General features: G+C 67.6%; 33 protein-coding genes and 1 pseudogene (1 of these 34 only partly in view). 9 read left to right on the top strand and 25 right to left on the bottom strand.

Annotated elements, in window-relative coordinates; translation table 11 throughout:
- The 10 genes and pseudogenes from IB273_RS08220 to IB273_RS08175 all read right to left on the bottom strand — a co-directional run.
- Nucleotides 1-1280, bottom strand: a pseudogene (locus tag IB273_RS08220) (hypothetical protein); the annotation flags it as partial.
- 55 nt (nt 1281-1335) lie between these two features.
- On the bottom strand, nt 1336-3705 hold the full coding sequence (locus IB273_RS08215; protein WP_192223778.1) for a type VI secretion system Vgr family protein: 2370 nt from the start codon (nt 3703-3705) through the stop codon (nt 1336-1338).
- A 112-nt stretch (nt 3706-3817) separates the two neighbouring features.
- Nucleotides 3818-4456: a helix-turn-helix domain-containing protein gene (locus IB273_RS08210; protein WP_081518360.1), complete on the bottom strand. Its 639-nt coding sequence runs from the start codon at nt 4454-4456 to the stop codon at nt 3818-3820.
- Between the two features lie 3 nt (nt 4457-4459).
- On the bottom strand, nt 4460-4621 hold the full coding sequence (locus IB273_RS08205) for a hypothetical protein (RefSeq protein ID WP_192223777.1): 162 nt from the start codon (nt 4619-4621) through the stop codon (nt 4460-4462).
- A gap of 113 nt (nt 4622-4734) precedes the next feature.
- On the bottom strand, nt 4735-5472 hold the full coding sequence (locus IB273_RS08200; protein WP_192223776.1) for a UTRA domain-containing protein: 738 nt from the start codon (nt 5470-5472) through the stop codon (nt 4735-4737).
- Between the two features lie 8 nt (nt 5473-5480).
- Complete coding sequence (gene pnuC, locus IB273_RS08195) at nt 5481-6077, bottom strand: nicotinamide riboside transporter PnuC (protein ID WP_081518358.1); 597 nt, start codon at nt 6075-6077, stop codon at nt 5481-5483.
- Nucleotides 6078-6088: 11 nt separating this feature from the next.
- Entirely contained in the window at nt 6089-8260 is a 2172-nt protein-coding gene (locus tag IB273_RS08190; protein WP_192223775.1) for a TonB-dependent siderophore receptor, read from the bottom strand.
- 112 nt (nt 8261-8372) lie between these two features.
- Nucleotides 8373-9248 (bottom strand): sulfurtransferase, encoded by an 876-nt coding sequence (locus tag IB273_RS08185; RefSeq protein WP_192223774.1) that lies wholly within the window; start codon nt 9246-9248, stop codon nt 8373-8375.
- A gap of 1 nt (nt 9249) precedes the next feature.
- The gene (locus IB273_RS08180) at nt 9250-10395 is read right to left on the bottom strand and encodes a phosphotransferase enzyme family protein (RefSeq protein WP_192223773.1); all 1146 of its coding nucleotides are present in this window, start codon (nt 10393-10395) and stop codon (nt 9250-9252) included.
- The gene (locus IB273_RS08175) at nt 10392-11312 is read right to left on the bottom strand and encodes an ABC transporter substrate-binding protein (RefSeq protein WP_192223772.1); all 921 of its coding nucleotides are present in this window, start codon (nt 11310-11312) and stop codon (nt 10392-10394) included. Before IB273_RS08175 ends, IB273_RS08180 begins: the two co-directional genes overlap by 4 nt.
- 291 nt (nt 11313-11603) lie before the next feature.
- Between IB273_RS08175 and IB273_RS08170 the strand changes: the two genes are divergently transcribed.
- Entirely contained in the window at nt 11604-12680 is a 1077-nt protein-coding gene (locus IB273_RS08170; RefSeq protein ID WP_081518353.1) for a sigma-54 interaction domain-containing protein, read from the top strand.
- Here IB273_RS08170 and IB273_RS08165 read toward each other — a convergent pair whose 3' ends face one another.
- Genes IB273_RS08165 through IB273_RS08135 form a run of 7 tightly spaced genes read right to left on the bottom strand, consistent with a single transcriptional unit; the run spans nt 12681 to nt 21675 of the window.
- A complete protein-coding gene (locus tag IB273_RS08165; RefSeq protein ID WP_225610101.1) occupies nt 12681-13820 on the bottom strand; it encodes an LLM class flavin-dependent oxidoreductase in 1140 nt (379 codons plus the stop codon). It lies immediately after the preceding gene.
- A complete protein-coding gene (locus IB273_RS08160; protein ID WP_192223770.1) occupies nt 13810-14847 on the bottom strand; it encodes an LLM class flavin-dependent oxidoreductase in 1038 nt (345 codons plus the stop codon). The genes IB273_RS08165 and IB273_RS08160 overlap by 11 nt, the downstream gene beginning before the upstream one ends.
- Nucleotides 14844-15872, bottom strand: coding sequence for an LLM class flavin-dependent oxidoreductase (locus IB273_RS08155; protein ID WP_192223769.1), 1029 nt, complete (start codon nt 15870-15872; stop codon nt 14844-14846). The genes IB273_RS08160 and IB273_RS08155 overlap by 4 nt, the downstream gene beginning before the upstream one ends.
- Complete coding sequence (locus IB273_RS08150; protein ID WP_192223768.1) at nt 15869-16900, bottom strand: LLM class flavin-dependent oxidoreductase; 1032 nt, start codon at nt 16898-16900, stop codon at nt 15869-15871. The genes IB273_RS08155 and IB273_RS08150 overlap by 4 nt, the downstream gene beginning before the upstream one ends.
- Complete coding sequence (locus IB273_RS08145) at nt 16897-17841, bottom strand: 5'/3'-nucleotidase SurE (RefSeq protein WP_192223767.1); 945 nt, start codon at nt 17839-17841, stop codon at nt 16897-16899. The genes IB273_RS08150 and IB273_RS08145 overlap by 4 nt, the downstream gene beginning before the upstream one ends.
- On the bottom strand, nt 17838-19172 hold the full coding sequence (locus tag IB273_RS08140) for an LLM class flavin-dependent oxidoreductase (RefSeq protein WP_192210787.1): 1335 nt from the start codon (nt 19170-19172) through the stop codon (nt 17838-17840). The genes IB273_RS08145 and IB273_RS08140 overlap by 4 nt, the downstream gene beginning before the upstream one ends.
- Before the next feature lie 55 nt (nt 19173-19227).
- A complete protein-coding gene (locus IB273_RS08135; RefSeq protein ID WP_192223766.1) occupies nt 19228-21675 on the bottom strand; it encodes a TonB-dependent receptor plug domain-containing protein in 2448 nt (815 codons plus the stop codon).
- Between the two features lie 413 nt (nt 21676-22088).
- On the opposite strand from IB273_RS08135, the gene IB273_RS08130 reads away from it, so the two are divergent.
- Nucleotides 22089-23084: a P1 family peptidase gene (locus IB273_RS08130; RefSeq protein WP_081518345.1), complete on the top strand. Its 996-nt coding sequence runs from the start codon at nt 22089-22091 to the stop codon at nt 23082-23084.
- A gap of 35 nt (nt 23085-23119) precedes the next feature.
- Here the strand turns inward: IB273_RS08130 and IB273_RS08125 are convergent, their stop codons facing one another.
- Nucleotides 23120-24505 carry a tetratricopeptide repeat protein gene (locus tag IB273_RS08125; protein ID WP_192223765.1) on the bottom strand — a complete coding sequence of 462 codons (1386 nt, stop codon included), beginning with the start codon at nt 24503-24505 and terminating at the stop codon, nt 23120-23122.
- A 341-nt stretch (nt 24506-24846) separates the two neighbouring features.
- On the opposite strand from IB273_RS08125, the gene IB273_RS08120 reads away from it, so the two are divergent.
- The 7 genes from IB273_RS08120 to IB273_RS08090 are packed head-to-tail and all read left to right on the top strand — an operon-like array spanning nt 24847 to nt 32477.
- Nucleotides 24847-26367, top strand: a complete 1521-nt coding sequence (locus IB273_RS08120; RefSeq protein WP_318652473.1) for an ABC transporter substrate-binding protein — start codon at nt 24847-24849, stop codon at nt 26365-26367.
- Nucleotides 26364-27356, top strand: a complete 993-nt coding sequence (locus tag IB273_RS08115; protein ID WP_045214324.1) for an ABC transporter permease — start codon at nt 26364-26366, stop codon at nt 27354-27356. Before IB273_RS08120 ends, IB273_RS08115 begins: the two co-directional genes overlap by 4 nt.
- Nucleotides 27353-28189, top strand: coding sequence for an ABC transporter permease (locus tag IB273_RS08110; RefSeq protein ID WP_192223763.1), 837 nt, complete (start codon nt 27353-27355; stop codon nt 28187-28189). The genes IB273_RS08115 and IB273_RS08110 overlap by 4 nt, the downstream gene beginning before the upstream one ends.
- The gene (locus tag IB273_RS08105) at nt 28186-29796 is read left to right on the top strand and encodes an ABC transporter ATP-binding protein (protein WP_192223762.1); all 1611 of its coding nucleotides are present in this window, start codon (nt 28186-28188) and stop codon (nt 29794-29796) included. The genes IB273_RS08110 and IB273_RS08105 overlap by 4 nt, the downstream gene beginning before the upstream one ends.
- Nucleotides 29793-31001, top strand: a complete 1209-nt coding sequence (locus IB273_RS08100; protein WP_225610100.1) for an LLM class flavin-dependent oxidoreductase — start codon at nt 29793-29795, stop codon at nt 30999-31001. The genes IB273_RS08105 and IB273_RS08100 overlap by 4 nt, the downstream gene beginning before the upstream one ends.
- Nucleotides 30994-31842, top strand: coding sequence for an alpha/beta fold hydrolase (locus IB273_RS08095; protein ID WP_081518340.1), 849 nt, complete (start codon nt 30994-30996; stop codon nt 31840-31842). The genes IB273_RS08100 and IB273_RS08095 overlap by 8 nt, the downstream gene beginning before the upstream one ends.
- A gap of 17 nt (nt 31843-31859) precedes the next feature.
- Nucleotides 31860-32477 carry a methylthioribulose 1-phosphate dehydratase gene (locus tag IB273_RS08090; RefSeq protein ID WP_081518339.1) on the top strand — a complete coding sequence of 206 codons (618 nt, stop codon included), beginning with the start codon at nt 31860-31862 and terminating at the stop codon, nt 32475-32477.
- Here IB273_RS08090 and IB273_RS08085 read toward each other — a convergent pair.
- The 7 genes from IB273_RS08085 to IB273_RS08055 all read right to left on the bottom strand — a co-directional run.
- Nucleotides 32474-33943, bottom strand: coding sequence for a sensor domain-containing diguanylate cyclase (locus IB273_RS08085; RefSeq protein ID WP_192223761.1), 1470 nt, complete (start codon nt 33941-33943; stop codon nt 32474-32476). The genes IB273_RS08090 and IB273_RS08085 overlap by 4 nt on opposite strands.
- A gap of 242 nt (nt 33944-34185) precedes the next feature.
- Nucleotides 34186-36711, bottom strand: coding sequence for a TonB-dependent siderophore receptor (locus IB273_RS08080; protein WP_192223760.1), 2526 nt, complete (start codon nt 36709-36711; stop codon nt 34186-34188).
- 227 nt (nt 36712-36938) lie between these two features.
- Nucleotides 36939-37913 (bottom strand): FecR domain-containing protein, encoded by a 975-nt coding sequence (locus IB273_RS08075; protein WP_192223759.1) that lies wholly within the window; start codon nt 37911-37913, stop codon nt 36939-36941.
- Complete coding sequence (locus IB273_RS08070; protein WP_192223758.1) at nt 37910-38443, bottom strand: sigma-70 family RNA polymerase sigma factor; 534 nt, start codon at nt 38441-38443, stop codon at nt 37910-37912. The genes IB273_RS08075 and IB273_RS08070 overlap by 4 nt, the downstream gene beginning before the upstream one ends.
- A gap of 303 nt (nt 38444-38746) precedes the next feature.
- Nucleotides 38747-39742, bottom strand: coding sequence for an AraC family transcriptional regulator (locus tag IB273_RS08065; protein WP_192223757.1), 996 nt, complete (start codon nt 39740-39742; stop codon nt 38747-38749).
- Between the two features lie 75 nt (nt 39743-39817).
- The gene (locus tag IB273_RS08060) at nt 39818-41839 is read right to left on the bottom strand and encodes an alkyl/aryl-sulfatase (RefSeq protein WP_151187467.1); all 2022 of its coding nucleotides are present in this window, start codon (nt 41837-41839) and stop codon (nt 39818-39820) included.
- A gap of 138 nt (nt 41840-41977) precedes the next feature.
- Nucleotides 41978-42197: the 3' end of a DUF3313 domain-containing protein gene (locus IB273_RS08055; protein ID WP_192223756.1), read on the bottom strand. 452 nt of this gene lie beyond the right edge of the window; the window shows 220 of its 672 coding nt (coding positions 453-672); its start codon lies beyond the right edge, outside the window; the stop codon is at nt 41978-41980.

Genomic DNA, 42197 nt, shown 5'->3' with positions numbered 1-42197 from the left:
TCGGATTTCTTCATGTCGTGGTAGACGCCGATGTGCCCTATCAACTGGCCGGCCTTGATCGGGATCGGCGGGTCCGGAAGGGCGACCGAGTCCCGTTGCAGTGGCGCGATGAGGGGGGCCAGTGCGGAAAAGCGTACATAACCCTCCGGGGCCTGGTGCCCATAGTCACCACCGTAGGCGGGCAGTTCAGGCACTTCGGTGTGTTCGCCGCCTTCCAGGCCTTGGGGGATCACGGCTTCCAGCTTGCGGTAGGCGCCTTCACCACTGACGACCAGTTCGGTGCCGCGTGCCAGTGTGCCGGTGACTTTGCTGGTGGCCGCTTCCGTGGCATGGATATTGAGCTGGTCGCCGGGTTTCTGGCCCAGGGCGTTGTCCTTGACGCGGTAGGCCCCTGTGGCCGTGTCCAGTGCATCAAGGCGGACATAGCCGCGGGCCGTTCCGTGTTGCGGGCCGAGCGCTGGCAGTTCGATGCCTTCTGCACTCACCAGTTTCACGTAGCCGTGCGAGGGAGCGGAGCCGCCGATGGTCACGCGGGTGCCGCGTGGCAGGACGTTCACGATGGCTCCCTTTGGGCTGGGCTTGTCGTGCACGGTAAGGCCGATGGGGCCGGGGTCAGCCACATCGTTCTTTACCCGATAGGAACTGGCGGCCCAGAACACCGGGCGGGCCTTCGCCGCGTCGGCCTGGTAACTCGCCCAGTCCTCCAGGTGCATGTAGAGGCTGTAGAAAACCAGGCTGGGTGGCGGCTTTGTCGCGCCTTCGATCGCGGGGGCTTGCAAGCGGTGGCGGACCAGTACGAAGCCGCTGGCGAAGGGCAGGGAGACGGTGTCGTCGTGGCCTTTGTGGTAGGTGGTTTTCGGGGTGACGGCGGGTATCCGGTAGGCCACTACCTCGCCATCGGCCAGGCAACTGACGTGGCTCTGATCGAGCGCGCTGGCGGTGCCTGCATCAAAGTGCACGCCGCCGTGCCACATGCCGTTGATGCCCAGCGGATAGAAGCCCGCCAGCGCTTTCGACATGTGGGTGAGCTGGGCGATGGGGGCTTCCTGGCCTCCGGTTTGTACCTTGAAGGGGTAGCTCCAGTTCTTCAGCGGCGATGGAGTCTGGGCAGCCGGCGCAGGAGCTGGTGCTGCCGTTGGTTGAGCAGGGGCCGGCGGGGGCGCAGCAGGGCGAGAGGCTGGCGGCTGTTGCCGGGAGTTCTGCGGGGGCGGCGGCCCATAGCGCCAGCGCCGGTATTCCCTTTTCAAGTCGCCGAGCATGTCGAACAGTTGATCAAGCATGGTGTGTCCCTTCTTCGGGTCGTCTAGCGACCCGCCATAGGCTTTCGGTATGGGGTTACCCCGAGATCAGATCGTGATCCTGGAAGCGGCTTGGCGAATCGATAGGCACCGGCATCGGCTCCATTGGCCGCTGCAGCGAGGCCGAGCCGCCCCACGCCAGATGGTCATTGCGAATGCGCAGGTCACCCGGTGCGCCGATCTCGATGGAACCGTCCTTGAGCTTGATGTATGCGCCACGGCTGACCAGGGTGATGCCGTGTTCGGCATTGAGGACCATCTCGCCGTTGACGCTGCTCAGCTGCATGTCTGAGTTCGATTGCAGGTTCATGGCGTCGGTCTGCGCCTGGATTTCCACCCTTCCACGGCCAGCGAAGAGCTTGGCGCCAAGCTTCTGGGCGAACAGGCTGATGCCTTCTCCTGCGGCCACGCTGAAATGTTTGAACAGGCTGAAATCGGCGCTGTTGCCAGCGGTGGCGATCAGGTTCTGGCCTGTGGCAAGTTGAAGATTCTGCGGCGTGGTAAAGACCATGCCGGCCGGCGCCGAGGCGACCAGTCCAGCGTCCTTGAGCTGGTTCATTCTTTCTCTGTGTTCGCGCTGGCTATCCAGGTCAGCGGTATCGGCACGGGACACAGCTGCGCTTTGCTCCAGTGCGGCCACCAGCTCGCTGGCGTTGCGCAGTTGTGCAACGACCTCAGCCATGTCCAGCTGTTCACCTTGCGCGCTGGGCTGCACGTCGGCACTGATGAACAGGCCCTTGCCGGCGCGAATCGCGCCCCAACTGTCAGTGCGCAGTTCGAAGCCTTCGCCGCGCTGCTGCCGTTGCGCATCCACCAGATGGCCGAGATTCAGCTGGGTCTTGCCGCTGTATTCGGTGGACAGCTTGATGTGCTCTTTCCCGCGCGAGTCATCCAGGCGCAGCTTGTTGTTGGCCGGCGTGCGCAGGACGTTGCGCTTGTAGTTCTGCAGGGTGACGTGGTCGGGGTGCCGCGAGTCGTGGATGGCGTGGGTGATGTAGGGGCGGTCCGGGTCGCCGTTTTCGAAGGCGATCCGTACTTCGGTGCCTTGTATCAAAGGCAGGTGCAGGCCGTACGTTTCGCCGCCGTAGGGGCGGGCCAGGCGCAGCCACATTGACTCGCGCCCTGCGGGCCAAGTGTCGCGGTCGAAGACGAAATGGCACTTGTAGCGGCCTTCCATGTCGATGTGGGCATACAGGTCATTCGATTCGGGGCTGGTAATGCGGGCCGGGATGGTGCCGGCAATCACCGGTTTGGCCGGCACGTCGGGACGGAAGCAGACCTGCTCGTCGTAGGGGATGGCTTCGAATTGCACTTCGAAGCTGCGGTCGCGGGCGGCGCTGCTGTGCAGGCGGACGATCACCGCGCCCGGTGCGAAGTGCTTGTCCACGCCGTCGAGCTTGAGTATCTGCCCGGGTAGCAGCGCGGGGCTGCTGGTGTGGCCGGTCAGGCGCGTGCGTGCGTTGAGGTAGCGCTCGTGGGCGAGGCGCGCGTAGAAGTAGCCGCTTTCGCTTTCCAGGTCTTCGTCCTGGGCATAGGCGTCGCCGAGTTTCTGATGCGGTTCGCCGTAGTGATAAGTCTCGCCGTAGGTGGTTTTCGGCGATTTGAGCAGGTCGACGTTGGCGTCCAGCTCAGCACCGGCGTCGCGGTAGTAGTAGGCGCGGTTGCTGACGCTCTGCACGACCCCTTCATGGTTGTCTTGCAGGCCCCAGACGGCATCCTGGCCGCTGGACTCCAGCGACGACAGCGGGCGCAGCGGCAAGAGTGGCGCGGGCAGGTAATGGCGCTGGTCGTCGTGGAATTCCAGTACCTCGATTCGCAGGCGCTCATCCATGCTGAAGCGGTACCAGATGCCCACTTCGGCCGTCAGGCGCTGGATGAAGGTGAGATCATCCTCGCCGTACTGCATCACCTGTTCGCGCTGCGGATACTCGCGGGTCAGTTCGAAGAGGAAATCCTGCCCTTCGAGCTCATTGCGCCGCAGCACCTGCTCGACGATCTCCGGCACGCTCTGGTTCTGGTAGAGGCGGTACTGGCGGGCGAGGCCCAGCAAAGCAAAGCGGGGTACAAAAACCACCTCGTAGCGGAATTCGTCCCGTGACATGGCCAGCAGGGAAAAGCGGCTGATCGTGCCGTACAGCGTGCGCAGGGGTGGAGCGATCGGCGGTGTGTAGCCGGGAATGCCTAATTGCTCGGGCGGCGCGCGCAGGCTGAAGCTGGCGTCCTTGCAGAGGAAGGCGTCGGCCGGGAGATCGCGGTGGGTGCTGGTGAATTCGATGCGGTAGGTGAAGGGCTGGCTGAGCGCTTCATCGCCGCTGAAGGCCAGGACATCCAGAGGCGCATCGACGTCCCTGACGCTGAAGGTATGACGGCTGTGGTCGAAGAAGCGGTGGGAGGCATCGATGAGCATGGCGGGCGTCCATTCCGGAGGAATGGTCATCCCACCAGTTAGGCTGTCGCCTTGTCAGTCGGACCAGTCCGTAACGGCCGTCCGATTGGTCGGCATGTATGCCTGCCTATCCTCAGTCCAACCGCTCCGCATAGGTCGTCACCAGGTACGCCACTGCCTCGCTGTCCGCCGGGTTGCGGTAGCTGTGCGGCTGGTCGGCGTAGAACAGGATGGAGTCGCCGGTGCCGAGGAGGAAGCGTTCTTCGTTGACGCTGATTTCCAGCACGCCCTGGGCGACCACCAGGTTTTCCTGGGTACCGGGGGCGTGGCCGGTGGAGTGTTCGGTGGCCAGGCCCTTCAGGCGCAGTTCGTAGAATTCCACCTGGCGCGAGACGTCGAAGGGGAACAGGGCGCGGCTGACGAAGGCGCCATCGCCGCTGACCAGGCGTTTGCTGTCGCGCGCCGGCAGCACCGCTACGCCGTCGAAGGCGCGGTCATCGAGGAAGGCGGCGACCGAGACCTTGAGGCCCTGGGCGATCTTGCTCAGGACCTTGATCGACGGCACGCTGCGGCCGGATTCGATCTGCGCAAGCATGGTACGGCTCACGCCACACAGGCGGGCGAGGCCGTCGAGAGAGAGGTTGCGCTTGGCGCGCAGGCGCAGCAGGTTGCTGGCGACGCGCTCGCCGATGGGATCATCCGACGCGCTGGAGGCATCTTGTGCAGCGTCGAACGCCACGGCGGGCAGGTCCGTGGCGAGCGGCAAACCCATGGCTCAAGCCTCGCGGCGGCCGCTGTCGCGGCTCTGCTGGACGATCTGGAAGGCGTCGTAGCCGGCGCGCTGGGCATACAGCATCCACATCAGCTCGGCCTGGCGGCGGGCCTGACGGCGCGTGCGGTGGCGGGCGAGGTCGATGATGTTGCCGGTGCGGTCCATGGCGGCTCCAGAAGGCTTGCAGACAAGCCGGTTGCGGTGAGTTGGAGCTACCTTAGCCGTGATCCTGTTAGAACCAGAAATACTGAATTAGCATTTGGTAATTACTTATTCGGCTATATCGGGCGTGAAGGAAAATCCGCCTGAACCGCCACGGACACCGCGTCCGGCCGCCAGAATTCCTGGTCGAATTCCACCAGCAAGCCGTCCTCGGCGTAGTTCAGCCGCTCCAGCACCAGGTTGCTGGCGCCGGAGGCCAGTTGCAGCAGCTCGGCGTGGTCGTCGTTGACCGTGCCCAGTCGCAGGTTAAGCGTGCAGCGCGTCTGCACCTTGCCGAAGCGCTCGCGCAGCACGGTGGTCAGCGAGCGATCCAGCCGCGCGTCGAGCAGCTCCGGGCACCAGCTGGCGAGCAGGGTGTTGATCTCCACCAGCACTGGGCGGCCGTCGATCAGCCGGCGGCGGTGCAGGCGGAACACTGGTTCGTCCGGCGATGGCAGGCTCATCCGCGCTGCGAGCCAGGCGCCGGCGCGGCGGCGTTCGGCGCTCAGGCATTCGGTCTGCGGTTCGCGGCCCTGCAGGCGCACGTAGTCCATGAAGCTGACCAGCCGCGTCGGGTCGTAGTCGATGCGCGGCGGGCTGAGGTACCAGCCACGGCGGTTCTCGCGGTAGATCAGCCCCTCGGTTTCCAGTTGCTGCAGCGCCTGGCGCAAGGTCACGCGGGTGCACTCGAAGCGCTCGGCGAGGTCGCGCTCGGGAGGCAGTTTCTGCCCGGCGAGAAAGCGCTTCTGGGCGATGTCCGCGGCCAGCTGGTCGCGGATGCGCGCGTAGTGCGGCGGGATGGCCTGGTAGAGCATGACGGTCCTCAGGAATTGCCGCTGGCCAGCGCCGGAGTGCTGGGTGGTTCGTCGTGCAGTTCGCGCCGCCAGGCCAGCAGGCCGTAGATAGCGAGGCCGACGAAACCGGCGTACAGCCCGGCGGTGAGGTACAGCGCCTTGTAGAGGAATACCCCGGTGTAGAGCACATCGAGGATGATCCACAGCCACCAGCTGGCGACGTACTTGCGCGCGGCCCAGAAGCTCGCCACCAGGCTGAAGGCGGTGAGCGCGGCGTCCAGCCAGGGCAGGGCGGCGTCGGTGTGGGTATGCATGGCCCAGCCCAGGGCCAGGGCGCCAACGGCACCGGCCAGGCAGCTGGAGAGGGCGGTCGCCAGCGGCAGGCGTTCCACGCGAACCTTGCCGTGGTCGCTGCCGCCCTGGCTCCACTGCCACCAGCCGTAGAACTGCAGCACCACGAAGACCAGTTGCAGGAGCATGTCGGAGTAGAGCTTCACGCTGAAGAAGATCCACGCGTAGAGCAGCACCGCCACCACGTTCACCGGCCAGCACCAGCGGATGCGCCGGGCCGTGAGCCAGACGCCAAGCACGTTGACGATCACCGCGATGATTTCCAGAGCAGACATTGCCGCTTTCCTCAGAAGTTGACGCTCGCCGTCAGGCGAGCCGTGCGCGGCGCACCCTGGAACAGGTAGCCGTCGCCGAAATATTCACCGACATCGCGCCAGTAGCGCTTGTCGAACAGGTTGTCGACGCTCAGCCGCAGCGTGGTCGGGTAGTCGCCGATCCGTGTGCTGAAGCGCGCGCCGGCGTCATAGACGGTGTAGCCGCCGACCTCCACCGCGCCGTCACGGTCGGCGTACTTGGCGCCGCTGTAGCGCGCCGTGCCCAGCAGCGAGAGCCCCGGCACTTCGGCCAGCGCGTAGTCGGCCTGGAGGCTGGCGCGCAGGCGCGGGACGTTGATCGCCTGGTGGCCTTCGTAGTCGTCCGTGTCGCTGCCCACCACCCGCGAGCGGATGGCCGCGACGCTGCCGCTCAATTGCAGCGCGGAGGTTACCCGGCCACTGGCGGACAACTCCAGCCCGCTGTTCTTCTGCTGGCCCTGCTGCACATAGGTGAAGGTGCCATCGCCGTTGGGCCGGGCGAACTGGTAGGCCTGGTGGATCTGGAACAGCGCGGCGCTCCAGTCGAAGCCGGGCAGTTCCTGCTTGATGCCGAACTCGACCTGGCGCGAGGAGGTGGGCGCCAGGGTATCGCCGGCGTTGCTGGCGAACCAGGGTGCCTCGCCGCCCAGGGACAGGCCCTTGCTGTAGCTGCCGTAGATCGAGATGTCCTCGCGCGGCTTGAAGATCAGCGCGCCATTGGGCAGGAACTCCGAGCGCCGGGTGTGGCGGGTGGTGTCGCCGTCACTGTCGAAGGTGCGTTCGTCCAGGCGCACCTGGCGACCGCCGAGCACCACTTGCCATTGCTCGCTCAGGCTGATGCGGTCGCTGGCGAACAGGCCGTACTGGCGGCTGTCGAGGTGACGGTAGCTGTGGCCGGGCTCGCCAGCGAAGGGCTCCACGGCACCGATGCCGGTGTAGATGTTGCCGGTGCCGACCCATTCGTTGAGTTCGGGGCGGCTGTCCAGTACACGGCGGAAGGCCGAGGTGCCGACAGTCAGCTCGTGGCGCAGCCAGCCGGTGGCGAACTGGCCGTGCAGCGCGGCTTCCAGTTCGTCGTTGCGACGGGTGTCGTCCGGGCTGCGGAAGTCGTAGAGGTCGTAGTCGCCTTCGGGGCTGAAGTAGTTCGGTACGGCCGAGTCGGCGCAGCTGGCGGCGCCGTAACAGCCCCACGGGAAGGCGCTGTAGTCGTCGATCACCACCTTGCTGCGCGAGGCGCTGAGGGTGCCGGTCCAGGCGTCGTCGAAGCGGTACTCGAAGCGCGTGTTGAGGTTCAGCGACTCGATGCGTACCGGGTCGGCCCAGCTCTGGTAGCCGATGCGGTCGTGCGGGTCGATGCCGTGGGGCAGTTCGCTGCCGCCCAGCAGCTGGTAGCCCGGCGCCGAGGGCTGGCGGCGATTCTGGTACTCGGCGTCGAACTGCCAGAGGGCGTTGGGCGAAAGATTCCAGTCCAGTGCCAGGGAGGCGAAATCACGGTTGCCGTCGGTGTGGTCGATGTAGGAACGCAGGTCCTCGTGGGCCAGGTTCACCCGCACGCCGACGGTCTGCTCGGCGTCCAGCCAGGCGCCGACATCAGTGGCCAGGTAGCGGCCACCTTCCGCGTCGGTGCCGAGGGTTACCGAACGCACGTCCTGCGGCCGCTTGGTGACGTAGTTGATTACCCCGCCGGGTTCGGACACGCCGCTCTGCAGGCCGGACAGCCCCTTGAGCACCTCGACCTGTTCCTTGTTTTCCAGCGCCACGTTCTGCTCGCCGGTGATGGTGCGGCCGTTGATCTTGTAGCTGCTCGCAGCATTGAGCGAGTAGCCGCGGATCTCGAAGTTCTCGTAGTAGCCCACCGGCGCGTAGGCCTCGCCGGTGGAGGCGTCGTTCTTCAACACGTCGCTGAGCAGGCGCGCCTGCTGGTCCTTGAGCAGCGCCTGGTTGAATACCGAGATGGAAGCGGGCGTATCCAGCAGCGGCGCCTCGCCGAAGCCGCCGACCGAGGCGCGGTCGCTGGCGTAGCTCCCGGTGTCCTGGCCGATCACCGTGACGGTATCCAGGGTGGTGGCTTCTTCGGCCTGGCCGGTGCCGCTGGCCAGCAGCACGGCCAGGGTCAGCAGGCTGAGGGGAAATCGCGTGCGCGCGGGGCGCGGCAGGTACTGCATGGAACGCTCCTGAATATTGCCGGGGCGTGCGCCGGGAATGTGCGGGGCAGAACCCCTCCCGCGCGAAACGGATGGCCTTGGATGTGAGACGTGATTGCCCGCGGGCGGGCTGTCAGACCGGAGCTGCTCCGGTGGTCAATGGCAGGGAAGGCTCTGCGGCCCACTCCTGCAGCGAGCCGTCGTAGATCGCGACCCGCGTTTCCCCGGCCAGTGTCAGCGCCAGGGCGAGGGCGGCGGCGGAGATGCCGCCGCCGCAGTACAGCAGCAAGGGTGGTTCAGCCTGACGCAGCCCGGTGAGGGCCTCGCTCAGGGCTGCACCGCGCCGGTAGCAGCCGTCTTCGTCGAACAGCTTGCGCGCCGGCAGGTTGCTGCTGCCGGGGATGTGCCCGCGACGGGCATAACGGGTGACGGCGCTGCCGTCGAACAGGGCGGCGGACAGGGCGCAGACCAGCGTGCCGTGAGCATTGCCGGCCACCACCTTCTCGACGTCGTGACGTTCGATCCAGAAGCCGCTTTGGTACTTCGCCGGGGTCGAAAGCTTCCCGCGTCGGGCAACGACCCCCTCACCTTCTTCCAGGGGGAAGCCGTGAGCGATCCACGCCCGCAGCCCACCATCCAGCACGGCCGCGTCGATGCCCAGGCTGCGCAGCATCCACCAAAGGCGTGCGGCCCAGAAACCATCGGTGCGGTCGTAGATCACGATCAGCGAATCGTCGTGGATGCCAAGCTTCTGCAGCGCGTCCAGTGCTGCCCTGGCTTCCGGCAGGGCGAAGCTGAAGGGCGCGTGGGCATCCGCCAGATCGTCCAGCAGGTCGGCATGCCGCGCGCCGCGAATGTGCCCGGCGAGCCAACCGGCGTGGCCGCTCTGTGCGCGGTAGTCGCCGTCGAACTGCGGGGCGGCGAGTTCGACGCTGGCGTCCAGCAGGCACAGGCGCGGGTCGTCCAGCGTGGCGGCGAGCGCCTTGGCGCTGATCAGAATGTCGCTCATCTCAATCCACCTTTGCGGCCAGTTGGCGGATATGGTCCAGCAGGCGCTGGCCTTCGCTGCCGAGGAACCAGCGGGTGTGGCCGATCAGGTAATTGTCGTAGGCCAGCGAAGCGCTTTCGGCCGAACCGAGGATGCCGTGGAAGTAGATGACCTCCGATAGCGCGAAGTCCGCATGCACCAGCGGCAGCAGCGCGGCCAGCGCGAGCAGGTCGTCGCGGCTCAGCGGGCGAACGCTGGCGTAGCCATTGAGCAATGCGTCGAGGGCGTCGAGGTCGGCCTCGGCGGGCCGGCCCTGGTCCAGCTCCAGCCAGGGCACCAGGTTGCGTTCGATGGCGGTGGCGAGGTCGAACAGCGCAAAGCTGCGGTCGCTCAGGCCGAAGTCCAGCACCGAGACCACCTGTGCCTGCGCGCCGTCCTCGCTCCACAGCAGGTTGGAGGCGTGCCAGTCGTTGTGGGTCCACAGCGCCGGCTGGCGCCGCAGGTAGGGCAGCAACTCGCGTTGCAGCGGCAGATGCAACTCGCCCAGGGTTTCTTTCCACGGCCGCGCCTGCAGGTAGTCGGCGAGGGCTGGGGCCTGAGGGAAGGTTGCTTCAATGGCAGCGAGCGGGTCCGTCGCGCCGAACAGGTTCAGGTTGCTGAGCAGCACGCCGGCGCGTCGCGAGGGCGCGTCGAAGCCTTCGGCGGCGCGGTGCAGTTTCGCCAGCGCGGCGCCGGCGGCGAAGGCGTGGGCGTTGTGCTGGAAGGGCGTCCAGGACAGCGCGTCGCGGTACAGGTCCTGGCCTTGGGCCTTCTCATGAACCTCATAGGTCCAGCCGTCCCGCTCGATGGCGCTGCGGCCTTGGTCATCGCGCAGTACCCGGGCGACCGGTGCGCCACGGCTGGCCAGGTGATCGAGGAAGGCGTGCTCTTCCGCCAGCCAGTCAGCGCTGCGCACGCTGGGGTGGTGGCGCTTGACGAACAGTGCGCCGCTGGCGCTCTCAACCAGCGCAGCAGCGGAGAAGGGGCGGGGGCTGTGCCAGATCAGGCGGGCGTCGCCGCCCGCCTCGGAGAAGTCCGCCAGCACGGCGGCGACTTCCGCTTCGGTCAGCGCGGGCCAGTCGGCCTCTACCGGTTCCAGGCCCATGCCGTGGCTCAAGCGTTTCGTCATGCTGGGCTCTCCCCTTGCCAGGCATTGCTGGTGGCGCCGCGCCAGATTTCCGGGTCGCGCAGCACACCATGGTCATGCAGCCACTGGGCATAGGGCTGCAGCAGTTCTTCGCGCTGCTCGCCCCAGCGGCCCTGATGCAGCCAGCTGGGCGCGATGCGCCGCAGGGATTCTGCCAGCATCTCGCGGGGAAAGTAGGGAGTGGTGCGTTCGTAGACCGGCAATGCGGCGTCCGGCTCGGCCGCCGCGGCGAGGAATCCCCGTGCGGTGACGGCGATAAAGCGCCGGGCGACGTCTGCGTTTGCATCCAGCCAGTCCTCGCGGGCACCCAGCAGGTAGCTGTGGTAGGGCGGCGCGCCGATCTCGTCCACCGGCAGGACGACGCGGCGTTCGTCGGCGATGGAGCTCGGCAGCAATGCCTCCCAGGCCCAGTAGCCGCCGAAGCTGGCATCGGCGTGGCCGGCGGCCAGGTCTTCCGGGCGCAGCTCGCGGAAGCCGGCATCGACCAGTTGCACCGCGTCCGGGTCACCGCCATCGCGGGATACCAGGTGGCGCACCATGGCCACGCCGCGCGGCGTCGGGTTCAGAGCCAGGCGTTTGCCCTGAAGGTCCCGGGGGCGGCGGATACCGCTGTCGGTGAGGGTCTGGATCGATTCCAGAGCGCGATGGTTGATCGCCGCCACGCCGATCAGCGGCTGACCCAGTTCGCGACGCACCAGCAGGCGATTGCTGGGGAACACGCCGAAAGCAGCAGCGCCGCGCGCCAGGTGGTCCAGGGTGTCGCCGTGGTAGGGGTCGTGCACCACCAGCTCCACGTCCAGCCCCGCGTCGCGGTACCAGCCGCGTTCACGGGCGAGGTAGAAACCGGCCGAGTTGGGCCAGGGATGGAAGTATTCGAGCATGACCCGCAAGGCAAACATGGAACCTATCTCCGATACGGCCAGCGGCCGGCGACTGCGATGGAGCGTATTGAAGAGGAGGACATTTGGTATATACCAATATGAATTTAACTGGTTTTTATAATCACATGGAATAAAAAGACTGTCGGCGGGCTGAGCAGGACCTGCAGGACATGGAAACCACAAGATTCTCGCGAATCGCTCTGGCGCGGGCGTTTCGGGTTATGACCTCATGCGATTTAGATATTTATGGTTATAAGAAGTCGGGGATAAAGTAACGGCTTCATCTAAGGCAGGCTGCAAGCAGGACCCATGAGCCAATCACCCTGGGGCGCGACGCCCGTGCTGACCTTGCCGCAGGGCGAGAAGCAGCCGCTGTCCATTCGCGCCAAGGCGCTGGTGTTCGCCGATCCGCGCTCGCGCCAGTTGCTGGAATTCCTCGACCGCGTCGGCCCCAGCGAGGTACCGGTGCTGATCAACGGCGAGACCGGTACCGGCAAGGAACTGGTGGCGCGCTACATCCACAGTGCCAGCGGGCGCAAGGGCGCCTTTGTCGCGGTGAACTGCGGCGCGATCAACGAGAACCTCGCCGAGAGCGAGCTGTTCGGCCACGAGGCCGGGGCCTTCTCCGGCGCCACCGGGCGCCGTGCCGGCTGGTTCGAGGAGGCCGACGGCGGCACCCTGTTCCTCGACGAGATCGGCGACCTGCCGATGCCGCTGCAGGTGAAGCTGCTACGCGCCTTGCAGGAGCAGGAGATCGTCCGCGTCGGCTCGCGCAAGCCGATCAAGGTGGACATCCGCCTGGTCACCGCCACCAACGTCGACCTCGAGCAGGCGGTGGATGCCGGCAATTTCCGTCTCGACCTGTTCTATCGGATCAATGTCGCCCAGGCCCGCGTGTTGCCGCTGCGCGAGCGTCCGCTGGACATCATGCCGCTGGTGGAACACTTCCGCCGGCTCTACGCCCAGCGCCTGAAGATTGCCGAGCCGATGTTCTCCGAGGCCGCCGTCAGCGCACTGCTGGACTACGCCTGGCCGGGCAACATCCGCGAGCTGGAGAACGTCGTGCACCTGGCCCTGCTGGTGGCGGGGGAGAAGGCGGTGCGACCCGAGCACCTGAAGTTCTCCGCTGCGCTGTCGGGGCAACGGATGGGCTCGGGAGCGCCGACCGGACTGCCGCAGGAGATCATCCGCGACCAGTTGCAGCGCCTCTTCGAAGTGCCGGGGGAAACCCTGCTGCATGATCTGGAGGACCTGATCGTCCGCGAGTCCTTCGCCCACTGCGGCTTCAACCAGCTGCGTACCGCCGCGCTGCTGGGCATCAGCCGCAATGCCATGCGCACGCTGCTGGTCAACCACGGCCTGCTCAAGGGCCGCGCCAAGGCCTGATCAGTCGCGGCGGCGCTGGCTGCTGCTGGCCACGGCGTCGTCACGGCGCAGCAGGGGCAGCAGCTCCTCGCCGAGGTGGATCGCTTCTTCCAGGTGCGGATAGCCGGAGAGGATGAAGGTGTCCACGCCCAACTGGTGGTACTCCTCGATGCGCTCGGCCACTTCCGCGTAACTGCCCACCAGCGCCGTGCCAGCGCCACCGCGCACCAGGCCTACACCCGCCCAGAGATTCGGTGAGACCTCCAGGTCGCGCACGCTGCGCGCACGGCCCTGGGTCAGGCTGATCTGCCGCGATTGCCCCACCGACTCGTAGGCCGCCAGCTGTTGCTGGGCCCGTTCGATGGCATCGCGGGGAATCTCTTCCAGCAGGCGTCCGACGTGGGCCCAGGCCTGGCGCGAGTCCGCGGCGGCGAACACGTGCAGGCGCAGGCCGAAGCGCAGCTCGCGGCCCTGTCCAGAGGCCAGCTCGCGCATGCGCAGGATGCGCTCGCGGATCATCGCTGGCGGCTCGCCCCACATCAGGTAGCTCTGCGCATGGCTGGCGGCGATACGCTCGGCCACCTCCGAAGCACCGCCGAAACAGATGGGCGGCAGCGCGGCTTCGCGGGCGATCGGCACCGGGCTGCCGGTGCGGTAGTGCCGGCCGTGGTGCTCGCGTCCGGCCCAGGTGGCGCGGAACACATCGAGGAATTCGGCGCTGCGGGCATAGCGCTCGTCGTGTTCGAGAAAGTCGCCCAGGGCGCGCTGCTCGAAGCGGCTGGAGCCGCTGACCAGGTGCAGCAGCAGGCGGTTGTCGCTGAGTTGCTGGAGGGTGGCGGCCTTGTGCGCGGTGTGCGCGGGCAGTTCGACGCCAGGACGCAGGGTCAGCAGGAACTTCAGCCGGCGTACTTCCTGGACCATCAGCGCGACGATCAGCCAGGGGTCTTCGAAGCCGCTGGCGGTCGGCACCATGATGCCGTCGAAGGCCGCCTGCTCGGTGGCGCGCACCACCTGGCGCAGGTAGTCGAGGGTCGGCGCGCGCTCACCCTGCTGGAACAGGCCGACCTTGGGCAGGCCGCTGCTGGTGAGGTGGTGGCCGTCGCCGTTGGTGGGCAGAAACCAGTCGATCTCGATGCGTTGGCGTTTGGGTTCAGCGACCAATCCGGGTGTCCTTTTCCGCTTCGTTGCGCAGCAGTGGCAGGACCCGTTCGCCGAAGCGCAGGACCTCGCGCACCGCGTTGGGGGCATGCAGGATGATCTGCTCGAGGCCGGCGCCGCGCAGCTCATGCAGGCGGCTGACGATCTGCTTGTAGCTGCCCACCAGCACGGGCGATTCGCCGGGTGCGGGCAACCACAGGTTCGGGTGGATCTCGCTGCGCCGGGCGGGGTGCTCGGCGCGCTCGGCAAGCAATTCGACCACCGTGGCATCGGTGCGGCGTTTGCCCCGGGGCGGCGCGGCTAACGCCTGGGCCTGGCGAGCGGCCTCGTCCCAGGCCTGCTCCTCGCTGTCGCGGGCGATGATCCCGAAGCTGGCGACATGGCCCAGGGAGCGGCCGGCAGCCAGCGCGGCCCGGTTCAGGCGCTCGATGGTTTCGCCCAGCTGCGCGACGCCGTTGCCCTGGACGAAACAGAGGTCCGCGCGGCTGGCGATACGTTCGGCGCCCAGGGTTTCGTCCAGCAGCAGCGGCGTGGGTGGCAGGTCGCGCAGGCCGAGGCCGGCGTTCTCCAGCTGGAAGTAGCGGCCGTTGTGGTCCAGTGGGGTGGCCGGGGCGTGCAGCAGGCGTTGCAGGATGTCGAGGAACTCGTCGATGCGTTCGTGGCGCTGGTCGCGGTTGAGCACCTCGCCGAAGGCCCGGCGCAGGCTGCCGCGGTCGCTGTCGGGCAGGTGCAGGCGGACCCGTCCGGCGGACAGCGATTGCAGGCTTTGCAGGGTGGCCGCCAGCGCGGCCGGGAGCATGGCTTCCGCCGGCAGGCTCAGGGTCAGCCCGAGCCGCCGGGTATGCGCGCACAAGGCAGCGGCGACCATCAGGCTGTCCGGCTGGCTGGGGCCGCCGGGCAGGTAGAGGTCGTCGAAGCCTGCGTATTCCGCGGCCTGGGCCAGCTGCACCCATTCCGATGGCTGCGCCTGCCAGTCCAGTCCGCGCCGGGTGCCGCCGGCGCAGAGCTTCCAGGCGAAGCGCAGGCTCATCCGGCGACCGCCAGACGCTCGCCGGCGCTCGTCCAGCCCAGCGCCGGGGCGATGTCACGCGCCAGTTGTTCCAGGCGTCGCAACACCTGGGCCTGGGTGGAACTTTCCGACTGCACCACGGCGATGAAGTAGTCCGCGTAGGGCAGCAGCGATGGGTCGTTGCGCACGCTGGCAATCACCTCCTCGGGATGACCGTGGTGGACGTTGAGCAGGCGCAGGTGGCTTTCCAGGTCGGCGGCTTCGTCGATCAGGCCCTCGCGGATCAGCCTCGGTACGTGCAGCTCGATGTCCGGCGCGAGCTCCGCGCGGGACTGGGTCTTGTCTTCAGCGGGAAACACCGCGCGGACTACACCGATGCGTGGCCGCCGGGTTTCGTCCCGCCAGGCGCCAAGGTAGGCATCGGCCAGCGGCTTCTGCACCGTCAGCGGATCGTGGGTGGCGGTGCCCAGCAACAGGCCGTTGCCTTGCTCGGCGGCATACACCGCGCCGGCTTCGCTGCCGTGGGAATGCCAGAGCCGCTCCCGCAGACCGGCCGCCGGCGGATGCAGGCGCAACTGCGCTTCACCGGGCAGCGGCGCGCCTAGCAGGGCGGCCTGCAGTGCTCGCTGGGCTTGCTGGAAATCCTCCTGGCGGCGCTGGGCGTCTCGGCCGAAGGCATTGAACATGTCCAGGTTGGCGCCGCCGCTGCCCAGGCCCAGTTGCAGGCGGCCGGCGGACAGTGCGTCGAGCACGGCGGCATCTTCGGCCAGGCGCAGGGCGTCTTCCAGCGGCAGGGTGACGACCGCCGTGCCCAGCTCGATGCGCCGGGTGCGTGCGGCAATATTGGCGAACAGCAGCAGCGGTGAAGGCAGCTGGCCGAAGCCGCCGCTCAGATGGTGCTGGGCGATCCAGCCGCCGTCGAAGCCCAGCGCCTCGGCGAACTCGAACTGCTCCTGCAGGTCGCGGTAGACCTGGCGCGGGTCGCTGCCGAAGGCATGGGTGAGGAAGCCGAGCTTGAACGGCTTCCGGGTTTGCAGTGCGCTCATGCCGGTATCTCCTGTGCGGGTGCGCGCTGCTGGCGCGGTTGCCAGCCCAGCGCGGGGGCGATGTCGCGGGCGACGGTTTCCAGGTGGCGCAGGGCTTCGGCGAAGCCGGTCGAGGTGGTCTGCACCTGGACGATCAATTGGTCATCGGCGCCCAGCGGTGCATCCGCACGCAGTTGCTCGGCGATCTTCGCCGGGTCGCCGTGCAGCACGCCGAGGGCGTCGAGCACCGCTTCGAAGCCCTGTGCCGGGTCCGCGTGGCCAATGCCGATGCGGCGCTGGCGTTCGACGTAGGTGAGGATGTCCTGGCGCAGGGTCGAGCCGGCTGCGGCAGCGTCGGCACCGGGGAAGACTGCGCGCACCAGGGCAACGCGGGGCGCTCCGACGTGGGTGGGATTCCACGCCTGGCGGTAGCGTTCGATCACCTGCGAGCGCGGCTCGGCACCGGCGTTGGGGTTGGGCGCGAGGATCAGCCCGTTGCCGCGCGTGGCGACCTGTTCGACGCGGGACGTCGCCTCCCACAAGCGTTGTTCAAGGCCATGGGCGGCGGGGCGCAGCACGCGCCCTTCGGCATTCAGCGGCTCGCCGGCCAGGGCCTGGCGCAGACGCTCCAGGCGCTGGTCGTACTGCGCGTGGCGGCCTTCCAGGCTCTGGCCGAAGGCGGCGAAGCTGTCGGGGTCGAAGCCGGCGCCTAGGCCCAGTTGCAGACGGCCCTGGCTGATCAGGTCGAGCACAGAGGCGTCCTCGGCCAGGCGCAGGGCGTTCTCCTGGTTGAGCACCACGATGCCGGTGCCCAGCTGGATGTGCCGGGTGCGCTCGGCTGCCGCGCCGAGCAGCACCAGCGGCGAGGGCAGGCGGCCGTTCTCGCTGGCGAAGTGGTGCTGGGCCAGCCAGCCGCTGTCGAAGCCCAGCTCCTCGGCGGCCTCGAACAGTTCCAGCGTCTGCTGGTACAGGCGCGGCTCGAACTGCGGGGCGTATACGCGGTTGAGGAAGCCCAGGCGGAAGCTGCGGTGGGGAGTACGGCGGGTCATGGTTCTTGCTCCGTGAGGTCGGCCTGGCCCAGCAACGGCGTCAGCGCGGCGTCGAGGCGCCCGCTGTCGGCCGGCGCGCCGGGCAGGGCGCTGAATGGGCTGAGGGTGAGGTAGCCCCTGGCGACCCACACCGCTTCGTCCTCGGCGTTGCTGGCGTCCGGCGGCGGCGACCAGGCGAAGCCGATGCCCGGCTTGCCCGCCAGCTTCGCGTCGAGCTTGCCGAGGTCCTCGGTGTAGAGGGCGTGGAAGGGCACGTAGCTGCCGATGCGGGTCAGTCGCGCGCCCTGGAGTTTTTCCAGCGGCGGCAGGTTGAGGTTCAGACCTACGCCCCTGGGCAGCAGCGCGCCATTGGCTTGTCGGTGCTTGTCCAGCGCGTCCACCAGGCGGGTGACGATGGCGGCGATGCGCGGGCTGTCCTGCTCCTTCAGGTCGGCGCTGACGGCCAGGGCGGGCACGCCGGAGAGCACCGCGACGCTGGCGGCGTTGAAGGTGCCCGAGGCGCTGTTGAGGGCGCCGAGGTTGTTGCCGGGGTTGGGCCCGACTATGACCAGGTCCGGGTGCGGCAAGACCTTCTCCAGTCCCAGCAGCACGGCCATGACCGGCGTGCCGCTGATGCGGATATCCACCTGCTGGCCGGCGCAGCGGGCGCTTTCGCAGAGGCCCTTCTCGGTGGTGGTGAGGTAGTAGCTGTCGGGATAGGCCGGATCGTCATCACGGCCGACCTGTGTCTCGCGCCCGAAGAAGAAGGCACCGCTACGCGCGCTCTGGTCGCTGTAGGGCGCGGCTATGCGCACCGTGTGCCCGTCGGCCTTCAGCGAGGTGTACAGCGCGCGGATGTTCGGGTGGAGGTAGCCGTCATCGTTGCTGAGCAGGATGTTCAGCGCGAACGCCGGCTGCGCAAGAGCGCAGCCGGCAGCCAGCAGCAGGGGCGCGAACCTCATGCCGCGCTCCCGGCGAAACGGTTGGCCGGACGCACCAGGCCGAGGTTCTCGCGCAGGGTTGCGCCTTCGTATTCGCGGCGCAGCAGGCCGCGCTCCTGCAGCAGCGGCACCACCTCGTCGACGAACACCTCGATGCCGCCCGGCAGGTACGGGAAGAACACGTTGAAGCCATCGCAGGCGCGGGCCTGGAACCAGGCATCGAAGGTATCGGCGATGTCTTCGGCGGTGCCGATCACCGGGTTGCCGCCGGCCAGGCGCAGGTACAGCTGACGGATCGTCAGGCCTTCGTTGCGCGCCAGTTCCAGCACCTTGTCGCGGCGGCTGCCGCGCTGGCCGACCGGGGTTTCCGGCAGCGGGCCGTCGAGGTCATGGGCGGAGAGGTCGATGTCCTCGCCGAGGGTGTCGGCCAGCAGGCGCAAGCCGAGCACTGGGTCCACCAGGCTCTGGAATTCCTCGAACAGCTCGCGGGCCTCTTCGCGGGTGCGGCCGATGAAGGGGGTGACGCCGGGGAGGATCTTGATGCCGTCCGGGTCGCGGCCCAGCGCGGCGGCGCGTTGCTTCACGTCGCTGTAGAAGGCCTGGGCGGCGGGAATGGTCTCGGCCATGGCGAAGATGACTTCCGCCACGCGCGCGGCCAGCGCCTTGCCGGCATCCGAGGCGCCGGCCTGCACCAGCACCGGGTGGCCCTGCGGCGGGCGCGCCACGTTGAGCGGCCCACGCACCGAGAAGTACTCGCCCTTGTGGTCGAGCACGTGCAGCTTGGCCGGGTCGAAGTACTGTCCACTGGCCTTGTCGCGCAGGAAGGCGTCGTCCTCCCAGCTGTCCCACAGGCCCTTGACCACGTCGTGGAACTCTTCGGCGCGACGGTAGCGCTCGGCGTGGTCGATGTGGGCTTCGCGGCCGAAGTTCCAGGCCTCGTCGGAGACCACCGAGGTCACCAGGTTCCAGGCGGCGCGGCCCTTGGACAGGTAGTCGAGCGAGGCGAACTTGCGGGCGATGTGGTACGGCTCGTTGTAGCTGGTGGTGGCGGTGGCGATCAGGCCGATGCGGCTGGTGACGGCGGCCAGCGCGGCCATCAGGGTCAGCGGCTCGAAGTGCTCGCCGCGCGCGGTGCGGCTCAGGGCGTCGAGGTGGTGGCCCCAGAGGGCGACCACGTCGGCGACGAACAGCGCGTCGAAACGGCCGCGCTCGGCGGTCTGCGCAACCTGCTTGAAGTAGTCGAAATCCAGGCTGGCGTCGGCCTGTGCCTTGGGGTGGCGCCAGGCGGCGACGTGGTGGCCGCTGTTGGCGAGGAAGGCGCCGAGCTTGAGCTGGTCGGTGCGGCGGGTCATGTCTTGTCTCCCGTTCGGGCGGGCGCCGCCCGGGCGCCCGCCGGCTTGTGCCAGGTCAGAAGTTGTAGGCCAGGCCCGTGTACCAGTAGCCGCCGGTAGTGCCGTAGGGCGAGAAGTTGCCGTACGGGAAGGCGCCGGAGGTGCTGGGCAGGTTGGTGCGGTCGGGGTAGACGTTGAACAGGTTGTTCGCCCCGGCGGTGAGGGTCAGGTTGCGGGTCAAGTGGTAGTCGACGTTGAGGTCGGTGATCCACTGCGGGTCGAAGGTACGGTCGTAGACCTCGGCGGTGCCGTACTGGGTGTACTCGCCGTAGCGGGTCAGGTTCAGGCTCACGTCGAACTGGCCGATGCTCCAGTCGGCGCCCAGCAGCAGGCGCGATTCGGGCTGGCCGTGCTTGAGGTTGCCCTGGCGCTGGCGGTCGTAGCCGCCGTCCGGGCCGAGGGCGGACTGGGCCACGGAGGAGGCGTGGATCTTGTCGATCTCGGTGGTGTTCCAGTTGAAGCCGGCGTTGTAGCGGATGCTGCCGTAGGCGCCCAGCTCCTGGCGGTAGTCGCCGACGATGTCGACGCCGCGGGTGGTGGTGTCCAGCGCGTTGGTGAAATAGGTGACGTACTGGTTGGGGTTGAGGCCGGCGCCGGCGAGGATGTCCTGGATCGCCTGGGTGCCGCCCAGGTAGCCGGTCTGGGCGATGCGGTCGCGGATCTTGATCTGGTACGCGTCGATGGTCAGGCTGCTGGCCGGGGTCGGCTGCAGGGTCAGGCCGACGCTGTAGTTGGTGGACTTCTCCGGGCTCAGGGTAGATGCGCCCAGAGCCTGGGCCACGTCCGAACTCACCGCGACGTTGCGGTAGTCGATCAGGTTGCCGTTGACGCTGCTCTGCGAGGTGGAGCTGTAGATCTGCTGGGCCAGCGAGGGCGCGCGGAAGCCGGTGCTGGCGGTGCCGCGCAGGGCCAGGATCGGGGTCAGCTGGTAGCGGGTGGAGAGCTTGCCGTTGGTGGTCACGCCCGAGCCGTCGTTGTAGTGCTCGTAGCGCCCGGCGAGGTCGACGTGCCACTTGTCGGTGAAGTCCTGGCCGATCTCGCCGTAGCCGGCGTAGCTGGTGCGGCCCTTGGAGGCGGCGTCAGCCGGGGTGGTGCCAGCGCCGGAGATGGTGCCGGGGGCGATCAGCGCGCCGTTGGCGCCGTACTGGTAGTCGCCGTAGCCGTAGGAGGCGTACTCGCCCTTGCCGATCTTGTAGTTCTCGTAGCGGTGTTCCAGGCCCCAGGAAATCTGCGTGGGCTTGGCCAGGCCGAGGTCGAAGGCGCGGGTCAGGTCGAGGTTGCTGGTCCACTGGCTGAAGGTCTTCACGCCGGTGTCGACGTTGGTCGGCGAGTCCGCGCCGTAGCTGAGGTTGTAGGTATCGGTCAGCGTGGCGCGGGCGTGGTCCTGGCCATAGGTGGTGGACAGGTCGTAGTCCCAGCCGGCCGCTTCGCCCTTGCCGCCGAAGGCGAACTGGAAGTCGTTCTCGATGAACCGCAGGTTGTCCTCGATGCCCTCGGGGTAGGGCGTCGGGATGCCGTTGAAGCTCGCCGGCTGGTGGAACGCCAGCGGCTTGGACGACTCGCGGTTGGTATAGGTGGAGAAGGAATACAGGGTCAGCGCGTCGTTCACCGGCAGCTCGGCGTTGTAGCCCAGGCTGAAGTTCTCCACCTTCGGCAGGCCGGTGCCGTAGTAGGTGTGCTGCAGGCTGGTGTTGCCGGCGGAGTCGGTATAGGGCGCGTTGTCGGAGCGGTCGGAGACGTTCTGGTGCTTGTAGTCCAGGGCAAAGTTGACGAAGCCCTCGTTGCCCAGTTCGAAGCCGATGTTGCCGCTCTGCCGGGCGGTCTCGCCGTCGCCGTTCTCGTAGTTCTGGCCGTAGGTGCTGGCCAGGCGGCCGCCGTGGTCGGTCTGCTTGAGCACCACGTTGATCACCCCGCCGATGGCATCGGAGCCGTACTGCGCGGAGGCGCCGTCACGCAGGACTTCGACGTGGTCCACCAGGGCGGTGGGGATCATGTCCAGGTCCACCGGCTGCGAGCCGGAGTTCAGGTAGGTGCCGTTGTTGAGCAGGGCGCTGTTGTGCCGGCGCTTGCCGTTGACCAGCACCAGCACCTGGTCGCCGTTGAGGCCGCGCAGGCTGATCGGGCGGACCACGGAGGTAGAGCCGAAGCCGGACGAGGCGGGCAGGTTCAACGAGGGCAGAACGCGGCTCAGGGCGCGGGTCAGGTCGCCCTGGCCGGTGGCTTCCAGCTGCTTGCTGGAGATGACGTCCACCGGTGCCGGGCTGTCGGCCAGGGTGCGCGCCTGGCCACGGTTGCCGACCACCACCACGGTGCTCAGGCGGTTGTCGGTGGTGCTGCCGTTGGCGCTGGCATCGGCCTCGGCGGCGCGCGCCGGCAACGCCTGGGTAACGGCGAGGAACAGAAGGCTATGGGTGAACAGCGTGCGGGCGGTCGATGCGCTCCGGGCACGGGTGACTGCGGTCATGGTTACGCTCCAAGGTTTGCTCCCGGCTGGCGCCCGTCTGGGTGGCCGCTGCGGGTTATCGTGTCGACGGCATCGGGGCCGCGTTGGCGAACGGCTTGTTGCTGGGAGGGACTGGTCGCGTTCAGTCGGAAGGCAGGCTCAAGCTCATGGCGGTGACTAGGCAAGCGCTGTGCCAGACTGGAAAGGCCTTGTCTTTCAGTGGTTTGCCGGTGGTGCTGGAAATTCCCTGCTGGGTTTGCAGCAGCGCCGACCCAGGCTGTTGCTTTTCATCCAGCCGCTGGTGAGGCGCAGGTCCCGGGCGGCGCGATGCTGCATTTGCAGCAAGGGCCACGCAGGCAGGTTCGAGCCTTCACCGTGGTGCTGGCACAGGCCTTGCTCCGGCGCTGCTTTCACTTATCTGCCTGGAGAGACGCATGCCCAGACCCGGCCCGCGCAACCTGATCACCGATATCCCCGGACTGCTGGTCGGCCATGCCACCGATGAACGTGTGCGCACCGGCGTCACCGTGCTGCGCCCGAATGGCGTGTGGACGGCCAGCGTCGATATTCGCGGCGGCGGCCCCGGCGGGCGCGAGTCCGCTGCGCTGGAGCCGGAGAACATGGTGGGACAGCTGCATGCGCTGGTGTTTTCCGGCGGCTCGGTGTTCGGTCTGGGTGCGGCGGATGGCGTGAGTGCGGAGCTCTCCGCGCGGGATATCGGCCTGCACCTGAAGGCCGGCGCGCCGGCCATTCCCATCGTGCCGGCGGCCGTGCTGCATGACCTCGCCAATGGCGGCGACAAGGGCTGGGGTATCGATCCGCCATACCGCGAGCTGGGCCGCGAGGCGCTGGCCAACCTGGATGTGGAGTTCGCCCTGGGCGCGGTCGGTGCCGGGCGCGGTGCCATGGCCGGTGTGCTGCCCGGCGGGCTGGGTTCGGCTTCGCTGGACCTGGGCGATGGCCTGGTGGTGGGGGCGCTGGTGGTGGCCAATCCCATCGGCAGTGTCTACATGCCCGACGGCAAGACCTTCTGGGCCTGGCCCTGGGAGCAGGGCGGCGAATTCGGTGGGCGCGTACCGGCAGAGCGGATGGACTGCAGCGAGCCGATGCCGGAGCTCTCACGGCTCGATTCCATGGGCCGCTTGCAGGCCGGCGCCAACACCACGCTGGCGGTGGTGGCGTGCAATGCGCGGTTGACCACCGCCGAGTGCAAGCGCCTGGCGATCATGGCCCAGGATGGCATCGCTCGCGCGGTGCGCCCGGCGCACCTGCCGTTCGACGGCGACAGCCTGTTCGCCATGGCGTCCGGCGATGTCGAGCTGGTGGATGGCCAGCGCCGTCAGGTGGAGCTGTCGCGTATCGGCTCGGCGGCTGCCGACTGCGTGGCGCGGGCCATTGCCCGTGGCGTGTACCTGGCCCGTTCCCTGTAGAAACGGGCAATGCCCGCGATCGCGCCCACGGGCGCTCAGTGGCTGGGCAAGTACGGATTCTCGCCCAGTGCTCGCGCCACCCGGCGGGCCGCGCGTGCGGCTTCCTGGGGGAGGCCGAGGGCGCCATAGACCCGCTCGAGATGGCGGTTGCCGGGCACATCCTGGGCGTCGTAGCGGCGCCGCAGTTCCAGCGCCTGTTGCGCCGCCAACCATTCCCCGGCGCGCAGTTGCGCATCCAGTTCGATCAGTGCGAACAGGTCGCGCTGGGCGTGGCTGCCGCCGATCTCGCCCAGGCGCGGCAAAGCCTGGCCCAGTCGTCGCGCCGCCAGTGCGTACTCGCCACGGGCATGGGCGTACAGGCCTTCCGCGGCGGGCAGTGTCACGTCGGCCCACGCCGCGCGGCTGAACTCCGGTGACTGGCGTGCCTGCTGCCGCAGTGCCTCGAGCAATTCGGCGGCTTCTTCCTGCCCGGCGCGGGCCAGGCCATAGAGGTATTGCAGGCTGAGGAAGGGCTGCACGACATCCGCCCGGCGTTCGCGCAGGTAGGGCACCAGTGCTTCCCAGCGCCGGCCGACATCGATGCCGGCAAACTCCAGGCGGGCCAGCAGCGAGACCGCGCCGATCTGGTCCTGGGAGTACTCGGGGAAGATGCCCCAGACGTGCCGGTCGTAGATTTCCAGCACGCGCTGCTGGTTGCCGCGCGCCAGGTGAAACAGCGCCAGGTGCCACCAGTTGTGGGTGTACATGAAGGAGTTGAGGCCCTGCCAGCCGGCGCTGGCTTCCTCGAGAAACTGCGTGCCTTCCTCGATGTGGCCACGGGTCAGCAGCACGTGGGCGAGGGCGTGTTGCGCCCAGGGCTCGCCGGGCAGCAACTGCAGGGCATAGCGCGCCGCCGCTTCGGCTTCCTCCAGCAGGTGACACTGCTCGTAGGCGAAGGCCAGCATGCCGTAGGCCTGGGGTACATCCTCGGCGCCTTTCACGGCTTTCAGGGCGATGCGCAGCATGGCCGGCGAGTTGCCGCGGTTGAACTCGAAGTACTGGTTGAGCTTGGCGGCCAGCAGGTCGCGCGGTTGCTCGTCGAGCAGCAGCTCGCTCAGACGCAGCGCCTCGGGCAGGTCGTCAGCGCTCCAGGCGGCGAGCAGCGCGGTGTAGCGTTCGGCGCGGGGAATGCCGGGGCCGGCGGCCCAGGCCCGTTGCAGGTAGCGTGCGGCGAGGCTGGGCGCCTGTGGCGATTCGGCGAACATCATCAGCAGGCCGGCGAAGGCGTTGGCCAGCACCGAGGCCGGGTCTGCGTCGGCACCGGCGAGGATGTTTTCCGCGCGGGTCTGGTAGGCGAGTACACCGCCGGTGAAATCATCGATGGCCTGGCGGGTGTCCGCGCGCTCGCTGTCGATGGGGTTGCCGAGATAGTCCTGGGTCATGCGCTGCTGCTCCAAGTAGAAGATGCAGGCTAGTCGCAAAGCCTGTGCCAGTCGCGCAGGCCACGCCGTGCGTGGGGCTGTGCAGCAGCGGCTGCTGCTTTTCAGGCAATGCGCCGGCGGCACTGTGTGATTTGCACCAGCGGCCTCGCGCCAAGGCGCCGCAAACCCCGCAGCGGCGGGCCTGCAGGGCCATGGCACAGCGCTTGCTCAAGCCCCTGGCAAAGCCGATTTGCGGCGCTGATCCTGCAGGAGCTTCCATGCCCAGTCCCACTTTCCGCCTCGCGTCACGGCGCCCACGTCACGCCCGGCTGCTTGCCGGCCTGCTGGCGGCCGGCCTGGCCATGGCGGGCGCCGCCGTGGCGGAGCCGACCCGCGGCGGCCAGCTCGACCTGGTGGCGCAGCCCGAGCCGCCATCGCTGTCCCACGCGGTGGTCAGCCACGTCGCGACCCAGTACGTCGGCGGCAAGATCCTCGAAGGGCTGATCACCTTCGACACCGACCTCAAGCCGCAGCCGGTGCTGGCCCGCAGCTGGACGGTATCGCCGGACGGCCTGACCTACACCTTCGACCTGCAGCCCGGCGTGAAATGGCATGACGGCCAACCCTTCAGCGCCGATGACGTGGTGTTCAGCTTCCAGGATTTCTACCCGGAGGTGGACAAGCGCATGGCGAGCATCTTCGGCGAGTACGTGCAAAGCGTGCAGGCCAAAGGCGCCGATCAGGTGGTGTTCCAGCTGAAGAAACCCTTCTCGCCACTGCTGTCGGCGCTGGGCAGCGGCCTGCGGCCCATCGTGCCCAAACACCTGTACGCCGGCACCGACTTCCGTAGCAACCCATACAACCTCAAGCCTGTCGGAACCGGCCCGTTCGTGTTCCAGGAGTGGAAGCGCGGCGCGTACATCCGCCTGGCGCGCAACCCGGATTACTGGCACAAGGGCCTGCCGTACCTTGACGGTATCGTCTATCACGTCATTCCCGACGCAGCCGCCCGCGCGGCCGCCTTCGAACGTGGCGAGGTACAGGTGCTGCGCAGCGGCGATGCCGATTACGCCGACCTCAAGCGCCTTTCTCAGTTGCCGGGCGTCGAGGCGTCGGAGAAGGGATACGAGCTGTATCCAGGGCTGGCCTTCCTGCAGATCAACACCCGCAAGCCGGGCCTGGACAATCCCAAGGTGCGCCAGGCGATCCTCTATTCGCTGAACCGCCAGTTCATCGTCGACAACATCTTCTTCGGCACCGGCCGCGTGGCCGCCGGGCCGTTCCTCGGCGCCTTCCACGACCCGAAACTGCCGCAGTACGGCTATGACCCGGCCAGGGCCAAGGCACTGATCGCCGAGTCCGGCGTGGACGTCAGCAAGCTGCGCGTGCGCCTGCTCAACGGCGAGAAGGGCGGCGCCTGGGAGCGTCTGGCCGAGTACACCAAGCAGGCGCTGCAGCCGCTGGGCATCAAGGTGCAGGTGGCGACCTCCGATGCGGCCACCTGGTACCAGCGCGCCAGCGATTGGGACTTCGACCTGACCTACAACTTCATCTTCCAGATCGGCGATCCCTACCTGACCACCGCCTACCTGTACCGCACTGACTACATCCTCAAGACCTCGCCCTTCGCCAATATCACCGGCTACAGCGATGCCGCCGCGGACGCGCTCTGGCAGCGTGTCGCCAATACGCCCGAGGGCCCCGGACGCCAGACCGTGTACGGCGAGCTGGAGCGCAAGCTCAACGATGACCTGCCGATCGCGCCGATCTTCGAGATGCGCTTCCCCACGCTCTACCAGCAGCGCGTGCACAACCTGATCCGCAGTGCCACCAGCCTCAACGACAGCTACGCCGAGGTTTACCTGGAGCCCGCCAAGCAATGAATGTGCTGCTGTACGCCGGCGCGCGCCTGGGGCGTGCGCTGGCCCTGATAGTCGCGGTACTGGTCGGTGCCTTCCTGCTGCTGCGCCTCGCGCCGGGCGACCCTGCGCTGCTGATGGCGGGCGAGGCGGGCAGCGATGACGCCGACTACATCGCCCGGCTGCGCGGCGAGATGGGCCTCGACCTGCCGCTGCCCGTGCAACTGTGGCGCTACCTTGCGCAGATTGCCCACCTCGACCTGGGCTACTCCTACCGCAACCAGGAAAGCGTCTGGCAACTGATCGCCGAGCGCCTGCCGGCGACGTTGCTGCTGATGGGTTCGGCCTTTGCCGTGTCACTGACCTTGGGCGTTGCTCTTGGTGTGCTGGCTGCACGCAGCCAGCAGGGCAGTGGCCGCCTCGACCGCTTCATTGGCCGCGCCGTCTGGGTGCTGTTCGCCACGCCGCCGTTCTGGCTGGCGCTGCTGCTGGTGCTGCTGTTCTCCGTGCAGCTGGGCTGGCTGCCGGCCTTCGGCATGCAGAGCGTTGGCGCGGACCTGAGCGGCTGGGACTGGTGGGCGGATCGCCTCGGCCACCTGCTGCTGCCGTGCCTGTCGCTGAGCTTCCTGTCGCTGGCGATGTACGTCCACCTGACCCGCAGCGCGATGCTCGACATCCTGCCCCAGGAACACGTGCGCCTGGCGCGCGCCAAGGGGCTGGGCGAAGGGCGCATCCTGCTCGCCCACGTGCTGCGCAATGCGCTGGTGCCGGTGGTGACCTTCGCTGGCCTGCAGCTCGGCCAACTCGCCAGCGGTGCACTGCTGATCGAGGTGGTCTACGCCTGGCCAGGCATCGGCCGGCTGCTCTACGACGCGCTCAGCCAGCGCGACTACGCACTGCTGCTGGGGGTATTCCTGGTGATCTCCTGCCTGGTGGTGGCGTTCAACTTCCTCACCGATCTGCTCTGCCGCCTGCTCGACCCGCGCATCGGCGCGGCGGGGGAGGTGCGATGAGGCTGCGCCGCGCGTTCTACCGCCCCGGTGCATTGCTCGCTGCCGGTTTTCTGATCCTGCTGGCGGCGGCAGCCATCCTGGCGCCCTGGCTTTGCTCGGCCTCGCCCTGGGAGATGCTGGCGCGGCCGCTGATCCCGCCATTGCGCGACGCCAGCCACTGGCTGGGCACCGACATGCTCGGCCGTGACATCGCCACCGGGCTGCTCTACGGCGCGCGCACCTCGCTGACCGTCGGGCTGCTGGCGACGCTGGCGACCCTGTTGCCGGCACTGCTGGTCGGCGCCACGGCCGGCTACTTCGGCGGCTGGATCGACGAGCTGCTGATGCGTATTGCCGAGTGCTTCCAGATCATCCCGCAGCTCGTTCTGGCGGTGGTGCTGGTGGCGCTGATGGAGCCTTCGGTGGGCTCGGTGGTACTGGCCCTGGCGCTGGTAGCCTGGCCGCCAGTGGCGCGGCTGGTGCGCAGCGAATTCATGAGCCTGCGTCAGCGCGAATTCGTCCAGGCGGCGCTGGTACTTGGCCAGCGGCCGGCACGCATCGTCTTCGTGCAGATCCTGCCCAACGCGCTGTCGCCGCTGCTGGTGAGCCTGACCTTCATCCTGGCCGCCGCCATCCTCACCGAAGCCGCGCTGGCCTTCCTCGGCCTGGGCGATCCCGAGGCGATGAGCTGGGGCTACATGATCAATGCCTCGCGCAATCTGCTGCGCGAGGCCCCTGCGATGAGCCTGCTGCCGGGCGTGGCGATCCTGCTCACGGTGCTGTCCGTGCAGCGTGTCGGCGAGGCGCTGCGCGAAGCCGTGCAGGCGCCTGGAAACCAGGGAGGACGCCCATGAGCGAGAAACTGCTGGAGGTGCGTGACCTGCGCATCGATTTGCCGGCGGGCGGCGACCGTGCCAGTGCGGTCAGCGACCTGTCCGTCGACCTGGCGGCCGGTGAAGTGCTTTGCGTGGTCGGTGAGTCCGGCTCGGGCAAGTCGATGCTCGCCAATGCCATCCTGCGCCTGCTGCCGGGGCACCTGAAGCCGGTGGAAGGCAGCATCCGCTTTCGCGGCGAGGACCTCGCCGGGCGCAGCGAGGAGGGCATGCGCGAGCTGCGCGGCAAGGACATCGCCATGGTCTTCCAGGAGCCCATGAGCGCGCTCAACCCGTTGATGAGCATCGGCCGGCAGATCGACGAAAGCCTGCGTGCCCATGGCGTTGCGCAGGCTGCGAAGCGGCGCGAGCGGGTGCTTGACCTGCTCGGCTACGTCGGCCTGCCCGAGCCGGCGAGTCTCTACCATGCCTATCCCTTCCAGCTCTCCGGCGGCCAGCGCCAGCGGGTGGTGATCGCCATCGCCCTGGCGCTGGAGCCGGCGCTGCTGATCGCCGACGAACCGACCTCGGCACTGGACGTCAGCACCCAGGCGCAGGTCCTCGAATTGCTGCGGCGCATCCGCCGCGAGAAGGGCATGGCGGTGCTGCTGATCACCCACGATTTCGCCGTGGTGGAGGCCATTGCCGACCGCGTGCTGGTGATGGAAAAGGGCCGCGTGGTGGAACAGGGCGCGCTGCGCCAGGTGCTGGACGCACCGCAGCATCCCTATACCCGCCAGCTGCTGGCGGCGCTGCATCAAGGACCGCGCGGCCCGCGCCGCTTCGATGCGGACGCCGCGCCCTTGCTGGAGGTGGCTGGCCTGCACAAGCACTACGAGTGCCGCCAGGGTTTCTGGCGGCGGCGCCGCGTTGCTGCATTGGCCGACGCCTCGTTCAGCCTGCGTCCGGGTGAGTGCCTGGGCATCGTCGGCGAGTCCGGCTCGGGCAAGACCACCCTGGGCCGCGCACTGGTGCGCCTGCTGAGACCGGACGGCGGGCAGATCCTGCTGCGGGGGCAGGACCTGGCGTCATTGTCCCAGCGCCGGCTGCGTCCGCTGCGCCAACAGGTGCAGATGGTTTTCCAGGACCCGTTCGCCTCGCTCAATCCGCGCCAGCGTGTCGGGCGGCAGATCATGGCCGGACCGCTGGCCCATGGTGTTTCCGCCGCCGAGGCGGAACGCCGCGCGCGGGAGTTGCTGCAGCAGGTGGGCCTGCCGGAAGCTGCCTTCGAGCGTTACCCGCGGGACTTCTCTGGCGGCCAGCGGCAGCGTATCGGCATCGCCCGTGCGCTGGCCCTGCAGCCCGAGGTACTGGTGGCCGACGAATGCGTCTCGGCGCTGGATGCACTGGTGCAGCAGCAGGTGCTGGAGCTGCTGGAAAGACTCCAGCGCGAACTGGGCCTGAGCCTGGTCTTCATCACCCATGACCTGCAGGTGGCCGCGCGCCTGTGCGATCGCATCGCGGTCATGCAGGGCGGGCACATCGTCGAGCTGGGTGAGGCGCAGCAGGTATTGCGCGCCCCGCAACATGACTACACACGCCGGCTGCTGGCCGCGCATCCGTTGCGCGAAGTGGAGGAGCCCGCATGACGGCGCCGCGACAGATGGCGCTGGGCGCTTTCCTCATGGCCACCGGGCATCACCTGGCAGGCTGGCGGCATCCCCGTGCGCACGCTGCTGGCGGGCTGGATGTGGCGCACTACCAGGCGCTGGCGCGCACTGCCGAGCGTGGCTGCTTCGATGCGATCTTCCTTTCCGACACCCTCGCCATGTTGCCCGGCCGGCTGGATGCGCTGAGCCGCATGGCGCGCACCGAGCATTTCGAACCGCTGACGCTGCTGGCGCATCTGGCTGTCAGCACCCGGCACATCGGGCTGGTGGCCACCGTCACGTCCTCGTACAACGATGCGGCGAATGTGGCGGACACCTTCGCCACCCTGGAATCCCTCAGCGGCGGCCGCAGCGGCTGGAACCTGGTGACCTCGAGCAACGCCGAGGAAGCCGGCAACTTCGGCCGCGACCGGCACTTCGAACACGCCTGCCGCTACCGCATGGCAGAGGACTTCCTCCTGCGCGTGCGCGAGCGCTGGACCACCCGTGGCGTGGCGCCGGTACAGGTGCTGGCTGGCGCGTCGGAAGCTGGCAAGGAGCTGGCGGCGCAGCATGCGGAAGTGCTCTTCACGGCGCAGCCGGAATTGACCGGTGCGCAGGCTTTCTACCGCGATATCAGACAGCGGATGGCGCACCATGGCCGCGCTCTGGGGGCGCTGAAGGTGATGCCCGGCGTGCTGCCGATCCTCGGCGCGAGCCGTGCGGAGGCCGACGAGCGCCGTGCGCAGTTGCAGGAACTGGTGCAGCCGGTGGTGGGGTTGTCGCTGTTGTCGGACGTGGCCGGTGGCTTTGACCTCTCGCAACTGCCGCTGGATGGCCCGCTGCCGGAACTGCCGACCACCGAATCCGGCGTCAGCCGCCAGCACCTGCTGCTGGAACTGGCACGGCGCGAGGGACTGAGCATCCGCCAGCTCTACCAGCGCATGGCCGACGCCCGTGGCCATCGCGTGGTCGTCGGCACCGCCGTGGATATCGCCGACCAGTTGCAGGAGTGGTTCGAGTCCGGCGCAGCGGACGGTTTCAACATCATGCCGCCGTACCTGCCCGGCGGCCTCGACGATTTCGTCGCGCAGGTGGTGCCTCAACTGCAGCATCGCGGCCTGTTCCGCCGGCGCTACAGTGGCAGGACCCTGCGCGACCATCTGGGCCTGGCCCACAGCAAGGAGACTGCCGAACATGCCTGAACACTGGACGCAAGCACTGCCGCTGGTTCGCGGCGAGCGCGTGGAAATCCGCCCCGGCCGGCACATCAGCCTGGCCCACAGCAAGGGGCATCGCTACCCGCAGACCGTGGTGTTCTTTGCCCACGGGGGCGGCGGCAACAAGGACCAATGGCGCGAACAGTGGCGTGAGCTGGCGACCGAGGGTTACAGCCTGGTGGCCTGGGACCTGCTCGGCCACGGCGCCAGCGACAAGCCACGGCGCGCGACGGACTATGCCTGGGATGAGCTGGTGGCCGATCAGGTGGCGGTACTGCGGCGCTACGCCGGCGAGCGCAACATCCTCGCCGCGCATTCCTTCGGCACCGGCCTGAGCGTCAGCAGCCTGTTGGCATTGCAGGCGCAGGGGCAGGGCGCGCTGATCGATTCGGCGCTGCTGCTGGGCACTCAGCTCAACCGCCCGCTGGGGCGCGGCGGCCTGCTGTCGTTGCCGGCGTGGCTGCTGGAGTGGTTCCGGCCTGTCCTGTCGAAGGGATTTCGTGAGCGCGCCTGGCACGCCGATGCCGATCCGGAGTTGATCGATTACGAAGAGCAGTTGACCCGCAGCAACCGACTCGATGTGTTCAAGGCGCTGGTGAGTCAGGCGAACTGGTTGCCGGAGCCGGAGCTGGATCGCCTGCTGCTGCCGGTGCGAATCGTCTCCGGCGACAGCGACGGCCTGACGCCCGCCGAGCGCGCACGGGCCTTGCACCAGCGGCTACCCAATTCGCAGTTCGAAGTGCTGGAGAACTGTGGCCATCAGTTGATGCTGGAGAAGCCACAGACCGTCAATCGCCACCTGCGCGAACTGCTCGCCACCGCCTGATCCGGATCTTTATTGAAATGACCGATACCCGCCAGCAACTCACCCGGCAGATCATCGACGCCGGCCGCTTCCTCTACGGCCGTGGCTGGTCGCCGGCCACCAGCAGCAACTATTCGACACGCCTGACGGCGGATCGCGTTCTGCTCACCGTTTCCGGCAAGCACAAGGGCCAGCTGGGCGAGGACGATGTGCTGGAAACCGATCTGGCCGGCAACAGCCTGGAGCCGGGCAAGAAGCCGTCGGCGGAAACCCTGCTGCATACCCAGCTCTATGCGTGGCGACCGGAGATTGGCGCGGTGCTGCACACCCACTCGGTGAACGCCACCGTGCTGTCGCGCCTGACCGTCGGTGATCGTCTGCAACTGGAGGATTACGAGCTGCAGAAGGCCTTTGCCGGCGTCAGTACCCATGAAGGCCGCGTCAGCGTGCCGATCTTCGACAACGACCAGGACATCGCCCGCCTGGCCACCCAGGTGCAGCCCTGGCTCGACGCCCACCCGGATTGCCCCGGCTATCTGATTCGCGGCCATGGCCTGTACACCTGGGGCGCGCAGATGAGCGATGCGCTGCGCCAGGTGGAGGCGTTCGAGTTTCTCTTCGAGTGCGAGCTGAAGGTGCTGAGCCTGCGCGGCTAGGAGGCTTCGACTGAGGCGCAACGGAAGCCGACCACCCGGTTGCGTCCGCCATCCTTTGCCCGATACAGCGCGCTGTCGGCAGACTGCAGCAACTCGGCCCAGTCGGCGGGGCTGAATTGCGAGGTGCTGGCCACGCCGATGCTCAGGGTGAGCACCCCCAGCGGGCCATGCTCGTGCGGCACGGCGAGGGCCTGCAGGCTGGCGCGGATGTGCTCGGCCAGCTCCAGGGCATCGGCTTCCTCGCTGTCGCCCAGCAGCACGACGAATTCCTCGCCGCCGAAGCGCGCCGCGCAATCGGCGGGGCGCCGTGCCCACTCGGCGATCACGCGGGCCACGGTCTTCAGTGCGGCGTCGCCGGCGGGGTGACCGTAGTGGTCGTTGTAGGCCTTGAACTTGTCGATATCCATCAGCATCACTGACAGCGCGGCGCCGCTGCGCTGGTAGCGCGACCACTCGTGGTTGGCGCGCAGGTCGAAGGCGCGGCGGTTGTTCAGGCCGGTCAGCGGGTCGGTGCTGGCGGCCTGCCGCAGTTCGGCTTCCTGGCGGTCGCGCTCACGCATCTGGCGCAGGGCGAGCAGCGCGAGGCCGATGACCGCGCCGACCAGGGAAACGCCCAGCAAGCCGATCAGGCTGGCGCGCCAGTACCAGTCCTCGTAGATCTCGCGCGATGGCAGGGCGACGCTGAACACCAGCGGGTATCCGTCCACCGGGCGGAAGTCGTGCCAGCGCTCCAGCCCGTCGCTGTTGGTGTCGAAGAAGTTCTCCGCGCCGTTGCTGCGGTAGCGCTCGAAGGACTCGCCCAGCGTCGCGGCGGGCTCCGTGTCCGGCCAGTGCGCGAGCAGGGTGCCGTCGCGCATGTGCAGGCTGACCGTGCCGCCTTCGCCGAGGTTGAGGTCGCTGAACAGTTCGCTGAAGTAGGCCAGTTCCAGGTTGGCGCCGACGACCCCGGCGAAGCTGCCGTCCTCGTGCTCCAGGCGACGGCTCAGCGCAACGCTGTTGCGGGCGTCGCTGGAGTAGGGGATGTACGGGTGGCTGAGGTAGGGCGCGTCGCCCTGCGATACACGTAGCGCCTGGAAGTACTCGCGGCCGGAGAGGTCGATGCGTGCCGGTACTTCCTTGCCGAAGCTGTAGGTGGCGATGCCGTCGGCGTTGGTCAGGAACACCGAGCCCATGCCGCGAGTAGGCGCGGTGTAGGCGCGCAGCAGCAGGTTGCGCGTGTCCATGGACAGTCCGCGTATCTCCGGCTGGGCGTGGGCGTGCACCACGGCCTGCAGGGTCATGTCGTAGAGGTCGAGGTTGCGCTGGATGTCGCGCTGCACCAGCAGGGCGATGTTGTGGCCGTTGGCACTGGCGACTTCGAGGGCGTCGTGGCGCATTTCCAGGATGGCCCAGGTCGACAGGACGCCGATGGCGCCGGTCAGGCCCAGGCTGGCAAGAAGGATGGTGCTTGAACGGCGGATCGGCATGCCGGTATCCATACAGGGAGGGGCGGCTGCACATCGGTGCGTGCCACAAGGCATATAGCAGCAATCGGCCGGGTTGTCCGGTATTCCCCGGCTGGAAGAACATGGGCTGCTCCTGCCGGTGTGCCCCGACGGGGAGGCAAAAAAAATGCTGCCTGGAACAGGCAGCATTCATGGGTCACGCACCATTGGTGACTGACTTCAGTCTGCCGGCGCAAGATTAAGCTTTGATGAAGGCCCGATTCTCAATACGTCGCGCGCACGGTCAGCATGAAGTTGCGCGGGTCGCCATAGACGTTGCCATAGGTCGAGGTGCCGACCGTCTGGTAGTACTTCTTGTCGAACAGGTTGTTGCCGTTGAGCGCGACGTTCCAGTGTTCGTCCAACTGGTAGTCGACCAGCGCATTCCACACCGCGTAGCCGCTTTGCTGGTAGTCGTACGGCACGTCGGCCTGCGTCACGTTGCCGTTGCTGTCGTAGTAGGAGGCGGTGCCGCTGACCTTGGTCGCGCTCTGGATATCGACGCCGCCGCCGACGCGGAACTTCGACCAGTCGCCCGGCAGGCGGTAGGTGCTGAACAGCTTGGCCAGGTGCTTGGGCGTGATGGTGCTCAGCTCGCCGCCGACGGTGCGGTTCTTGTTGAGGTTGAGGGTGTAGCTGGCCATCACCATCCAGTCCGGCAGTACCTCGCCGGAGATTTCCATGTCCACGCCCTTGCTGACGACTTCGCCGCCGTTGACGTAGCAGCAGTTGCCGCCGAACAGTACCGAGGTGGCGTCGTACTGCGGGTCGAGCACGGCCTGGTCTTCGCGCTTGGTGTAGTAGAGCGCCACGCTGGTGTTCACCCTGCCGTCGAACAGCTCGCCTTTCAGGCCCGTCTCGTAGGTCTTGCCGGTCATGGGGTCGAGGGTGCTGCCGCTGCCCAGCGGGCCGGCCATGTAGTTCTGCTGCGGCTTGAAGATTTCCGCGTAGCTGGCGTAGGCGGCCCACTCGTCGCTGAGGTCGTAGACGATGCCGCCGAACGGCGTGGTCCTGGTCGGTTCGCGCATGTCGACGCGCGACTGCGTGTTCCAGGTGCCGTTGGCCAGGGTCTGGTAGGTCTGGTCGAACTTGTAGCGCTGCACCCGCGCGCCAAGGATCAGGTGCAGCGGCTCGGCCAGCTGCAGGCGCAGGCTGGAGTAGAGGCCGTACTGGGTCTGGCTGTTGGGGCTGTAGTTGCGGGTAACGTCCGGGCGGGTGCCGGGGTCGGTCCAGGGCGTGGAGTTCGGGTCGAACACGTCCACCGTGCCGCCGGCCGTGGCGAAGCGCGGGGTGCCCTGCCAGCGGCTGTCGATGTCCTGGTAGTCGCCGCCGACGGTGAGCTGGTGGTTCAGGCCGAACAGGCTGAAGTTGCCCGAGACGTTGGCGTCCCAGAGGTCCTGCTCGCTCCACTGGGTGATCCAGGTGCCGTAGCGGGTGACCCCGGTGCCGGTCACCGGGTTCACCGAACCCAGGGTGGTGGCGTTGTTGGTTTCGATGGTGTCGTAGATGTTGGTGTAGCTGAGGTTGAGCTTCCAATCGTCGTTCAGGCGGTGGTCGAGCTTGGCGAAGTACTCGCGGGAGAAACCATCCGCGTAGGCCCAGGTGGTGGACAGCCCGGTATGGCGCGGCAGGCCGAGGTCGACGCCGTTGCTGTAGCGCGGCACGGCGTTGGCGGTGCCGGTTTCGTGGACCTGGTTGAAGCGCATCCCGCCGGTGAGCAGGGTGTCGTCGGTGACATCGGCTTCCAGCACGCCGTAGAAGATCGGCTTGTCGGTGGCACGGTTGTCGGTGAAGTACTGGCGGTCCTGGTAGGCCACCACCGCGCGCCCGCGCAGCTTGCCGTCGAAGCCCAGCGGCCCGGTCACGTCCAGCTCGGAGCGGTAGTTGTCCCAGGTGCCGGCGGAGGCGCTGAATTTCAGCTGGTAGGTATCCAGCGGGCGCTTGCGCACCAGGTTGATGATGCCGCCGGGGTCGCCGGTGCCGCCGAACAGCGCCGAGCTGCCGCGCAGCACTTCGACGTGGTCGAACTCGGCCATGTCGTAGACGTTGGAGGAGTAGAACGAGCCGGCGGTGGTGCCCAGGGCCATCGGCGCGGCGCCGTCGAGCTGGATGTTCTGGATGGCGAAGCCGCGCGAGTAGTAGTCCTGCAGGCGGAAGGTGCCGCTCTGCACGGTGATCCCCGGTACCGCCTTCATGGCCTCGTTGATGTCGGTGATCTGGCGGTCGTCCATCAACTGGCGGGTGATTACCGAGACCGACTGCGGGGTTTCCTTCAGCGAAGTCGGCGTCTTCGAGCCGACGCTGGTCAGGCCCGGCGTGTAGCTGCCGCTGTTCTCGGTGGCCTGGCCCATGCCCTGGCCCATGATGGTGGTGTCGGTCATCTCCAGCGCGGCGTCGTCCTGCGGGATCGGCACCAGCTGGTAGCGGTTGCCATTGCGCAGGGCTGCGAGGCCGCTGCCCATCAGCATCACGTCCAGCGCTTCCTCGGCGCTGTAGTTGCCGCGCACGGCCTGGCTCTGGCGGTCGCGGGTCAGCTCGGCGTCGGCGGCCAGCAGCAGGCCGGTCTGCGCGGCCAGCTCATTGAGCTGGCGGGCGAGGGGGCCGGCGGGAATGTCGAAGCTCTGGCGCTGAGCTTGCTCGGCCATCGCCGTGGAGGTTGCCGTGAGCGGGGCGACGGTGGCCAGGCTCAGGGCGATGGCGAGAAACAGGGGATGCTTTTTGCTCGGGAAGTGCTGGTCTTGGCGTGACATTCCGGTTCCTTGGCGTCCGGTTATTAGGAGTGTTTCCTAGTAATCCGAAGCAGAACGGAAAATCGGAACCATTCTCGAAAACTTTTTTGCAGGGTGCCACCTGAGCGGGGAGGCTGTTGCTCGCCAACACACGTCGCGCGGATATCGCGTCAGCGTTATCCGCCGCGAGCTTGACGGCGGATAACCCGTTCCGGGTTATGCGCCCTACGAATGCGTTCAGCGCCTGGCTAGCTTCGTGGAACCACCGTCACCCACCAGTCGAAACGCCGCTGCACGCGCACCGGCAGCGCCTCTTCCAGCTGTGCCAGGGCCTGGTCGGTGTCGGCCAGCGGGAAGCTGCCCATGACGCGCAGCCGTGCCACGGCGGGGTCGACGCCCAGGTGGCCACGCCGGTAGCCGCCGAGTTCGGCGATGAATTCTTCCAGCGGCATGTCCTCGGCCAGCAGCAGGCCGCGGCTCCAGGCTTCGCGGCGGGCTTCGGCGCGGGTCAGCGCACCGGCTTCGCGGGCATCGAAGACGACGCCCTGGCCCGCCTGCAGGGTGAGGCTGGCGCCGCTGTCCTGCAGGGTGGCGCGCACCGCGCCCTGGTAGACATTGAGCTGCGTGCGCGGGCCGATTTCGCGCACGCTGAAGCGCGTGCCCAGCGGCTGCAGCAGGCCGGCACGGGTGCGGACCTGGAAGGGGCGGCTGTCGCCGTGGCCGGTCTCGATCAGCACTTCACCGGCGTACAGCACCAGCTCGCGGCGGGCGTCGTCGAAATGAACGTCCAGTGCGCTGTCGCTGTTGAGCCAGACTTGTGTGCCGTCGCTCAGCCGCTCGCTGCGGCGCTCGCCCACCGCCGTGCGGTACTGGGCGCGCCACGCGTGCAGGCTGGCGATGGGATTTGCTCGCCAACCGAGCCAGCCGAACAGGCCGGCGCCGGCCAGCACGCTGAACTGGCTGAGCAGTCGACGGCGGGTCTGCTTGCCGGTGCGCAGGCCGGCCAGGGTCCGGTGCGCGGCAGGGCCCTGCTCCTGCAGGCCGGCAAAGCGCTGGCCGATGCGTTCGATGTAGCTCCAGGCCAGGCGCTGTGATTCGCCCTGGTCGAGCCAGCGGCGCCATTGCGCGCGCAGTTCGGCGTCGTTGGGGGATTCCTGCAGGCGCGCGAACCAGTCGGCGGCGCATTCCAGCGTGGCGTGGTCGAGACCGGGGCGCGCGCTCATTGCAGCACTCCGTCCAGTTCCGCCTCGAGCAGGGCGCACTGGAACATGGCCTGGGCGATGTACTTGGTCACCGTACGGACCGAAACGCCAAGCTCCTCGGCGATCTCCCGGTAACCCATGCCGTGCAGCTGCGACAGGCTGAAGGCGGCGGCGACCTTGGGCGGCAGCCGTTCCAGCAGGTCCTGCAGCTGGCCAAGGGTTTCCAGGATGATCGCCTGGTGCTCCTGCGACGGCCAATGGCTTTCCGGCATCAGCGCCAGGGCTTCGAGCCAGGCCTTCTCCAATTGCTTGCGGCGCCAGAAATCGACGCACAGGTGCAGCGAGATGCGGCTCAGGTAGGCGCGGGCGTGGACGTCGCTCTCGAACTCCCGTGGCTGCGCCAGCAAGCGCACGAAGACGTCCTGGGCCAGCTCGGCAGCATCGCTGGCATTGCCCAGTCGACGATTGATCCACTGCTGGATCCAGCCGTGGTTCTCGCGGTAGAGGCTGGCCACTTGGGCTCGATGGGCGCAGGCGATGGGTCGTGTCATGGGCGGCCGGACGATGGATCGCGCAAATGCGAATTATTATCAAAATAACCGAATGCCTGGCCTCAGGGCAATAACGCTTTGCAGGGAATGTTCGAGTGATCGTCGGTATCGCTGGGCTGCTGGAGGAGCGCGCCATGGCGCGCGACCACAGGCCTGGTGCCACTGGCGCAGCAGTGTGTTTGCTCTGGTAGGGCGGACAACGCGCCAGCGTTATCCGCCGTCAGGCTGCCGGCGGATGAGCCGTTCCGGGTTATGCGCCCAACGGAGCGGAGCGGCATTGAGTCGATCGCGGGTGTGGCGGACTCAGGCCTTCAGCGCGCGCCGATGCTCGATGGGCGCCATGCCGAACCAGCGGTGGTGCGCGCGGCAGAATGAGGTGGTGCGGCGGTAGCCCAGCTCCTGGGCGATCCGCGCGATGGGCAGGTCGGACTGGCCGAGCAGTTGTTCGGCGCGACGGCGGCGGATCAGGTCGACGTGCTCTTCGAAGTCGATACCGTCGTTGGCCAGTCGACGCTGCAGGGTGCGCGGGTGCAGGTCGAGCAGTTGTGCCACCTGTTCCAGGTTGCAGCGCTGCCGGGGCAGCAGGGCGTGGATGTGCCGCTCGACCTCGAAGCCGAGTTTCTCGTCGGCGCCTGAATGTGCTTCCAGGTAGAACTTCACGATGGCGTGCAGCGTGGCGTCGTGGCGTACGCAGGGACGTTGCAGGTCACGCTGGGAGATCGCCAGGGCGTTGTAATCCTGGCCGAACAGCACCGGGCAACCGAAGTAGCGCCGGTACACGGCCAGCTCGGCTTGCGGCTGGTGGCGTAGCAGCACCGTGGTGGGCTGGAAAGGCGTGCCGAGCAGTTCGGCCATCATCAGCCGGCCATGCAGCAGGGACTTCTCGACGATCTGCGGAATCTCTTCGATGCATGGCAGGGCGTTGTCGAAGCAGAGCAGGGTGCAGTCGTTGCGGCGCTCGAGGTGGAAGAGGATCGAGGGGCTGTAGAGGCGCATGTAGCGCACCACCGCAGCCAGCCCTTCGCCGGCAGTGGGCGCGGTCTGCGCCAGGTGTTGCAGGGGGCCGAGCAGGGTGGATTTCTGCCGGCTCGCCAGTTCCAGGCCGAATTCCGGCATGGCCAGTGAGCGGGCGCTGCCTTCGAAGATCTGCACCAGGCTGCGGTAGGAGAACTTCTTCTCGTAGTCGCCGACGACGTTCAGGTCGATGCGATGCGGCGTGAGGTGAGCGCGCAGCGAGGCGCCGCGCTCGGCGAGCAGTTCGCCGAACTGGAGGAAAGCGGTGCCGCGAATGGTATCCATGTGAGGGGCCTCCAGGACTGCGAGGAAAGCGCCAGGCCGGCGGCGCATGCCGCCGGCCTGGCTGTTGCGGCCCGGTCAGGGCGTGACGATGTTGAACCAGAAGTCGAAGTTGTCCATGTAGCTCATGAGCTCTTCGAGCTTGGCCTGGTCGCCCTTGACCTTGATGTCGCCCGAGGCCTCGGCATCCTTCAGCGTCGCCTGCTTGAGCATCAGCTTGTTGAGGGTGTCGCGGGTCAGGGTGATGGTGGCGTCGGCGTCCTTGGCCTGCAGACCTTCGGTGTGGTTGAGCACGCCATTTTCCATCTGCAGCAGGTACTTCTGCTTGAGGTCGGTGAAGTCGAAGTTCAGGGTGATCTTCTTGTCCTCGACTTCCGGGCCTTTCAGGCGCATGGCCAGGTAGTCGAAGAACAGGTCGAGGTCCATCGCCTTGACGGTGTCGGGGCTGGCGGTGTCCGGCGTCGGCAGCTTCTGCACGCCGTTGCGCAGCTCCTGCGCGCCGGTCAGGTAGAAGTTGCGCCACGGGCCACTCTCGGCCTGGTACCCCATTTGCTCGAGGGCATCGGCCTGCAGGTTCTTCGCCGCCTGGTTGTTCGGGTCGGCGAAGACCACGTGGTTGACCACCTCGGCTACCCAGCGGTAGTCGCCCTTGTCGTAGTACTCCTTGGCCTTCTTCAGCACCGCGTCGGCGCCGCCCATCATGTCGACGTAGCGCTTGCCTTCCTCGTCCGGCGGCAGCTCGTGCAGGGTCGCCGGGTTGCCGTTGAACCAGCCCAGGTAGAGCACGTAGGTCGCCTTCACGTTGTGGTTCAGCGAGCCGTAGTAGCCACGGTTGGAGAACTTGGTGGCGATCGCCTTGGGCAGCTTCACCTGCTCGGCGATCTCGGTCATGGTCAGGCCCTTGTTCGCCAGGCGCAGGGTTTCGTCGTTGATGTAGCGGTACATGTCGCGCTGCAGGCCGATATGCTCGTTGACTTCCTTGTTGCCCCAGACCGGCCAGTGGTGCATGGCGTACATCACCTGGACGTCGTCGCCCCACATCTTCAGCGCCTGGTTGAGGTACTTGGACCAGGGCAGCGGCTCGCGGATTTTCGCGCCGCGCAGCGAGTAGGTGTTGTGCAGGGTGTGGGTGGAGTCTTCAGCGGTGTTCAGCGCCTTCATTTCCTTGATGTAGTACATCATCTCGGCCGGGGCCTCGCTGCCCGGCGCGTAGAGGAACTCGTAGTGCAGGCCGTCGATGACGTGCTTCTCGCCGGTCTGCGAGATGATGTCGGTCGGCGGGATCAGCGTCACGGTGCCGGCAGAGGTGGTGGTGCCCAGGCCCGCGCCGAGCTGGCCGGTGTCACTCGGTGGCAGCAGGTTGCCGTACATGTAGCTGGCACGACGGCTCATGGCGGTGCCGGCCATCACGTTCTCGGCCACGGCGTGTTCGAGGAAGCCCTTGGGTGCGTAGATCTTCACCTTGCCGGCCTTGACGTCTTCCTCTTTCACCACGCCCTTCACGCCGCCGTAGTGGTCGACGTGGCTGTGGGTGTAGATCACCGCCACCACCGGTTTCTTCGGCCGGTGCTGGTAGTACAGCTCCAGCGCCGCGCGGGCGGTTTCCTCGGAGATCAGCGGGTCGAAGATGGTGATGCCGGTCTTGCCCTCGACGATGGTCATGTTCGACAGGTCGTAGTTGCGCACCTGGTAGAGGCCCTTGGTGACCTCGAACAGACCGGAGATGTTGATCAGCTGCGATTGCCGCCACAGGCTCGGGTTGGTCGAGGCCGGCGCGGCCTGGCCTTCCTTGATGAAGTTGTACTTGGCTGGGTCCCAGATCAGGTTGCCTTTCTCGCCCTTGATCGGCTCGGACGGCAGCGGCGCGATGAAACCCTTGTGCGCCAGCTCGAACGAGGTCTTGTCGTCGAACGGCAGCTCCTTGAGCAGGGCGTCGTTGGCGGTCTTGGTCGCCTCGGTGGCGGCCTTGGGCGTTTCGGCGGCCCAGGCCTGGGTGGTCATGGAGATGGCGGCGGCCAGGGCGAACGAGGTACTGAATTTCCAGAGGCCTTGGCCTGGCAGTTGGCCAAACGACTTCTGGGATCGGGCAATCGCTTTCATTTCAAGCTCCTTCTTGCGGAATGCGCTGTACCTGCGGGGCAACTGCCAGCGTTGAATGTCGGTGACTTCCTCACTGCATCGGGTGGTGCGTCGGGGCCTTGTGGGCATGGCCCGCCGGCTGGCGGGCCATGCAGGGGGTTACTTGTGTTTCAGTTGCTCATAGGACTTGAGCATGTCCCGCGCCCAGCCATCGAGCACGGCCTTGGCGTCGTTGGCGCTCATGACCTGGGAGGAGTTCTCCAGCTCGGTGCCGGCGCCCTTGCGCACGACCTGGGCGACTACCTTGCCGTCGCTGCCGTCGAGGAAGGCCGCTTCGGTGGCGATGCTGGTGTCCTGGTCGCGGATGCCGGTGGCGGTG

Origin of the sequence: Pseudomonas sp. PDM19, assembly GCF_014852215.1 — a bacterium.
GTDB lineage: Bacteria > Pseudomonadota > Gammaproteobacteria > Pseudomonadales > Pseudomonadaceae > Pseudomonas.
The sequence above is the reverse complement of the archived record's forward strand: the minus strand, read 5'-3'. Positions and strand labels throughout refer to the sequence as shown.

What these genes read in the sequence shown, in the direction of transcription:
- IB273_RS08170 (WP_081518353.1), top strand. Translation starts at nt 11,604, where the DNA reads ATGAGCCAATCACCCTGGGGCGCGACGCCCGTGCTGACCTTGCCGCAG.
- IB273_RS08065 (WP_192223757.1), bottom strand. Translation starts at nt 39,742, where the DNA reads ATGGATACCATTCGCGGCACCGCTTTCCTCCAGTTCGGCGAACTGCTC.
- IB273_RS08190 (WP_192223775.1), bottom strand. Translation starts at nt 8,260, where the DNA reads ATGCAGTACCTGCCGCGCCCCGCGCGCACGCGATTTCCCCTCAGCCTG.
- IB273_RS08180 (WP_192223773.1), bottom strand. Translation starts at nt 10,395, where the DNA reads ATGACGAAACGCTTGAGCCACGGCATGGGCCTGGAACCGGTAGAGGCC.
- IB273_RS08085 (WP_192223761.1), bottom strand. Translation starts at nt 33,943, where the DNA reads ATGCCGATCCGCCGTTCAAGCACCATCCTTCTTGCCAGCCTGGGCCTG.
- IB273_RS08120 (WP_318652473.1), top strand. Translation starts at nt 24,847, where the DNA reads ATGGCGGGCGCCGCCGTGGCGGAGCCGACCCGCGGCGGCCAGCTCGAC.
- IB273_RS08075 (WP_192223759.1), bottom strand. Translation starts at nt 37,913, where the DNA reads ATGAGCGCGCGCCCCGGTCTCGACCACGCCACGCTGGAATGCGCCGCC.
- IB273_RS08155 (WP_192223769.1), bottom strand. Translation starts at nt 15,872, where the DNA reads ATGAGCGCACTGCAAACCCGGAAGCCGTTCAAGCTCGGCTTCCTCACC.
- IB273_RS08215 (WP_192223778.1), bottom strand. Translation starts at nt 3,705, where the DNA reads ATGCTCATCGATGCCTCCCACCGCTTCTTCGACCACAGCCGTCATACC.
- IB273_RS08210 (WP_081518360.1), bottom strand. Translation starts at nt 4,456, where the DNA reads ATGGGTTTGCCGCTCGCCACGGACCTGCCCGCCGTGGCGTTCGACGCT.
- IB273_RS08060 (WP_151187467.1), bottom strand. Translation starts at nt 41,839, where the DNA reads ATGAAAGCGATTGCCCGATCCCAGAAGTCGTTTGGCCAACTGCCAGGC.
- IB273_RS08095 (WP_081518340.1), top strand. Translation starts at nt 30,994, where the DNA reads ATGCCTGAACACTGGACGCAAGCACTGCCGCTGGTTCGCGGCGAGCGC.
- IB273_RS08150 (WP_192223768.1), bottom strand. Translation starts at nt 16,900, where the DNA reads ATGACCCGCCGTACTCCCCACCGCAGCTTCCGCCTGGGCTTCCTCAAC.
- IB273_RS08205 (WP_192223777.1), bottom strand. Translation starts at nt 4,621, where the DNA reads ATGGACCGCACCGGCAACATCATCGACCTCGCCCGCCACCGCACGCGC.
- IB273_RS08140 (WP_192210787.1), bottom strand. Translation starts at nt 19,172, where the DNA reads ATGACCCGCCGCACCGACCAGCTCAAGCTCGGCGCCTTCCTCGCCAAC.
- IB273_RS08070 (WP_192223758.1), bottom strand. Translation starts at nt 38,443, where the DNA reads ATGACACGACCCATCGCCTGCGCCCATCGAGCCCAAGTGGCCAGCCTC.
- IB273_RS08090 (WP_081518339.1), top strand. Translation starts at nt 31,860, where the DNA reads ATGACCGATACCCGCCAGCAACTCACCCGGCAGATCATCGACGCCGGC.
- IB273_RS08080 (WP_192223760.1), bottom strand. Translation starts at nt 36,711, where the DNA reads ATGTCACGCCAAGACCAGCACTTCCCGAGCAAAAAGCATCCCCTGTTT.
- IB273_RS08125 (WP_192223765.1), bottom strand. Translation starts at nt 24,505, where the DNA reads ATGACCCAGGACTATCTCGGCAACCCCATCGACAGCGAGCGCGCGGAC.
- IB273_RS08115 (WP_045214324.1), top strand. Translation starts at nt 26,364, where the DNA reads ATGAATGTGCTGCTGTACGCCGGCGCGCGCCTGGGGCGTGCGCTGGCC.
- IB273_RS08160 (WP_192223770.1), bottom strand. Translation starts at nt 14,847, where the DNA reads ATGAGCCTGCGCTTCGCCTGGAAGCTCTGCGCCGGCGGCACCCGGCGC.
- IB273_RS08185 (WP_192223774.1), bottom strand. Translation starts at nt 9,248, where the DNA reads ATGAGCGACATTCTGATCAGCGCCAAGGCGCTCGCCGCCACGCTGGAC.
- IB273_RS08145 (WP_192223767.1), bottom strand. Translation starts at nt 17,841, where the DNA reads ATGAGGTTCGCGCCCCTGCTGCTGGCTGCCGGCTGCGCTCTTGCGCAG.
- IB273_RS08110 (WP_192223763.1), top strand. Translation starts at nt 27,353, where the DNA reads ATGAGGCTGCGCCGCGCGTTCTACCGCCCCGGTGCATTGCTCGCTGCC.
- IB273_RS08200 (WP_192223776.1), bottom strand. Translation starts at nt 5,472, where the DNA reads ATGCTCTACCAGGCCATCCCGCCGCACTACGCGCGCATCCGCGACCAG.
- IB273_RS08175 (WP_192223772.1), bottom strand. Translation starts at nt 11,312, where the DNA reads ATGTTTGCCTTGCGGGTCATGCTCGAATACTTCCATCCCTGGCCCAAC.
- pnuC (WP_081518358.1), bottom strand. Translation starts at nt 6,077, where the DNA reads ATGTCTGCTCTGGAAATCATCGCGGTGATCGTCAACGTGCTTGGCGTC.
- IB273_RS08130 (WP_081518345.1), top strand. Translation starts at nt 22,089, where the DNA reads ATGCCCAGACCCGGCCCGCGCAACCTGATCACCGATATCCCCGGACTG.
- IB273_RS08105 (WP_192223762.1), top strand. Translation starts at nt 28,186, where the DNA reads ATGAGCGAGAAACTGCTGGAGGTGCGTGACCTGCGCATCGATTTGCCG.
- IB273_RS08135 (WP_192223766.1), bottom strand. Translation starts at nt 21,675, where the DNA reads ATGACCGCAGTCACCCGTGCCCGGAGCGCATCGACCGCCCGCACGCTG.
- IB273_RS08100 (WP_225610100.1), top strand. Translation starts at nt 29,793, where the DNA reads ATGACGGCGCCGCGACAGATGGCGCTGGGCGCTTTCCTCATGGCCACC.